This window comes from Acetobacter malorum (assembly GCF_002153605.1).
GTDB classification, from domain to species: domain Bacteria; phylum Pseudomonadota; class Alphaproteobacteria; order Acetobacterales; family Acetobacteraceae; genus Acetobacter; species Acetobacter malorum_A.
In genome coordinates this window covers 1-57671 of record NZ_JOPG01000012.1, presented here as the reverse complement: position 1 = coordinate 57671, position 57671 = coordinate 1, and the positions used below count along the sequence as shown (strand labels likewise).

At 55.5% G+C, this 57671-nt stretch carries 50 protein-coding genes (1 of these 50 running past the window's edge); 24 read left to right on the top strand and 26 right to left on the bottom strand.

The window, feature by feature from the left end:
* Together accB and HK23_RS06410 are read right to left on the bottom strand one after the other, a co-directional pair.
* A protein-coding gene (gene accB, locus HK23_RS06415; RefSeq protein ID WP_086653326.1) for an acetyl-CoA carboxylase biotin carboxyl carrier protein crosses the window boundary here: on the bottom strand, positions 1-222 show its beginning. Its footprint begins 237 nt before the window's first position; 222 of the gene's 459 nt are visible here — the first part of the coding sequence; its start codon is at positions 220-222; its stop codon lies off the left edge, out of view.
* A 5-nt stretch (positions 223-227) separates the two neighbouring features.
* Positions 228-980, bottom strand: coding sequence for an SDR family oxidoreductase (locus HK23_RS06410; protein ID WP_063907626.1), 753 nt, complete (start codon positions 978-980; stop codon positions 228-230).
* Between the two features lie 298 nt (positions 981-1278).
* On the opposite strand from HK23_RS06410, the gene pxpB reads away from it, so the two are divergent.
* The 11 genes from pxpB to HK23_RS06355 all read left to right on the top strand — a co-directional run bounded on the left by pxpB (position 1279) and on the right by HK23_RS06355 (position 13963).
* Positions 1279-1980: a 5-oxoprolinase subunit PxpB gene (gene pxpB / locus HK23_RS06405; RefSeq protein ID WP_086653325.1), complete on the top strand. Its 702-nt coding sequence runs from the start codon at positions 1279-1281 to the stop codon at positions 1978-1980.
* Complete coding sequence (locus tag HK23_RS06400) at positions 1977-2984, top strand: 5-oxoprolinase subunit C family protein (RefSeq protein ID WP_086653324.1); 1008 nt, start codon at positions 1977-1979, stop codon at positions 2982-2984. Before pxpB ends, HK23_RS06400 begins: the two co-directional genes overlap by 4 nt.
* Entirely contained in the window at positions 2981-3739 is a 759-nt protein-coding gene (locus tag HK23_RS06395) for a LamB/YcsF family protein (RefSeq protein ID WP_086653323.1), read from the top strand. Before HK23_RS06400 ends, HK23_RS06395 begins: the two co-directional genes overlap by 4 nt.
* Positions 3740-3782: 43 nt before the next feature.
* Positions 3783-4697, top strand: coding sequence for a DMT family transporter (locus tag HK23_RS06390; RefSeq protein WP_086653322.1), 915 nt, complete (start codon positions 3783-3785; stop codon positions 4695-4697).
* A 126-nt stretch (positions 4698-4823) separates the two neighbouring features.
* Positions 4824-6044, top strand: a complete 1221-nt coding sequence (locus HK23_RS06385) for an MFS transporter (protein WP_086653321.1) — start codon at positions 4824-4826, stop codon at positions 6042-6044.
* A 236-nt stretch (positions 6045-6280) separates the two neighbouring features.
* Positions 6281-8764 (top strand): TonB-dependent receptor plug domain-containing protein, encoded by a 2484-nt coding sequence (locus HK23_RS06380; RefSeq protein ID WP_086653320.1) that lies wholly within the window; start codon positions 6281-6283, stop codon positions 8762-8764.
* 138 nt (positions 8765-8902) lie between these two features.
* Positions 8903-10363 carry an aspartate ammonia-lyase gene (locus tag HK23_RS06375; RefSeq protein WP_086653319.1) on the top strand — a complete coding sequence of 487 codons (1461 nt, stop codon included), beginning with the start codon at positions 8903-8905 and terminating at the stop codon, positions 10361-10363.
* Positions 10364-10538: 175 nt separating this feature from the next.
* A complete protein-coding gene (locus tag HK23_RS06370) occupies positions 10539-10934 on the top strand; it encodes a DUF2946 family protein (protein ID WP_086653318.1) in 396 nt (131 codons plus the stop codon).
* 75 nt (positions 10935-11009) lie between these two features.
* On the top strand, positions 11010-12803 hold the full coding sequence (locus HK23_RS06365; protein ID WP_086653317.1) for a copper resistance system multicopper oxidase: 1794 nt from the start codon (positions 11010-11012) through the stop codon (positions 12801-12803).
* Positions 12800-13615: a copper resistance protein B gene (locus HK23_RS06360; protein ID WP_179193822.1), complete on the top strand. Its 816-nt coding sequence runs from the start codon at positions 12800-12802 to the stop codon at positions 13613-13615. Before HK23_RS06365 ends, HK23_RS06360 begins: the two co-directional genes overlap by 4 nt.
* A gap of 30 nt (positions 13616-13645) precedes the next feature.
* Positions 13646-13963 carry a hypothetical protein gene (locus HK23_RS06355; RefSeq protein WP_086653315.1) on the top strand — a complete coding sequence of 106 codons (318 nt, stop codon included), beginning with the start codon at positions 13646-13648 and terminating at the stop codon, positions 13961-13963.
* A gap of 20 nt (positions 13964-13983) precedes the next feature.
* On the opposite strand, the gene HK23_RS06350 is transcribed toward HK23_RS06355, so the two are convergent.
* A complete protein-coding gene (locus tag HK23_RS06350; RefSeq protein ID WP_086653314.1) occupies positions 13984-14328 on the bottom strand; it encodes a metal-sensitive transcriptional regulator in 345 nt (114 codons plus the stop codon).
* 96 nt (positions 14329-14424) lie between these two features.
* Complete coding sequence (locus HK23_RS06345) at positions 14425-17223, bottom strand: porin family protein (RefSeq protein WP_179193821.1); 2799 nt, start codon at positions 17221-17223, stop codon at positions 14425-14427.
* A 160-nt stretch (positions 17224-17383) separates the two neighbouring features.
* On the opposite strand from HK23_RS06345, the gene HK23_RS06335 reads away from it, so the two are divergent.
* Positions 17384-19756, top strand: a complete 2373-nt coding sequence (locus HK23_RS06335; RefSeq protein ID WP_086653312.1) for a heavy metal translocating P-type ATPase — start codon at positions 17384-17386, stop codon at positions 19754-19756.
* Between the two features lie 7 nt (positions 19757-19763).
* On the opposite strand, the gene HK23_RS06330 is transcribed toward HK23_RS06335, so the two are convergent.
* The 9 genes from HK23_RS06330 to HK23_RS06290 all read right to left on the bottom strand — a co-directional run bounded on the left by HK23_RS06330 (position 19764) and on the right by HK23_RS06290 (position 30560).
* The gene (locus HK23_RS06330; protein ID WP_086653311.1) at positions 19764-21566 is read right to left on the bottom strand and encodes an ABC transporter ATP-binding protein/permease; all 1803 of its coding nucleotides are present in this window, start codon (positions 21564-21566) and stop codon (positions 19764-19766) included.
* Complete coding sequence (locus HK23_RS06325; protein ID WP_143217501.1) at positions 21484-23532, bottom strand: TonB-dependent siderophore receptor; 2049 nt, start codon at positions 23530-23532, stop codon at positions 21484-21486. The genes HK23_RS06330 and HK23_RS06325 overlap by 83 nt, the downstream gene beginning before the upstream one ends.
* Positions 23533-23861: 329 nt before the next feature.
* Positions 23862-24074: a heavy-metal-associated domain-containing protein gene (locus HK23_RS06320; protein WP_063907611.1), complete on the bottom strand. Its 213-nt coding sequence runs from the start codon at positions 24072-24074 to the stop codon at positions 23862-23864.
* Between the two features lie 81 nt (positions 24075-24155).
* A complete protein-coding gene (gene petA, locus HK23_RS06315; protein WP_086653310.1) occupies positions 24156-24803 on the bottom strand; it encodes a ubiquinol-cytochrome c reductase iron-sulfur subunit in 648 nt (215 codons plus the stop codon).
* Positions 24803-25615: a cytochrome c1 gene (locus HK23_RS06310; RefSeq protein ID WP_086653309.1), complete on the bottom strand. Its 813-nt coding sequence runs from the start codon at positions 25613-25615 to the stop codon at positions 24803-24805. The genes petA and HK23_RS06310 overlap by 1 nt, the downstream gene beginning before the upstream one ends.
* Positions 25615-26856, bottom strand: coding sequence for a cytochrome b (locus HK23_RS06305; protein ID WP_086653334.1), 1242 nt, complete (start codon positions 26854-26856; stop codon positions 25615-25617). Before HK23_RS06305 ends, HK23_RS06310 begins: the two co-directional genes overlap by 1 nt.
* A gap of 160 nt (positions 26857-27016) precedes the next feature.
* A complete protein-coding gene (locus tag HK23_RS06300; RefSeq protein ID WP_086653308.1) occupies positions 27017-28039 on the bottom strand; it encodes an Lnb N-terminal periplasmic domain-containing protein in 1023 nt (340 codons plus the stop codon).
* On the bottom strand, positions 28039-30090 hold the full coding sequence (locus HK23_RS06295) for a lipase family alpha/beta hydrolase (RefSeq protein ID WP_143217500.1): 2052 nt from the start codon (positions 30088-30090) through the stop codon (positions 28039-28041). The genes HK23_RS06300 and HK23_RS06295 overlap by 1 nt, the downstream gene beginning before the upstream one ends.
* Positions 30091-30206: 116 nt before the next feature.
* Positions 30207-30560, bottom strand: a complete 354-nt coding sequence (locus HK23_RS06290; protein WP_179193825.1) for a winged helix-turn-helix transcriptional regulator — start codon at positions 30558-30560, stop codon at positions 30207-30209.
* A 100-nt stretch (positions 30561-30660) separates the two neighbouring features.
* On the opposite strand from HK23_RS06290, the gene HK23_RS06285 reads away from it, so the two are divergent.
* The 4 genes from HK23_RS06285 (at position 30661) to HK23_RS06270 (ending at position 33459) form a co-directional block, all read left to right on the top strand.
* On the top strand, positions 30661-31680 hold the full coding sequence (locus HK23_RS06285) for a zinc-binding alcohol dehydrogenase family protein (RefSeq protein ID WP_086653306.1): 1020 nt from the start codon (positions 30661-30663) through the stop codon (positions 31678-31680).
* Between the two features lie 53 nt (positions 31681-31733).
* On the top strand, positions 31734-32168 hold the full coding sequence (locus HK23_RS06280) for a cupin domain-containing protein (protein ID WP_086653305.1): 435 nt from the start codon (positions 31734-31736) through the stop codon (positions 32166-32168).
* A gap of 39 nt (positions 32169-32207) precedes the next feature.
* Positions 32208-32795 carry a DNA-3-methyladenine glycosylase I gene (locus tag HK23_RS06275; protein WP_086653304.1) on the top strand — a complete coding sequence of 196 codons (588 nt, stop codon included), beginning with the start codon at positions 32208-32210 and terminating at the stop codon, positions 32793-32795.
* A gap of 457 nt (positions 32796-33252) precedes the next feature.
* Entirely contained in the window at positions 33253-33459 is a 207-nt protein-coding gene (locus HK23_RS06270) for a hypothetical protein (RefSeq protein WP_063907605.1), read from the top strand.
* Positions 33460-33472: 13 nt separating this feature from the next.
* On the opposite strand, the gene HK23_RS06265 is transcribed toward HK23_RS06270, so the two are convergent.
* From HK23_RS06265 to HK23_RS06240, 6 genes are all read right to left on the bottom strand, one after another.
* Complete coding sequence (locus HK23_RS06265) at positions 33473-35557, bottom strand: FUSC family protein (protein WP_086653303.1); 2085 nt, start codon at positions 35555-35557, stop codon at positions 33473-33475.
* A gap of 331 nt (positions 35558-35888) precedes the next feature.
* Positions 35889-37490 (bottom strand): carbohydrate porin, encoded by a 1602-nt coding sequence (locus HK23_RS06260; protein WP_086653302.1) that lies wholly within the window; start codon positions 37488-37490, stop codon positions 35889-35891.
* A 147-nt stretch (positions 37491-37637) separates the two neighbouring features.
* The gene (locus HK23_RS06255) at positions 37638-39248 is read right to left on the bottom strand and encodes a TolC family protein (protein WP_086653301.1); all 1611 of its coding nucleotides are present in this window, start codon (positions 39246-39248) and stop codon (positions 37638-37640) included.
* Positions 39245-41062: an FUSC family protein gene (locus tag HK23_RS06250; protein ID WP_086653300.1), complete on the bottom strand. Its 1818-nt coding sequence runs from the start codon at positions 41060-41062 to the stop codon at positions 39245-39247. Before HK23_RS06250 ends, HK23_RS06255 begins: the two co-directional genes overlap by 4 nt.
* On the bottom strand, positions 41043-42092 hold the full coding sequence (mdtN, locus tag HK23_RS06245) for a multidrug transporter subunit MdtN (RefSeq protein ID WP_086653299.1): 1050 nt from the start codon (positions 42090-42092) through the stop codon (positions 41043-41045). Before mdtN ends, HK23_RS06250 begins: the two co-directional genes overlap by 20 nt.
* Positions 42093-42095: 3 nt before the next feature.
* Complete coding sequence (locus HK23_RS06240; protein WP_086653298.1) at positions 42096-42368, bottom strand: YtcA family lipoprotein; 273 nt, start codon at positions 42366-42368, stop codon at positions 42096-42098.
* A 137-nt stretch (positions 42369-42505) separates the two neighbouring features.
* Between HK23_RS06240 and HK23_RS06235 the strand changes: the two genes are divergently transcribed.
* The gene (locus tag HK23_RS06235; protein WP_086653297.1) at positions 42506-42862 is read left to right on the top strand and encodes an ArsC family reductase; all 357 of its coding nucleotides are present in this window, start codon (positions 42506-42508) and stop codon (positions 42860-42862) included.
* 51 nt (positions 42863-42913) lie between these two features.
* Here HK23_RS06235 and bfr read toward each other — a convergent pair whose 3' ends face one another.
* Entirely contained in the window at positions 42914-43399 is a 486-nt protein-coding gene (gene bfr / locus HK23_RS06230; RefSeq protein ID WP_179193820.1) for a bacterioferritin, read from the bottom strand.
* A gap of 228 nt (positions 43400-43627) precedes the next feature.
* Positions 43628-44410, bottom strand: coding sequence for a tetratricopeptide repeat protein (locus tag HK23_RS06225; RefSeq protein WP_086653296.1), 783 nt, complete (start codon positions 44408-44410; stop codon positions 43628-43630).
* Between the two features lie 282 nt (positions 44411-44692).
* Here HK23_RS06225 and HK23_RS06220 point away from each other — a divergent pair, with 282 nt between their 5' ends.
* Positions 44693-45640 carry a hypothetical protein gene (locus HK23_RS06220; RefSeq protein ID WP_143217499.1) on the top strand — a complete coding sequence of 316 codons (948 nt, stop codon included), beginning with the start codon at positions 44693-44695 and terminating at the stop codon, positions 45638-45640.
* On the opposite strand, the gene HK23_RS14260 is transcribed toward HK23_RS06220, so the two are convergent.
* The 4 genes from HK23_RS14260 to HK23_RS06205 are packed head-to-tail and all read right to left on the bottom strand — an operon-like array spanning position 45637 to position 51491.
* A complete protein-coding gene (locus tag HK23_RS14260; protein WP_143217498.1) occupies positions 45637-45864 on the bottom strand; it encodes a hypothetical protein in 228 nt (75 codons plus the stop codon). The genes HK23_RS06220 and HK23_RS14260 overlap by 4 nt on opposite strands.
* Positions 45861-49268 (bottom strand): ATP-binding protein, encoded by a 3408-nt coding sequence (locus HK23_RS06215; protein WP_086653294.1) that lies wholly within the window; start codon positions 49266-49268, stop codon positions 45861-45863. Before HK23_RS06215 ends, HK23_RS14260 begins: the two co-directional genes overlap by 4 nt.
* The gene (locus tag HK23_RS06210) at positions 49261-50019 is read right to left on the bottom strand and encodes a DUF4194 domain-containing protein (protein WP_086653293.1); all 759 of its coding nucleotides are present in this window, start codon (positions 50017-50019) and stop codon (positions 49261-49263) included. Before HK23_RS06210 ends, HK23_RS06215 begins: the two co-directional genes overlap by 8 nt.
* A complete protein-coding gene (locus HK23_RS06205; RefSeq protein ID WP_086653292.1) occupies positions 50016-51491 on the bottom strand; it encodes a DUF3375 domain-containing protein in 1476 nt (491 codons plus the stop codon). The genes HK23_RS06210 and HK23_RS06205 overlap by 4 nt, the downstream gene beginning before the upstream one ends.
* 472 nt (positions 51492-51963) lie before the next feature.
* On the opposite strand from HK23_RS06205, the gene HK23_RS14255 reads away from it, so the two are divergent.
* Positions 51964-52725 carry a hypothetical protein gene (locus tag HK23_RS14255; protein WP_143217497.1) on the top strand — a complete coding sequence of 254 codons (762 nt, stop codon included), beginning with the start codon at positions 51964-51966 and terminating at the stop codon, positions 52723-52725.
* Between the two features lie 169 nt (positions 52726-52894).
* Here the strand turns inward: HK23_RS14255 and HK23_RS06195 are convergent, their stop codons facing one another.
* Positions 52895-54268, bottom strand: coding sequence for a DUF6538 domain-containing protein (locus HK23_RS06195; RefSeq protein ID WP_086653290.1), 1374 nt, complete (start codon positions 54266-54268; stop codon positions 52895-52897).
* 327 nt (positions 54269-54595) lie between these two features.
* On the opposite strand from HK23_RS06195, the gene HK23_RS06190 reads away from it, so the two are divergent.
* The 5 genes from HK23_RS06190 to HK23_RS06170 form a co-directional block, all read left to right on the top strand.
* On the top strand, positions 54596-54997 hold the full coding sequence (locus tag HK23_RS06190; protein WP_086653289.1) for a nucleotidyltransferase substrate binding protein: 402 nt from the start codon (positions 54596-54598) through the stop codon (positions 54995-54997).
* On the top strand, positions 54994-55317 hold the full coding sequence (locus HK23_RS06185; RefSeq protein ID WP_086653288.1) for a nucleotidyltransferase family protein: 324 nt from the start codon (positions 54994-54996) through the stop codon (positions 55315-55317). Before HK23_RS06190 ends, HK23_RS06185 begins: the two co-directional genes overlap by 4 nt.
* Before the next feature lie 305 nt (positions 55318-55622).
* Complete coding sequence (locus tag HK23_RS14250) at positions 55623-55973, top strand: plasmid mobilization protein (RefSeq protein WP_143217496.1); 351 nt, start codon at positions 55623-55625, stop codon at positions 55971-55973.
* Positions 55970-57391, top strand: a complete 1422-nt coding sequence (locus HK23_RS06175) for a hypothetical protein (protein ID WP_143217495.1) — start codon at positions 55970-55972, stop codon at positions 57389-57391. The genes HK23_RS14250 and HK23_RS06175 overlap by 4 nt, the downstream gene beginning before the upstream one ends.
* 149 nt (positions 57392-57540) lie before the next feature.
* The coding region (locus tag HK23_RS06170) for a type II toxin-antitoxin system CcdA family antitoxin (RefSeq protein WP_256940093.1) at positions 57541-57671 on the top strand (131 nt) is incomplete at its 3' end.

Here is a 57671-nt window from a genome sequence, read left to right as displayed (position 1 = left end):
CTGAGACGGGGCCGCAGAGGCCGGAGCGGATGTAGCCGGGCCGGCAGAGGGTTCTGCTGGCGCAGCGGGTGCCAAAGGACGGGCGGGAGCAGGGGCTGCGTGTGCGGCGCCCTGCTCAGAGCGCGTGATTTTAAGAGTCTGGCCGCCTTCCGAAATCTCAAGCTCACGGAGCGGAGCACGGCCAAACAGGTCTATCAGCGCTTTGAGAGCTTGAGTGTCCATGGCTGTCAGGATTTAGCCGTTTTCTTTGCAAAGTTCAGGCCACCGACAACCTGCATGGTGGGCAGCACTTCCATGAAGCTGACATTCATGCGCTGCGGCGCAGAAATGGCAAAAGCAATGGAATTGGCAAGGTCTTCCGGAAGAAGAGAGTCGTATTCATCAAAGAAGCGGCGCTGAGCTTCTTCCATATTGCCAATCAGACGGCCAAAGACTTCCGTCTGCACGCGGGCCGGAGAGACTTCCGTCACGCGGATGTTTTTGCCGAACAGGTCACACCGCAGCTGCTGAGAGAGAGAATGTACGCCCGCCTTGGTTGCGTGATACACCGTGTTGCCGCCCGCAAACGCATAATGGCCAGCAATGGAGGTGATGTTAACGATATGGCCGCGGTCACGCGCAATCATACCCGGCAGAGCCAGACGGGTCAGTTGCAGGACGGCACGCAGGTTGATGTCCACCAGCCCGTCAATATCTTCTTCCGTCGTGTTGGTGATGTTGCCCGTGCGGGACTGGCCGGCATTGTTGATGAGAATATCAATCTCATGTTCTTTGAAGATTGCGCCCATGGCGTCCAGATCGGCCACGCTGGCAGCGTGCACAATGCAGCCGGTTTCTGCGGCCAGCTTGTCCAGGCGTTCCTTGTCACGGGCAACGGCATGCACTTCCAGCCCCAGTTCCCGCAGGCGGCGGACGGTCGCGGCACCAATGCCAGAGGAGGCGCCGGTAACAAGTGCTGTGCTGTAAGGCTGTGTCGTCATGATATGAAATATCCTGATATCTATGAACCGGAACTGCCCTGCGGCGCAGGCCAGACTTCAATAAGTCATTTCACTTTAGAGACGGAATATTCCATTGACCAAGATCAGTTCAGTCTTGCGTCATAAGATTATCCAATGTCTCCGCGTGGTATCGTGGTCATAAGATTATTGTATATCATCACAGGCAGATAATGTTGGCGGGGTTTCGCTGTCTGACCGTATCGTTACGGACGCAATATAGAACACCGCACAGGATGTTATTTGGTGGCTGCCATCTTACAGTATTGTTCCTCCGCGCATGACTGAAACCATGAGCGCGCTGAAGACAGATCAGTCTGGTGGTTCAGCGAATGAACCTGCCATCAGCATGATTGGCACGCGGGCCATGCTGTTTGAAGCGCCCGGTGCGTTTACGCTGGCCTGCCAGCGGCGGATCTGGGCATTGATGGATGCCTGTTCCGAACGCCCGGATATTGCGGAAGTCATGCCGGGTGTGACCAACCTGATGCTGATTTTCTCCATCTCGCCCGAAAATCCGGAGACAGTAGCGCACTGGTTGCGTAAGGCATGGGAGACGCTGCCGGAGAAGCACATCAAAGGCCGACTGTTTGAAGTAGCTGTGCGCTATGGCGGTGAGCTTGGATCTGACCTGCCGCGCGTTGCTGAACATTGCGGCCTGTCGCCTCAAGAGGTTATCACGCTGCATCAGGCCCCTCTTTATACAGTGTGTGCGCTTGGGAGCGTGCCGGGGTTTGGCTATCTGCATGGGCTGGACCCGCGGCTGGAAACTCCGCGAAAATCTGTTCCCTCCTTAAAAATGCTGGCTGGTACAGTCACAATTGGTGGGCCGCAAGCCGGGATTTCTGCGCTGACAGGCCCGAATGGCTGGAATTCCATCGGTTTTAGCGACCTTGTGATGTTCGACCCGGACCGCGAGCCGCCTGCGTTGTTTGAGGTGGGTGACCAGATTCGCTTTTATGCCGAAAGTATCGAAGTGTGATTACAGTTCTTGAAACTGGCGTGCTGAACAGCGTGCAGGATGCGGGCCGCTTTGGGTATCGGCATCTGGGTGTGAGCACGTCTGGCGTGATGGACCCTCTGGCGCTGCGTTGCGCGAATAGTTTGCTGGGCAATGCGCCGGAGGCTGCCTGTATTGAAGTGCAGACCTTTCCTTTTAAGGTTCGGTTCGACAAGGCTGTCAGCTTTGTCGTGACGGGCGGGGAAGGCACGATCACTCTTGGGGAACGGGTGATCCAGCCATGGTCTGTTGCCACGGCGCAGGCTGGTGATGCTTTGACGCTCGACCGTCCTTCTGTCGGGGCGCGGATGTATGTATGTGTGTGTGGCGGGATTGACGTGCCGGTTGTGCTCGGCTCCCGCAGCACGCAGTTACGTGGGGGCTTTGGTGGATATCTCGGGCGACCGTTGCAGGTAGACGATCAGCTTGCAGGCCTTGGCGGTTGTGTGCCGGATGGCTTCGGGGCTGTCCCTCCCTTGCGCGCATTGCCCGCAGCTGAGGCAGAAGAAAAAGAAAAGACCTTGACCCTGCGGGCAATTCCCGCAACGGACTATTGTCTGTTCACGGAAGAAGCGCGCACTCATTTCTGGTCTGCCTCCTGGCAGATTACAGCGCAAAGCAACCGCCTGGGCTACCGTCTGAAAGGGGGGGCTTTGAAGCTGACGCACCCTGTTGAGTTGCGTTCATACGGTGTTATTCCCGGTATTATTCAGGTTCCCCCCGCTGGTGAGCCGATTGTACAGATGGCAGATGCCAACACGGCGGGCGGTTATCCGCGCATTGCTACGGTGATCGAAGCGGATTTATGGCGTCTGGCACAGGCGCGTATTGGCAGCTTTGTGCAACTACAGTGCTGTGACCACGCAGAGGGTTTGCAAGCTATGCGGAATGAAGACGCCTATTTGCAGGCCCTTCAGGATAATGCGGCACTTTACAGAAAATCTTTTATGCGTAGGGAGGCCGGTCAGGCCGGTAAAAAATCATGAAGATTGATTTGAATGCCGATATTGGCGAGGGCTTTGGCCGCTGGACGATTGCGGATGATGCCGCGCTGATGCGTGTAATTTCATCAGCCAATATTGCCTGTGGCTTTCATGCAGGTGACCATCTGATTATGGACCGCGTTGTGCGGGCGGCCAAAGAGCATGGTGTGAGCATTGGCGCGCATCCCGGTCTGCCTGACCGGATGGGTTTTGGCCGCCGGACCATGGTTGTCAGCGCCGAAGAAATGGAAGCGATGCTGGCCTACCAGATTGGCGCGCTAAAAGGGATTGCCGCGTGTCATGGTGTACGGGTGGGCCACGTCAGCTATCATGCGGCGTTTGGTACAATGGCCAATGCGGATCAGGATCTGGCTGACCGTCTTGCCCGCGTGATTGCGCAGATTGATCCTGATCTGGTGATGCTGGCCATGGAAGGGCAGCCGATTGATCTGGCGGCCAGAAAAGCCGGTTTGCGGGTCCGTTCTCTTTTCCTGGCGGATCGCGCCTATCAGGCGAATGGAGCGCTGGTGCCGCGTGGGCTGGATGGAGCGGTCATTCACGATCTGGATAAAGTCAGGGAGCGCGTAAAGCAGTTTCTTGAAACTGGAAGCGTGACCACTATTGATGGAAAGTCTCTGCCCATTCACTCCCGCTCTATCCTTGTGCATAGCGACACGCCGGGTTCCGACAAGCTCGCACAGGCTATCGCTTCGCAGATTAAAGCGATGGGTGGCGAAATTGCGGCGGCTGAAGGATAAAAGGTTTTGAGAAGAACGCGGCAGAAACAGACCGAGAGTGACCATGCAACATAATCTTGCGCGTGGTGCGTATCTGCTGGCTCTGGCGACACTTTTTACGGCTCTTCTCAACGCCTTGCAGAAAATTACCGGTTCAACACTCTCCGTTGTTGAAATTGTTTTTTTCAGAAATCTGTTTTCTCTGCCATTTGTCGTGGTGATAGCGCTGCGCGGTGGCCTTGTTCTGAAGACTAACCATTTTGGCGGTCATGTCATCCGTTCCGTTGTCGGGTTGATCAGCATGATCATGACGGTTGTTGCTGTGACACATCTTCCGTTGGCAGAGCAGCAGGTTTTATCTTACACGCAGCCTCTTTTCCTTATTCTTCTGTCGATTCCACTCATGCATGAGCGCCCGTCTGTGCAGCGTTGGGTTGCGGTGGCTGTGGGGTTTGTGGGGGTTGTTATTGTGGCAACCGGTAAGGGGCTTCTGGGCGGCAGTCATGGCGCAGTGCCGACATGGGCGTATGCGGTTGCTCTGGCGCAAGGCGCTGTGGGAGCACTGACAACCATGCAGATCCGCCAGCTTTCCGCGACGGAAAAAAGCACAACTATCGCTATGTGGCAGGCTATTTTAATGACGGTGGCGACAGCAGCGGCCTTGCCTTTTGTCTGGCATATGCCAACGCGGGCGGACCTGCTCTGCCTTGTTGCCGTTGGCGCATTTGCCGGTATCGCACAGGTTTTGCAGACGGAAGCATTTGCCTCCGCGCAGGTTTCCGCCATTGGACCGTTTGCCTATTGCGGTCTGATATGGGCAGCGCTGATCGGCTGGATGGGTTTTGGAGAAGTTCCCGGTGTAGCCATGTTTGTCGGTGGGTTATTGATTATCGGCTCTGGTCTGTGGATGTTGCGGCATGAAAGACCAGCAAAGCAAAAAGCTATTTTAGAATCAGAATCTTCCTCCGGAGCATCTTAAAAAATCCGTAAAAAAGCACCGAAGGTATGGTGTAATCGTAATGTTCCGTTATCGTAAAAAAAGACGGGTGGGCTGTGTAAGGCCAGGGTGCCTTTCAAGGCAGAAGGTTTGAAGGGTGATCAAGCGATGAACAAGAACGCAGACTCATCACGATACGTGTTTTTTGGCATGATTTTTCTGATGTATGTCATCAGTTATGGGGATCGTGCGGCACTTTCCATTTCTTTGCCTGATCTTGGCCAGGAATTTTCGCTTTCATCTGTTCAGATGGGATGGGTCTCCTCCAGTTTTCTCTGGTCTTATTTTGTGCTGAATCTGCCCTCGACCATTCTGCTGGATAGTGTTGGTGCGCGCCTTGTGGGGAGTCTGGCGGTTTCCGTCTGGTCTTGCGCAATGATTCTGGGCGGCATGACCCGGAATGTGACGCAGTTTATTTTGACGCGTATGCTGCTTGGCGTGGGAGAAGCGCCAACATTTGGTGTGGGCGCAACCATTGTTCGCAACTGGGCCAAACCGCAGGAGCGTGGCACCGTCATGACGGTCCTGCTGACGGGCATGCAGATTGGGCTTGCTGGCGGCACAATTGCCGGAGCTTACCTGATTGCAAAAGTGGGCTGGCGTTTTGAATTTATGGCGCTCGGTATTGTTGGGCTGCTCTGGGCGCTTGCATGGTGGCTGCTTTACAGAAACCCGGAAAAATCAGACACGCAGGCGCGTGTTCGCCCTATTCGCGTTTCAGAAGTGCTGTCTCTGTTCCGCTCTTCCACATTTTGCGGCATTCTTGTTGTGCAGTGCACACAGAATTTTCTGAACTTTCTGCTAATGTCCTGGGTACCCTTTTATCTGATTCATGAACTACATCTGAATGTTCTGGGCTCCGGAAGTGGCACAGCAGGATGCTATGTGTTGGGGGCTGTCGGCGCGGTGTTTCTGGGGCGCGTGGCAGAGCATTTTGTTTTCCGCAGGAATACCGACCCCAGCCATCGGCGGTTTATTGTCGCGTTTTGTATTATCGGGAGCGCGATGATTGGCTTTCTTCCGTTCTTTCATGAAGAAATGCCGATTCTGGCAGTGTTGTCTCTTTCTCTTTGTTGCCTGATTGCGGCGAACGGGGCAAACACCGCCATGCTGGCCGATATGTTGCAGGACGGCCAGAAAATCGGATCAGTAACCGGTGTCACACTAACATTCAGTAACGCTTTTGGTCTGACGGCTCCGATTCTAACGGGTTACATCGTTGCCTGGACCGGGAACTTTAACATGGCCTGGTATCTGTGCGCGGTTGCTCTGATTGTTGCTGGCCTGATTTCCTTGATGACCGTGCGTAAGCCGATTGTTATGGAATAATTTTTCAAGATAATTTTCATTGAGTTTTTCTGGATATGAATCCCCCCGGAGGACCATGTGTGGTTGTGCGGGGGATTTTTTTATATCGAGAAGAGGGGTTTATGTTGTTAAACCCACCAGAAAATTACTTCTGAAAGCAACATATCAATATTCAATATGACGCCAAAACATAACGGAAACGTATCATAAGAAAACCAGATAAGTTTCTTAATCCGACCGGATGTCAGGGTGATGCGATGGCCAGAATATCGAAATTTGAATTGTCACTCGTCGCGAGTGTGGCGTTCGGTGCTCTTGTTCCGGCAGGAAGTAGTTTTGCAGCAAGTGCCGCATCTCCAACAGAAAAGCCTCAGAAAGTTTTTGTAAAAAAGGCAAAAGCGACCAAAACGGCCTCTGTAAAAGCTGCTCCTGCACGTAAGCGTTCAAAACCGACCCCATTGCAGGGTGGTGAAGAATCCATCGAAGTGGGCGGTCATTCTGGCAGTTCCGTCTTTTCTCCCACAACACCTAAGCACAGCACCACGCAGGTAACTGTCGTGACTGGTGCAGAACTTTTGAAAACTGGCCAGACAAACGTCTTGTCTGCTCTGGCACAGGCAAATCCGGCTATTACAACGGCAGCTCTTCCCGGTGGTGGTGCAAGCTCCTTTGTGCAGACCATGCAGTTGCGTGGTCAGTCCCCGGATGACACGCTCATTCTGGTTAACGGTCATCGCCGTCATATTGGTGCGAATTTTAACTCAAACTCTGGCACCAACTGGGGGAGTGAACCGGCTGACATCTCTCTGATACCGGTTTCCGCCATTGATCATATTGAAGTTGTGACAGAAGGTGCGTCTGCTCTGTATGGGCAGGATGCCATTGCGGGTGCCGTGAATATTGTGCTCAAGCACGATACGCATGGTGGAAGCATCAATTTTAAAAATAGCGGCTATTATGCTGGTGATGGTCAGGCTCTGGATGGCTCTGCCAATTACGGCATGGCTCTGGGTCGTAATGGCGGCTATCTTGACCTTGCTGCACAGGTTTCCCATCAGCTCCCCACTACGCGCGGTGGCGATTTTTATGGGAAACTGTTTGATGATTCCAGAAATGAAACAGCCAATCGTAATGTTCAGCGTGGCTTAGGTATTCCCAAATCTACGCTGGAAACCATTAGCGAAAATATGTCTGTGCCGATGGCGCGTGGCTTTAATTTCTATAGCACGTCCACCTTCTCTCATCGTCGTGCAAACGTGCCGGAAACCTACCGGGCTAACACCAGCTCGGATGAGTGGATCAATCCCGATCTGTATCCTGATGGCAACCAGCCTTATATTGCTATGGATCAGCTTGATTTTGAGACGGATAACGGCATCAAGGCGCGCAAGTTCGGTTTTGCGTGGGATGCTTATGTGACCTACGCGCGGGATAAGCAGAATTACAGCACCACGAATTCCGAAAACGTTTCTATTCCCGGTAGTACGCAAACATCCTTCTATGATGGCGCCTCTATTGCCACACAGCTGACGGCGGGTCTGCGTGGATCCCGTTCATTCCGTCCGGACTGGGCGCCGCGGCCGATCAATCTGCGGTTTGGTGGTGAATATCGTCACGATACCTTCCAGATGGTTGAAGGTGAGGCGTCTTCCTGGAGCGGTATGGGGGCGACTGACCATCCGGGTAACGTTCCGATGGCAGCGACGTACCAGAACCGTGATGTTTATGAAGGTAACGTCAATCTTGATTTCTACGTCACCAAGAAATGGGAATGGACGCTGGGTGGCCGTGTAGGCAGCTATAATAATATTGCTACAGTTGAAACCGGCTCTGTTGGAACCCGCTACAACTTCAACAAACGCTGGGCTATTCGTGCCAATATCAATACCGGCTATCGTCCCCCAACACTGGGTGCGCTGTCTTATTTCTATTCAGCACCATATCCCGGTTATACGGTTGACCAGATTCCGGCCAGCAGCGCCATTGCCAAATATCTTGGCGCAGGGAATATGAAGGGTGAATATTCCCGCAGCTATTCTATTGGTTTTGATGCGACCCCGGTTGATGATTTTCACGTAACGGGGAACCTGTATTATATTGCCATTAACGGCAGAATGGGCAGCACCAAGACCTATTCGGTCAACCAGAATGATTCTGAGCTTCTGGCTCTTCTGAAAAGCGCAAATCTGGAAAGTGCAACATCACTTTCCTATTATGCCAACCTGTATAACACGCAGACATTTGGCGGTGACTTTAGCGCTGATTACACCCTGCATCCGGCAAAGCTTGGTCAGTTCCGGTTTGCGATGGGGATTAACTTCTCGGATAACGAAATCCGGTCTGCAAAATCTGATCTGGTGAATGAATACACCAAGATGATGGTTCTGCATTCCGCTCCGAAAAACCGTGAACAGATCAGCATGAACTGGACCCGTGGGAAGTGGTCTGCTTCCGTGCAGGAACTGCGTTATGGGTCCATTGTCTATATGGCTGCTCCCACCGGGGCAGGGGCTGTGCCGTTCCAGCAGAATCCGGGGTTCATCACCAATCTGGAAGTTGATTATAAAATTCTTCCGCGCTGGACTGTGGGGGTGGGCGCCAACAACGTTGGTAACAAGCACCCGACACGTGTGCCGCACTCCATTGCCAACACGCAGCAGGGTTTGGCTAAATATGCGTCCTACTCTCCTTATGGGTTTAGCGGTGGCATGTATTACGTCAAAACCTCTCTGGATTTTTAACGCTGGATAAGTGTGCGCCATGGCACACGCTGTAAATTTAAGGGTATGAGCGCGCTGCCGCAGATCGGTTAACCAGAATATGGTGACAGGTCTGCGGCAGTTTTTTTTGGAAAAAACGGAGACGGGAAGGCTGTCCTGATGTCTTATAAAAACAGTGTCGATCCGAAGAGTGACAAGATGCAGCGGACTGAACGGGATAGTCTGGGTGCCTATGTTCTGCCCCGTCATGCAAGGTGGGGTGTGCATACTGCGCGTGCGGTCGACAATTTTCCGGTAACAGGAACGCCGATAGGAAAATTTCCCGATCTCATCAAAGCCCTAGTTCTGGTCAAACAGGCAGCGGCTTTGGCCAATCACCAGCTGGGTTATCTATCGCCGGAAAAGGCTGTGATGATTGAAAAGGCCTGTCAGGAAATTAGTCAGAACCTTCCGTTATATTTAACAGATTTTAAGGTCGATGTTCTGCAAGGCGGGGCTGGAACCTCAACCAATATGAACGCCAATGAAGTGGTGGCGAATGTTGGGCTTCTGGCATCAGGCCTTCAGGCCGGGCAATATGACAGTCTGCATCCGAATGATGATGTGAACATGTCTCAGTCCACCAATGACGTGTATCCGACAGCTGTTAAAATTTCCGTCTGTTTTGCTTTGCGCTCTTTCCTGCCGTCTCTGAAAAATCTGGTGAATGCGTTTGAGGAAAAAGCTGAAGAATTTAAGGCTGTCCTGAAAATAGGCCGCACACAGTTGCAGGATGCTGTTCCGATGACTTTGGGGCAGGAGTTTAAAGCTTATGCCGGAACTCTGCGGAAGGAAATTGCCGCTGTTGAAGGACTGGTGCCGCAGCTTTCTGAAATCAATCTGGGTGGGACTGCGATCGGCACCGGGATTAACTGTGACCCACGTTATGGCGCACTGGTAACGGCCCATTTGTCTGATCTGTGTGGTTTTCCACTAAAGCAGGCTGACAACCTGATTGAAGCGACATCTGATGTCGGGGCGTTTGTGACCTGCTCAAGTGTCTTGAAGCGACTGGCTATCAAGATCTCCAAAATTGCGAATGACCTGCGCCTGCTGTCCAGCGGGCCGCGTGCCGGGCTGGGGGAAATTGTTCTGCCTGCTGCACAGGCTGGCTCGTCCATCATGCCGGGTAAGATCAATCCGGTTATTCCGGAAATGGTCAATCAGGTGGCCTTTATGGTGATCGGGCATGATGCAACCGTCTCATTCTGTGCGGAAGGCGGTCAGCTCCAGCTGAATGCGTTTGAACCCGCCATGGGCTACTGCATTCTGGATTCCATTCAGATGATGAACAACGCCTTCGAGGTTCTGGCCGAAAAGTGCGTGCGCGGGATTCGTGCGAACAAAGAGCGGTGTCTGGAGCAGGTTCAGAACAGTATCGGCATTATTACTGCCTTTGTACCAGTGCTCGGGTATGAGCTGTGCGCATCCATAGCCAAACAGGCTTTGGCTGAGAACCGGCTGGTGGCCGATGTGCTGAAGGAGCGTGTGCCGATGTCCCCCGATCTGCTGACGGATCTGCTGAAGCCGGAAGCCATGACGGCCCCGTTGCGCAAACAGAGAAGCACACAGGCCAGTTGATTTAAAATCAAGGCAGGGATGAGGTGTGCTGAGCGTGCGTCTGCGGACGAGAGAAGAGGCTGTCACGCGGATAACCTGTCGCTGATCATCTGGAGAAAAGGCTTTTCGTTTATTCCCCCCATGGGTATGAAGGGCGATACGTTTGCATTCTCGCGTCTGAGCACAGGAGCCCTGAATGGTCAGGACACAGGCCCGGATATGGATTGGTCTGCTGGCCTGCCTGCTGATGCAGGTGGGGCTGCTGGCGGGTATTTCCCCTGCACAGGCCCAGAGAGAAGCGCAGGCGCATCATGCCATGATGCATCACATGGCCACCATCTGCTCCGATGCGGACGCGATGGATGATGGGCAGTGCATGATGACGCATCCTGATGCTCACCCTATGCCGCATGGTGACAAATGCTGCCATGTCCATGTTGCCGCGACAGATATTCCCGCTCCTGCGGAAGCGTTGTATCCGGGTTTACGCTCTTTTGGGAAAGCGCAGCCTTTCAGCATGTCGGCACAAACAGGGTTTGCCGGAGCTGACTGGCTTCCTCCACTGAGACCCCCCAGAATTCTGAACAGCTAGGCGCTGACAGGCGTCCTCTGTCCCGTTTCCTACTGGGGAACGGGGTGTTGCGTGTGACTGTTTGGATTTTTCAGCATGTTTTCTTCGTCCCGTTTACGGGGCGGCCTGACACGTCGTCGGTTTGTGACGGGGGTGGGGGCTGGCGGCCTGATGGCAGCGCTTCCACATCCGGCACGTTCTGCGAGTGCCGCATTGCCTGCCGGTCTTATCCCGGCAGAGCCTTCGGCAACGTGGGATCTGCGAGTTGGCCGCACCCATATTGAAATTGACCATAAGGCTCTGAACGCTCCCTGCATTGGCGGCACGGTGCCCGGCCCTGTGTTGCGCTGGCGGCAGGGGGATACTGTGGCGGTGAATGTCACCAACACGCTCAGGCATGAGGATACGTCTATCCACTGGCACGGTATTCGTCTGCCATCGGAAATGGATGGGGTCCCGGGCCTGAGCTTTACCGGTATTAAACCCGGTGAGACATTTACCTATCGCTTCAGGCTGCATCAAAGCGGCACATACTGGTACCATAGTCATTCCGGCATGCAGGAAGCGCAGGGGCTTTACGGGGCGGTGGTGATTGACCCCATCCATCCGGACCCCAATGCGTGTGACCGGGACTATGTCATCCTGCTGTCCGAATGGACGGATGTGTCCCCCATGGACATGATTAACAACCTCAAGATGCAGGATGACTACTACGTCTTCCGTCAGCGCACGGCGGCTTCTTTCCCGAAGGAAGCGCGCGAGGCGGGCAGTGCTCTGGCTGCCCTGAAGGATCGGCTGGCCTGGTCCCGCATGCGGATGGCGGCCACGGATATCTCGGATGTGACCGGCATTATCTACACCTACCTGCTGAACGGTCACGCCCCGGATGCGAACTGGAACGGCCTGTTCCGTCCCGGTGAGCGGGTGCGTCTGCGGTTTATCAACGGGTCTTCCATGACCTTTTTTGATATTCGTATTCCCGGTCTGGAAATGCTGGTGGTGCAGGCGGACGGGAACGATGTGGAGCCTGTGCCCGTCGATGAATTTCGCATTGGTGTGGCGGAAACCTACGATGTGATCGTGCAGCCGAAGGAGGATCGCGCTTACACCATTTTTGCGCAAAGTGAGGACAGAACCGGCTTTGCCCGCGGCACACTGGCTCCGCGTGCGGGCATGGCTGGTCCGGTGCCACCGATGGACCCGCGCCCTGTGCGCACCATGATCGACATGGGGATGGGGAACATGAAGCCCGGTGAGAGCATGTCCGGCATGGAGATGGGCAGTAAGGACATGTCCGCAGGCAGTATGGCGGGTATGGACATGCACGGTATGGATATGAGCCATATGAACCACACCATGCCGCCTATTGAGGTCGATGACCCCGGCCCTCCGCCCATCAATGTGGAAAACCAGAACGTGGCGGTCATGCCGGTTGACCGGCTGGGCAGCCCCGGTGACGGGCTGGAACAGAATGGCCGTCGGGTGCTGAACTACAAGCAGTTGCGGGCTACCCGACCGGGAGCAGATCCGCGCCCTCCGTCCCGCGAAATCATCTTGCATCTGACAGGCAATATGGAGCGGTATATCTGGGGTTTTAACGGTCGGAAATTTTCAGAATCCGGCCCGATCCGCCTGAAAAAAGGGGAGCGGGTTCGCTTTACGCTGATTAATGACACCATGATGGAGCACCCTATCCATCTGCACGGTTTGTGGAGTGAACTGGAAAATGGGCAGGGCGATTTTCGGCCCTACAAACACACGCTTATTTCGCAGCCAGGGTCTCAGATGAGTTATCTGGTCACGGCGGATGTGCCGGGCATGTGGGCGTATCATTGCCACCTGATGCTCCATATGGATCTGGGCATGTTCCGCACGGTAATTGTGGAATGAGGCGCCTTGTTTTGATGGGGGCGTGTCTGGTCGCACCGGCGCTGGCCGTGCCTCCAGGACATGCGGCGGACAATACCCCGGCTGCACCTGCGTCCAATGTTGCCGGCGCGCGCTACCATGCGGCGGATGCCCCCTCTGCCACGCCTGTCGTGTATCTGGGCAATATCAATCCGGTCATGGATCAGGAGAGCTACTTCCACGGCATCATGAATGAGCTTGAAGGACGTTACGCACCCGGCGGGACGGATTTCCGCTGGGATGGTGAGGCCTGGTATGGGTCTGACTACAACAAGGTCTGGCTGAAAACCGAAGGCACGCTGGAACGGGGTCGCCTGCATGATGGGGATCACGAACTGCTCTATAGCCGCGCTATTTCCCCCTACTTCAACCTTCAGGGAGGCGTGCGTGCGGATATTGATGATGGCCCGACGCGCACATGGGGCGCGTTCGGTGTGCAGGGGCTGGCGCTGTATCAGTTTGAAGTGCAGGCCACGGCGTATGTTAGTGACCGCGGGCGTTTTGCCGCCCGGCTGGAAGGTTCTTACGATTTTCTGCTGACCAATCGCCTTATTCTTCAGCCTCAGGCCGAGTTCAATCTTTACACAAAGTCGGATGCCGGGCGGCAGGTGGGAGCGGGTCTATCAGATGTCGATGCCGGTTTGCGCCTGCGCTACGAGTTGTGGCGGAAGTTCGCGCCCTACGTTGCCGTCACTTATTCCGGATATCTCACGCAGGCCCGCCGGATTGTGCATGACCAGGGCGGCGAGACGGGCACAGTGCGTTTTACTGTGGGGATTCGGAGCTGGTTCTGAAGTTTTCTTGTTATAAAAAGGATATACTCAATGCGGTCTTCTTTTTTTGCTGTTGCAGCGTTTCTATTTACCGGTGTCGCACAGGCTGAGCCGATGCAGATGGGGCCGGGACAGACTATGGGGGATATGAAAAAGGAAGCGCCCAAACAGACGGCTCCGCAGGGCATGGAAAGCCTGAGTATGGAGCAGCAAATGGCAGTTTGCAGCAGGATTCAAACCCTGCAAAAACAGGGAAAAACGCTGACTGCGACCATGACGGAGCAGAAAGCCACCTGCGACAAAATGAATGGTAGCATGAGCGCGCCTGCATCTACTCAGCCAGCACCGGATGCCACGTTGGAACGCTAAACCGGAAGAGGGGAAGGAGCTTACCGGATCATTCTGCGCACAACGCGCAGCAGTTCCTCAATAGCTTCTTCTCCACCATCTTCCTGCACAGCCTTGCGCACGCAGCCATTGGCATGGGTTGAGAGAATTTCGGTTGCAACACCATCCAGCGCGGACTTCACGGCAGAAATCTGCATGAGGATGTCTACACAATAGCGATCCTGTTCCACCATGTTCAGCACACCGCCAACCTGTCCTTCAATACGGCGCAGCCGGTTGGTCAGAGCTTTTTTGTGGGGTTGCTGCACGCGCTTGTCGGCCGTTCCCTCGCTCTCACAGGTGTCACATTTTGCCGGGGCGAGTGTGGCCCGGGATTGCGTTGCCATGGTGTCCCCTTTCTCTCTGTGGCGCCTTTCCTAGCAGGTCATCTCTTATCCCGCTATCCGTAGGCAAATATGAGATGCCAGTCCTAAGAGCGGCGGTTACACTGTTTTACGGATGGAAAATGTAATAGTGCGGCCAAGCGGGTCCATAAAGGCAGGCTGATAGCCCGCAGGTGTTGAGCCCTTTCCATTATGGACATGGATGCGCTCATTAAAAACATTGTCCACGGATAAAAACAGACGGAAGTTTTTTGCCCATTTCCGGTCTTCCCAATGGGGCAACTCACCCAGATCAGCAAACACGGTGGCGTCGAGTGTGCCCAGCGCGCTGAAATACAGGCTGTCAGACGGGGAGGATGCCAGAGTGGACGTGCCAGCCTGCCATTTTCCGACCAGCCGGACACCAATGCCTTTATCATAGATACCGCCCTGAAGTTCCATTTCATGCCGGGGCTGACCGCCCAGACCACTGATGGTGCCGCCCCGGAGCAGATTGATGGCGGGCAGGCCGGACCGCAGCGTGACAGTATCCTGCAAGCGCCAGACCTGTGTGGCGACCAGATAAATCCGGCCATGCGCTTTTTTCGATTTACCGTGCCTGTCTGTCCCGCTGCCTTGTAACGGCTGGGAGAAGGACAGAGTGGCGTTCCACTCGCTCCGGCTTTCGCTGTCCGCATTGACCGGCCGGATATCAACACTTTCCAGAATGCCATCCGTATTGCGCTGGAAGCGGTCCGGAAAGGCGCTCTCGATCGCAGCGGTTGCCGTTGGCAGGGAGAGGATGGTGTTGTGGGTTGTATCATGCACGTAGTTTACATGCAGGCGTGCCCCGGTGATGTAGGGCAGGGTGATTAACGTCCCCAGACTGATTTCATGCCGGCTGGTGGCTTTCAGGTTCGGGTTACCGCCAGACAGGCTGGTGACCTGCACGGATTGCCCGGTGACATAGTCATAGGTTGTTACATTCGGAGTCTGGATGGTGGGGGCGACAAGCTGAGACGCTGTTGGCGCTTCCTGACTATTGGTAATGGAAAATGGAAACTGCACCCATGAGAGAGGTGCCCATGTCACACCTCCGCCAATGGTGCCCAGTGTGCCAAATTGTGACACCTGATTGACGGCTGCGTTCACATTCCCATCCAGTTTCCCCAAAAAGGACAGCACATGCTTGTTTCTGTTGGCTATGGGGATATCGGCATTGAACTGGAACGTGCCAACGTCCCGCCGGATGTGGCTGTAAGAGCGCACTGCCTTGACTGAGGAAACAGCGTTCTGGTCCGTCAGGGCACCAGTGAGGGAAAGGCTGGTTGCAACATCGCCTGCTGGCAGGGCAAAGACATTTCCAGACATCAGGCCGCTGATCTGCCCGTTATTGCTGGTGGTGTGGCCGGTGTTCAGGGTGCGTTGAGACAGCATACTGGCCGGAAAGGCAGAAAACGGATTGAGAGCGGCGCTGCCGTCCGTCAGATCCGTCTGGATAGTTTGCAGATTGAGGCCGGTCTGGCTGCTGGTTGTTATTTCCGACCGATCATAGCTGCCCGTGCTGTTCCACTTCCAGTTCCCCACATCGCCATCAAACTTCAGGCCGGCATGGGCTGTTTCTGTGTGCACTTTCTGGCGGAGGGGAGAAGTTTCTGTAAAATTCCTGTACAGCAGACTGTCTTCTGAAAAAGGAGAAAACGGATTACTGGCCGGAAGGGTCAGAATGCCGCGTGCCGGGCCTTGCAGGCTGTGCTGGTCCTGGCGGGTGTAGGTCAGGTTCAGGGAAGACGTGACTGTTTTGAAAATCTGCCCGGCAATAACACCATTAAGTGTCAGCTTTTGTACACTCGGCTGAAGGGTGTAGGCCGAGGCATCCCCGTTGCTGTGCGGCAGGTTAGCGTAAGGCAGAAAATCCTGAAGTGTCGGTATCTGCGAACTGGCCAGTAAAGGCGCACCCGCGACGGTGACAGGCGTGCCTGCCAGCATATCCAGCGTTGGGTCCAGACTGCCGCCATTTGCTGCGATGACATTGCCGGCATTGGCATACAGTCCGCTGGCTCGCGCAGGCACCACGCCACGCTGGCTGTCTTTCAGCTCGGCCTGATCAGAATAGCGGGCACTCAGATTGATCCGCCGTTCTCCATCCAGTTTTGTATAACTGATGGAGGGCGCGCCTGTTTCTCCGCCGCCATCTGTGGATGTGGTGCCACTCAAACGTGTGCGGAAGGCACGGAAATGCTCGACCGTGATAATATTCACTACGCGCTGTGTGGCGGAATAGCCGTATTTCAGGGCTTCCTCTTCGGTAAAGATCTCCACATGGTCGATGGATTCAAAGGGCAGATCCTGAAGTTCCTGCATGCCCGAAACACGTTTGCCATTCAGCAGGATGACAGGTCCACTTCCTCCGGCTCCGCGCCCGGAGCGTGTTTCCGGGGAAATCGCTGTCAGCAGGTCAGACGCGGAATCTACGCCATAGGCCCGGATTTCATCAGCCTTGATCTGCATGATCGGTTTGAGATGCCCCAGCGCCTCGCCACGGGCTTTGTGCCCAACCACATCAATATTTTCAGTTTTTGGGCTGGACGGTGTCTGGGGATTTTCAGAGGCGGTGCTGGTGCTGGTGCTGGTGCTGGTGCTGGTGCTGGTGCTGGTGCTGGTGCTGGTGCTGGTGCTGGTGCTGGCGGCTGATTGCGCCAGTGCGGGCTGTATCGCACTTACCAGACCAAAGGCGCTCGCCAGAACTGTCGGCGCAATGAGCCGCACGGACCGTGATGGTGTAAAAGGTCTGCAGGGCAGGGCACGAAGCAGAAGAACTGGCATGAACTCAGACAAAGGATAGGGCGCAGAAGCGGAGTGTAGACAGGCATTTCCGGGAACCATGCCGGGGTTGTGGCAGGAGACCGGGGTCGTCATATAAGGCCCTCTCCTGACCGGGAGCATCTTGCATTATTGGCAGGCTGGCTCTTACAGCAGAGAGAGGCGTTGGTCTTGTTATAGAAAAAATACAGGCTTTCTTTCTTTTTTATACCGGGATGGGGTATAAATTTCAATGAAATTCCCGAAGGAGCCCTCTGTGTCACAGACCGTCAGTTTCCCCGTTGGTGGCATGACCTGCGCAGCCTGTGCCGCGCGGATTGAAAAAGTTCTGAACCGTCAGGATGGTGTGCAGGCTACGGTCAATTTTGCATCGGAACGCGCGCAGGTGCAGATGGACGGCCCAGCGGCCTCTATCGAGGCCGTGGTAGGTGCAGTCCGTAAAGCCGGGTTTACGGTGGATGAAAGAAGCATCGACCTGTCCCTCACCGGTATGACCTGTGCTGCCTGCGCCGCCCGGATTGAAAAAATCCTCAACAAACTACCCATGACACAGGCCAGCGTGAATTTTGCAGCAGAACGGGCGCATATTGTCTATGTGCCCGGTGTTGTGGAACCGGAAACTTTTATTGCCCGTATTGAAAAAGCCGGTTTTGGTGCGAAGCGGCTGGATGATGGCGTTCGGGAAGATCCCAATGCCCGGCGTCTCGCCATATGGGAGGCGGAACGCAATCGCTTCATTCTGACAGCAGTGTTGTCTCTGCCGTTTTTTGTGCAGATGGTCGGCATGGTCTTCGGCTCAATGCACATGATGCCCGGCTGGATGCAATTCCTGCTGGCCACACCCGTTCAGTTTTTCTGCGCGCGCCATTTGTATCAGCGCGCATGGAATGCGGTGCGGGGTGGTTCGGCCAATATGGATGTGCTCGTGGTAATGGGCACAAGTATTGCGTATTTTTTCAGTGCTGCCGTGGTGCTGTTCCATTTGCATCAGCCGGTTTATTTTGAAGCCAGCGTATCCATCATCACGCTGATCTCTCTTGGCAAGCTGATGGAAACTCGTGCGAAGAACAAGACCAGCGCCGGGATTGAAGGCCTGCTCCAGCTTCAGCCGCAAATTGCCCATGTGGAAAGCGGTGCAGACGTGCTGGATCGCCCTGTGGCGGAGGTGCACGTTGGGGATATGCTGGTGGTGCGTCCGGGTGAGAGCGTGCCTGTGGATGGCGTAGTGGTGGATGGCTCCTCCGAGGTGAATGAAGCCATGCTGACGGGTGAGAGTGTGCCCGTGCTTAAGCAGGTGCAGGCTCAGGTGTTTGGGGGCACCATGAATGCCAATGGCGTGCTGCGCGTAAAAGCCACAGGTGTGGGGGCCGATACTGCGCTCTCTCGCATTGTGAAAATGGTTGAGCAGGCACAGGGCTCCAAAGCCAACGTACAGCGGCTGGCGGACAAGGTTTCCAGCATTTTTGTGCCTGCTGTGGTTAGCATCGCGCTGGTGACGTTTCTGGTCAGCTGGCTGATAACGGGCAATGCCTCATGGAGCCTTGTTTCGGCGGTTTCCGTTCTGGTTATTGCGTGCCCCTGTTCGCTGGGGCTTGCAACGCCCACAGCCATTATGGTGGGCACCGGGCTGGGGGCGCGTTGCGGTATTTTATTCCGGAATGCCGATGCACTGGAACAGGCAGAAAAACTGACCACCATGATTGTCGATAAGACCGGCACCCTGACGGAAGGCAGGCCGACTGTCAGTGATGTGCAGCCTGCGCCGCAGACGGATGCCGCGCAGTTGCTGGCGGTGGCATATGCGCTGGAAAAGGATTCCGAACATCCACTGGCCCGTGCGGTTGTGGACTATGCCTCGACACACGGCGTGCAGGCTCTTCCAGCCAGTGCGTTTCAGGCTGTTCCGGGCATGGGCGTTACGGCGCAGATTGGTGAGGCGCTGGCCCGTCTTGGTTCACCGCGTTTTCTGGCAGACGCAGGAGTGGTACTGGATCATGCCGTCATTGAAGCGCTTGAGAGCCAAGGCAAAACAGTCGTTGGCGTGACACTCGGCGCGCAGCTTCTGGGTTATATCGCCTTGTCTGATCGCCTGCGGCCCGATGCGATTGCGACGGTCCGGGCTTTAAAAAAATCTGGCATTAAAGTCGTGATGCTGACGGGGGATAACCAGCGCACGGCCTCTGTCGTGGCAGCGCAGGTTGGGGTGGATGATTATATGTCCGGTGTTCTGCCCGGCCATAAAGCGGAGGCTGTTGAAAAATATCGTGCTGCTGGCAGCCTGGTTGGCATGGTGGGGGATGGCATTAACGATGCCCCGGCACTGGCTGCTGCGGATGTCGGCTTTGCGATTGGGGCCGGGTCTGCCATTGCGCTGGACACGGCGGATGTTGTGTTGATGAAGAGCGATCTGACCAGTGTGCTGGATGCGATTTCACTCTCCCACGCAACACTGGCCAAGATCCGGCAAAACCTGTTCTTCGCTTTTATCTACAACATTCTTGGTCTGCCGCTGGCCGCCTGCGGCTTGCTGAACCCGATTGTGGCGGGGGCGGCCATGGCGATGAGTTCTGTTTCTGTTGTCAGCAACTCGCTGTTGCTGAATCGCTGGCGGCCTCAGTCGCGCGGATAAGGCTTTTTTAGAGTGTTGCGGAGGGTGCGCTGAGAGGCCGGATCAGTGCGCCCTCGGGGGACAGCAGAATTTCATGCTGGTGGAAGCGGCGCAGGGCGGCATGGTGCGCCACACTGATAAGCGTTGTCTGCGGAAGTTCCGTTGTTAGCACAGTATAAAGCAGGGTTTCGTTTTCTTCATCAAGCGCGGAGGTTGCTTCATCCAGAAACACCACACGCGGGCGGAACAACAGCACGCGGGCTATCGCAAGGCGCTGCTCCTCACCGGGCGAGAAAATCTGGCTCCAGTCTTCAGTCTCTTCAAGGCGCGGACTATAGCGCGCCAGATTAACACTTTTCAAAACGCCTTCATAAGCCTGTGTATCATAATGGTCCGGTGTGGCTGGATAGCTGAGAACTTGCCGGAGTGATGTGCCATCAGGCACATAAGGCCGCTGTGGAACAAACATGCTGTGCTGTATGTCAAAAGAAAGCGTGCCACTGCCGTAGCCCCACAAACCCGCCAGAGCACGCAGCAACGTGCTTTTGCCTACACCGGAAGGTCCGCTGATCATCCAGCGTTCGCCAGCGTGCAAAGTCAGATTGGGCAGGGTGGTCAGAACAGAGCCATCCGGGCGTTTGAGAACAAGGTTTTCAATCTGCACATCTGCTGAGGAAAGAGTGTGTCGAGTAATCCCTTTTTCAAAAGGATGCCCCACAATGCGTTCAAACTCGCTGAGACGTTGCAGAATGGAGCGCAGGGAGGCGAGGTCCGTGTAGTTATCAATAAACCATTGCAGGCTATTGCGGGCCTGCATGAAGGCGGCATTTGTGCGGGAATACAGGCCCACTGTCAGCGTATGGGCCAGCACTTTGGGGATCAGCATAACCCACAGCAGGCAGGACGCTGTTTCATGAAAAAAATTAGTGATGAAATTGGCGCGCCAGGTGTAGGTCACCACACTCCGCCAGTTGGCGGCAATATGCGCGAGATAGCGTGAAAAGCGTAGGTTTTCGGCGTCCTCTCCCCCGTAAAAGGCAATCTGTTCAGAGTTCCGGCGCACATCCATCAGGCCTGCGCGCAGGTCCGCATCATAATGCTGCTGTCGGTAATTGGCACCAATCAGCGGGCCGCCAAACCGTTCCAGCACTAACGATGTGAACAGAGTTGCCAGAACCGTTCCCAGAAACAGATAGCCGGGAATATGGATAGCGTGGCCATGCCAGGTGAAGGACAGTGTGCCGCCAATATCCCACAAAACAATGGAAAAGGAGATAAGGGTTGTGACGGCCTGAATGGCATCCAGCCCTAGTTTGAGCGTCCAGATTGTCATTTGAGACAGATCGTCTGCAATACGCTGGTCGGGGTTGTCGGCCTGCTCCAGTCCATGTTCCAGCCGATAATAGGTCTCGTTAGACAGATACTGGCGCAGATAGACACGGGTGTTCCACAGCCGCCAGCGCATGGAGAGAACCTGTGTCAGGTAAACCTGAAAAACATAGATGGCAGCAGAAAGAGCGCCCATGAGAAGATAAGATGGCAACAGGGAAAGACAGTCCTGCGCCCGAAACGCAAACATGGCATCAAAAAAAGACTGGTTCCATTTCCCAAACCAGACTGCCGTGCGGACATAGAGAAATGACAGACCAATAATGCCACTCAGCATGGCAAAGGCGCGCCATTTTTCTTCCGAAAGCCAGTAGGGGAGAATGACTTTCCAGTCTGAAAGGGAATGAGGGCGTGTTTTCTCAGTAGTTTGCACGAAGCGTTGCCATAAAGCTGCGGGGGGCTGCGGGGAAGTTGAACTGCCAGACACCGCTTGCCCGTTCATAATAATAGCGGTTTGTCAGGTTGGTGGCGTTCAGCTGAATTTTCAGATGCGGTGTCACATGATAACCGACCATGCAGTCCAGAGTCATGTATCCGCCCTGCACCGTTGTGGGATAGCTGCCACGCAGAGTGCTGTTGGCGTCCAGCCCGACCCCAAAACTCAGAGTGCGCAGCCGCCCGCGTGGCACGGTATAATGCACCCAGGATTTGAACATGTGACGCGGAGAAAACACGCCACCAAAATCCGGTGTGTTCGGATTGGAAACTTTTGTATCCAGATAGGTATACCCAAGAGAAACATTGAGGTCTGGCAGAATATTACCGTCAATCTGCGCTTCCCACCCCTGCCGGCGGATGGGCCCGGTTGTAATGTAAAACTGGGAATGTTCCGGGTCCTGCACAGGCTGGTTCACATTTTCCATTCTGAACAGGGCGGTTGAAAGATTAAGGCGGCCATTGAAATATTCAGCTTTAAACCCTGTTTCCACCTGATTGCCGTGCTGAGGTTTCAGCCCTCCGCCATGGTAGGACATATCACCTACAGAGGGGGTGAAAATGCTGGAATAGCTGGCGTACCAGGAGATGTTGGGCGTGATCTGATACACTGTGCCCAGATACGGCGTCAGCTCGCCATGAATATTGGCTTCTGGCTGCCAGCTACTGGTCGGGCCGGGGGAGATATACCGCATTCTCTCGGAAAACCGTGAGACACGACCACCAAGAATCAGGGACAGATTCTTTATGATTTGAAACCGAAGCTGCCCATAAAAGCCCCACTGGGTCGCATTGTCCCGCGTGCCATAGCCGTCCGGGTCTTCCTGATAGCTGATACTGCCTGCGGGCGGCCGAGGCACGCTGTTGGTGTTGTTGATGTTCACACCATCATAAATAGCATCGCTCAGAATATTGCCGTAGCGTGTCACCTGATTGTAGGAATTGTAATTGAAGCCGAACAGGGCGTAGTGGGTACGGTTCAGAAAGCGGAAGCTGCCGTTGGCGTAAATATCGGCTGAGCGTGCACTATTGGTGCCGCGCATGGCGACAATGCCTGCATCCTGATACTGTAATGTGCCTGTCTGCGCATCAATCTGCGTCCAGGGCTCATTATAAAGCGTGTTGTAGCTTTGGTCATAAAATGTGCCCCGCGCAGTTAGTTTCCAGTCTCCCCAGAGCTTTTGGGACAGAGAAGCAATGGTCTGCTGCGTCATGTAATTGCTGTAGCCCCATTTCTGGGAAGGGTTGGCGCTGCGTCCCCCATACCAGAGGGTTTTATCTGTCGTAACAGGCAGCCCGTAATAAGGCGCCGTAATATCCTGCTGCTGCGCGGCATGGGAGACAATAAAGGTGGTGGAGGGCGTGATATCCCATTCCAGCGCGCCGTAAGCCTGCCATTTGCGCGAGTGAGCGTATTTATAAAAATAATCATTATCCTGAAACAGATCCGCCGTGCGGAAGCGCAGGGTTTTGGAGGCGTTCAGGGGGGTGGAAAGGTCAATATCCGCCCGATAATTGTTGAAACTGCCAACCGTTGCAGCACCATTAACGGCAAAATCCATGCCGGGTTTTTTGGTTACCTGATTGACCACGCCCCCGGCAGAGCCGCCGCCCTGTAGCAGCCCGGAGGCACCGCGCAGGACTTCAATCCGATCATACATCGACAGATCAAAGCTGGCATTGTTCAAAGTGCCGGCAGCACCCGGTGTGTTGTCCACCGAGGTCGTCATCTGATAGCCGCGAGAATAGAAATTGGAATTGGCAGTAGAGCCCGGCAGAACGCGGATACCGTTAATCTGGCGCATGGCGTCCGTCATGGTCAGCATGTTGGAATCCTGCATGCGCTGCTGTGTCAGAACAGAAACGGATTGCGGAATATCCTTCAGTGAGACAGGAGTTTTTCCCCAGGCCTCTGCGGCGGGGGCGGTATAGGAATGGCCACTCCCCACAACTTCAATCTTTTCTTCCGTCATGCATTCTACCTGACCCGGCGTGGCGGCCGGTGGGGCGCAGAAGGGCGGTGCAGCAGAATGGGGTGGCGCTGGCGTCTGTGTCTTTTTGCGTGCAGTCGGGTGGCACAAGGGCCGGATGCACATCATGTGTTTGGTTTTATGGGATGAGGGGAGAGGACTGAAACGCCTCTGGGCTTCTGCAGAAACAGGAGTCCAGAGGCCAGTCAGAATCCCGCTTAAAATCAGGGCGCATTGTGAAACACTGGCAAAATGACGTGCGCGAAGGCCAGACTGTTTCATGATAGGCACCCCGGCAGGAGGGCAAAAGGCACAGTTTTGTCAGCAGGCACTCAGGAGGCCAGATCAAACCCCAGATCGTCCACCACTTCAGAAAACTGAGCAGGCGTTACCAGGGCAGGGTCATACTGCACTGTTACCGTGCCACCTTCCAGAACCACGTCTGCTTCGGAGACGCCATTCAGAGCTTCCAGAGCGTTCTTCAGCTTGCTGGAACAGCCGTTGCAGGACATGCCTTCAACAATGAATGTTTCTGTTTTTGTCATAGCTTTCGCTCCTTGTATGGCCAGCCGCGTGAGGGAGACGTTATCCGCCAAACGCCGGCATCAGGCAACACGCAGCGTTTTTCAGATCTGCTCAATGGTGGAAAAGTCGAAGCTTTCCCCTTTCGGGTTTTCCCCCAGCCGCAGTGTTGTCGGTGTGGGCATGACATGGGGAGGAACGGGCAGGTTATAAGGGGCAGGCGCGCCTTTAAACACCCGCCCAGCCAGATCAAACTGCGAGCCATGGCAGGGGCAGGCGTAACGGCCTGTCTGGTCGGGTGCAGCAGCGGGAGCCGTGTAGGCCGGCACACAGCCCAGATGCGTGCAGATGCCAACATAGACGCCATATTCCGGCACAAGGGAGCGGTGCCAGTTGCGAGCGTATGTGGGCTGTTGCAGAGCGTCGGATTGCGCATCCCGCAGTTCATTCACCAGCGCCGGGCTTTGCAGTTTGGCGAGGTCTTCCGGCGTGCGGCGCAGAATAAAAATGGGTTTCCCCTGCCAGACGGCGGTCATCTGCTGGCCCGGTGCCAGTTTGGACAGGTCAATTTCCACTGGCTGGTGGGCTGCGGCGCTGTCCTGCGGTTTGAGGCTGGCGACAAACGGAATGGCGCAGGCCGCCAGCCCGGTTACTGTTCCGGCTGTGGTGACCATGCCAAGAAAATCACGACGGCCAGCGGGGGCGTCCTGATCCGGCCCGGTGGTGGGTGTGTCATCTGCGGGGTGTGTCATCAGTCGTCTGCGTCCTGTGCGTTCCGGGTGGTGCCGCGTTTCCAGATTTTTCTCTTCCAGGCAATGGCCAGTATCAGCAGGCCACTCAGATAGGCAAAAACATACAGGCCTGTGCGGTGCCTGTCATTCCGATGCGGGTCAGAGGCCCAGACCAGAAAGGTCGTTACATCCCGCGCCTGCTGTGTGGCCGTGGCCGGGGTGCCGTCCGGGAACTCTACTGCGTCGTCCATCAGCGGGGGCGGCATTCCCACCAGATGTCCGTCTGCCCAGTCATTATAGAACTTGCCCGGCACCACCGGCGCACCGGGCGGTGGGGGCATATGGTAGCCTGTTAGAAACGCATACAGCCAGTCTGCGCCATGCGGCTGGATAGCAGCCAGGCGGGACTGGTCTGGCGGGGCAACGCCGCCCATCATGGCAGCGGCAGCCGCCTCACTGGGGAAGGGCGAGCGCAGATGGTCATCCGGCAGGCCGGGACGCATGGTGGGGTGGCCTGCCGCGTCCAGCGGCCCCGGAACCTGCTTGGCGTGTGCCAGATCTCTGATGGCCTGCTGGGAAAGGCCGATCCCGGTGAGGTCATTATACGTCAGGCTGCGCATGCCATGGCAGGATGAACAGATCTCATTGAACACCACAAAGCCGCGTTGCAGGCTTTTCTGATCAAACTGCCCCAGTGGGCCGTCAAAGCTCCATTTCTGGTGCGGCGGCACGGGCGGTGTGGGCGTGGCAGGGGCCGCGTGTATGATGAGCGGCAGGCTGGCGAGAAGTGCTGCGCCAAATGCAGCGGTGCGGGCATGGGGAAGCCGGACCATCAGGCATCTCCTTTGGCAGAAGCAAGGGAGGCCGGGAGCGGTCTCGGTTTTTCAAACCGTGAAGCTAGCGGCAGGATCACCAGAAAATAGCTGAAATAGTAGAGGGCCGACAGACGGCCGATCAGCATCCATGCCCCGGTGGCGTGATGCTTGCCGACCAGTGCGAGCAGCACAAAAGAGATGACCAGCCCAAACAGCGCGGGGCGGCAGATCGGGCGGAAGCGGGCGGAGCGCACAGGGGAACGGTCCAGCCAGGGCAGGGCAAACAGCACAAGCAGTGAGCCTGCCGCGGCCAGAAGTCCGCCAAACTTGGAAGGCACGGACTGAAGCAGTCCATAGAACGGCAGAAAATACCATTCAGGCTCAATATTGGCTGGCGTATGCAGCGGGTCCGCTGGGGCGTAATTGTCCGGCTCTGTCAGCAGGCCGGGCCAGAAGAACAGCAACGCACAAAAGACCATGGCGAAGACGACAAGCCCGATCAGATCCTTGCTGGTGTAGTAAGGGTGGAAGGGCAGTGTGTCTTTTGGTGTTTTTGGTTCAACGCCCAGCGGGTTGTTGGATTTGGTGACATGCACGCAAGCCACATGTAGCCCCACAACAGCCACAACAAGAAATGCCAGCAGGAAATGCAGCACAAAAAAGCGATGCAGGAAGATATCGCCCAGATGGTCACTGCCGGTCAGCACATGCTCCAGCGTCCCGCCAATAACCGGCACGGCCCCGACGGCTTTGGTGATAACGTCAGCCCCCCAGTAGGACATCTGGCCCCACGGCAGAATGTAGCCTGCAAATGCCGTCGCCATCACCATAACCAGCAGCACAAGGCCGCTGAGCCAGAGTATTTCACGCGGCGCTTTGTAGGAGCCATAATAAAGCCCCCGGAACAGATGGATATAAAGGGCGGCCAGAAACAGGTTGGCCCCGGTCATATGCATGCCGCGTAGCAGCCAGCCGCCGGACAACTGGCGGTCTATGGCCTCCACGGAAAAGAACGCCTCGGCACTGGTTGGGGTGTAGTTCATGGCCAGAAAGGTGCCGGTTGCCAGCATCAGCAGCAGCACAACCACCAGAATGGCGCCAAAATTCCACAGCCAGTTCAGGTTCCGGGGCATAGGGAAAACCACATATTCCTTACGGAATGCGGAAAAAACCGGCAGCCGATGCTCTATCCAGCCAGCAGGGCCAGCCGGTGAGGCGGTTCCTGCGGAGGCTTCGTCCCGTGACTCAGGCTGATTCATGCACACCATCCAACATTCAGTCTTTCACCGTCTGGCCCCGTCAGCAGAAATGAAGCCAGTCCTCTTAGTAGGAGGGGTCTATTGTGGCACGAATGATGCAGCCCTCAAAGGCATCCCGTTTCGGGAGGGTATCGTTTTTCTGAAAATGGCGGTGCAGGCTTTATTTGCTGGCGGAGGGGGCTGTTTCCATAGGGAGGGTTTGTCGGATTTCCTCTGAATAATCAGGGCCGGGGGTGGCACCCTCTGGCCGGTGGATCCGGCTGCGATCATGCAGCGTGCGGAAGTCCAGATGGGTGTCCAGCAGGCCCAGCTTGTAGGCGAGGGACGCGGTATAGCCGCTGAGCAGAATCCGCCAGTCCAGCCGGTAACGGAAGCTGGCCTGTGCGCGGGTCAGGATGCCCGTGGTGCAGTTTGATGTGAGTGTATTATACCACTCCGGCGTGTGGGAGAGGTGATCGACTTCCTGCAGATAGCTTTTGAACAGGCGTTCTCTGGCTTCTGGTGAGAGAAGAAGCCGATAGAGATAAACGCGCTCCTTGCGCACGTCTGTCCGCACACCAATCAGGTCCCGTTCATCAGCCACCACGTAAAACAGTTCATAATGGTGAAAGAACCCGGCAATGGCGGAATAAGGGAATTTCTTCTGGCGGCGGGTTTCAATGGACATCGCGACATGCCGCCCATCTTTGAAGCCGAAGCTGAGGAAGACATGTGCAATGCTTTCCCCCGCCCAGTAGGACGTGACCAGATCGACGGAAGAGAGGTCATCCAGCGCATAATCCGCATCATAATAGCGGGGCGTATAGTCGCTGGGGGTTTTGTAGATAAAGTTGCGGACGTGGTGCAGATGCACCGTCCGTCCTTCCAGTGAGACACTGGCGGGCAACGCATATTCTCCTGCCCAGTCGCGATTGTTTTTCGGTGGGTCCGTCACATACCAGACGGCAAACGCCGCACTCATGGCCGCCAGCGCCAGTCGGGCCGTCTGGTGGGTGCGCAGGAAAAATGCCGTGCCCAGAACAAGTGGAAACAGGCCGGTCAGCCCCAGTCGCAGCGCATCCGGCTCCAGCGTGGAATAATAGAGGGCGGGTGTCCCAAACGCTCCCAGCAGGAAGGTGGCGCAGCCCGCAAACCAGTGGGCCCAGCGCCTGCTGTGTGTGGGGGTGTTGGATGTTTGCGGCATTAATGGCGTACCTGTGCAGGAACCGATGGATCAGCGGGGGCTGTCTGAGGAGAGGGCGGGAGACCGCCGGGCGTTTCGGCTGTGCCGGGGCCGTTGCCGCGTGTGGGCACAAACTGGCCGCCAATGGCTGTAATATCACTCTGGCTTATCAACCCGCCTTCCAGAGTGCCGCCTTGTGTGCGGGCCAGATGGTTGCGAAGGATGCGGCGGATTTCTGCAATGGTAATCGGGTTGGACTGGGTGGAGTGGCCGGAATGGCGGACGACCAGTTCAGAGTCCACATCCGGCACATGCGCGCTTTCATACTTCACAACGCCATCATCAGAGTTTTGCAGACTTTTATTGCCCAGAACGGGGATGATGGAGTGGGTGCGAACATCCGGCACCACCGGAATGGCGGCCAGAGACTGGATGAAGGTGCTGTGCGGAGACATGCCGTACACACTTCCTACCCGCCAGGGGTTCATGTTCAGGCGGGCGACATTCGGGTCACTGACCAGAACCTGTTTGGTCACTTCCCGGACTGTCAGCGGAAAGGTCACCATCCGGCCGACAAGGCGTGCCAGAGAGAAATTGGCCATGTAGCTGCCGTGCTGCGGGGTGGAGATAAACACAACCTCCCGTGCTTCCGGCAGAGGCGTGGGGAACAGTGCGTTCTGGAGCAGGGTCCGGGCATCTGGCGTCAGCTTCAGGTCTGCCAGCGGGCGCGGGATCAACCTGTTCCACAATGTATCACCGGTGTTAATGACCAGCATCTTGGCCAGTAATCCGCCCTGACTGTGCCCAATGAGCGTGATGTTTCCCAGTGCCGGGTCTGCCTTAACACCGCCAAGGTCCGCCACGGCCTGCGTAATGGCGTTACGGAGTTGGAGGGCGGAATATGGAATAGGGTTTCCGGTCGCATAGGAAAAAAACCAGAATTCGTAATGTTTGCGAATTTCCCGGTCTTCCAGTAGGTCATTCACCATATTGGCCCAGCGCGCCGGGCTGGAGGCTGTACCGTGGATGAGCACCACAGGCATCCGCCCGACCTGATGCGGTTCTATGGTTGCCAGTTGCGGTGTGCGGCCATTGTCAAAAAAACGACCGTCCAGAAAGCCTTTATATTCCGAGGACCAGTCCATAGCATCACTCAGACTAAGCGCGCGGGCGGCTGTCTGGTCATATTGCAAAGGGACGGGGTGTGGTGCTGCGGGCGTCGTGGGCGTTGTGTGTTCGCTCAGATCTTCATCAATGGCGGTCAGGTCCAGCCGGCCGCGCAGTGTACTGGTTAAAACCTGCTGGCGTGGAGTATCCAAGGAGAGGAGAAGATTGAGTGGTACTCTCAGCTTTTCTGTAATCTGGAAGGAACGGCTTTCCGGGTGGTCCATGTGGGGCAGAGCGCCGACAGGTTCGCCAAGCCCGGTATGACTGTAAACATTTTCCAGCCCCCGGACGGAAAGCCGGGCCATGGGGCGAATATCCTGCAAGACATGGTCATGCCACACCAGCTGGCTGGGGGTTGTGCTCAGGTCCAGTGTGCCGAACGGTAACGTCCAGCGTTGGGGGATGAGGCTGACCGGGCTGCCAAAGGCTTCGGTAAGCGCCAGCATATAGAGGTCACAGGCCTGCCGGACATGCAGGTCATACGCTTCCGGGCGGTCTGTCTCCGGGCCATTAGGGTTGAGATAGGCATAGGCATATAGGGCGGCGGCCATGAATTCGGCCCGGTCCGCATGCCGATGGGCGTGCATGTAGCTGAGTTCTGCGAGGGCAAAAAGCTGGTCAGCCAGTCCCTGTGCATAAAAATGCGCCTGCGTCAGACTACGCAACGTGGAGATGGTTTCTTTAGGATGGTTTTTCCACGCATTCAGCAGGTTTTGCCGTTGTAAAACCGTGTGGGTGGTATTGCTGAGCGTTCTGCCACTGAGCGCACTCTGGCTATGTTCCTGATAGGCCTGCCGGAGGGAGAGCGGGGCGACGGAAACAGGGGAAGCGCATCCCGACACAAGCAGAAAGGCCGTGCTGAAAACCAGAGATCTGGTCGTTTTTCTGGAAAAAACCCTGTTCATAACCTATCGCAAATTGTTTTTCGTCGCTCTCTGCGCGGACCCTACAGGGTTTTTTACCATGCTGGAATGAGTGTCTGTCCCTTTCTCCCCTGCAAGGTGCCAGATACCCGCAGTGGTCATGGCGGTGTGTCCTGCCCGAACGCGGTATTTTCATCTCCCCATTTTTTAAGTGCCATAATAACCGGCTCCAGCGTGCGCCCGCGTGTGGTCAGGCTGTATTCCACCTTGGGGGGCACTTCAGGATAAACCGTCCGCAGAACAAATCCGTCATGCTCCAGTTCGCGCAATTGCGTCGTCAGCATGCGCTGGGTGATATTGGGCAGGCGCTTGCGGATTTCATTGAAGCGCAGGGTCCCGTGAAGCAGGTGATACAGGATCACCCCTTTCCATTTTCCGTCGATATATTGAAGTGTTGCCTCAACTGCACAGCCGGGACTGCACGCAAGTGACTTATGACGAATACGGGTCATGACGGTATCATTTCCGATACTATGGGCGTTAAAAGTGCGTTCTTGTGTGGCAAGATCATAGCGCTCACGGTGTTCCTTACTCAACAGAGGAGCAGAACTCATGCGCGCCATCGGCTATCAGATACCTCTTCCCATCGAAAATCCGGCCTCTCTTCAGGACATTGAGCTGCCGAAGCCTGTCGCCACCGGGCGTGACCTTCTGGTGGAAATCAAGGCTGTATCGGTTAATCCAGTCGATACAAAAGTCCGCCGAAACGCAATGCCAGAGGATGGTCAATGGCGCGTGCTGGGCTGGGATGCTGCTGGAATTGCTGTTGATATCGGGCCTGATGTTACCGATTTCTCTGTTGGGGATGAGGTCTTTTACGCAGGCGCTCTTGATCGACCGGGGACCAATGCGGAATTCCATCTGGTCGATGAGCGCATTGTCGGTCGTAAACCCCGTTCTTTGAACTGGGCTGAGGCAGCGGCTCTCCCACTGACAGCCATTACAGCGTGGGAAATGCTTTTTGATCGTCTTGATATCCGTCGGTCTGTACCGGGTGCGCCGCCCTCTTTGCTGATTATCGGGGGTGGGGGTGGCGTGAGTTCCATGGCCATACAACTGGCCAGAGTTCTGACGGATATTACGGTTATTGCCACAGCCTCTCGTCCTGAAACGCGGGAATGGGTGCAATCGCTTGGGGCACATTTTGTAATTGACCATAGCAAACCTCTGGCTGCGCAGGTTGCGGCGCTTCCAACTGGTAGACCCGGTTTTGTATTTTCCACCACACAAACGGATCAGCACGTTGCTGAGAGTGTGGAGCTCATTGCGCCTCAGGGCCATTTCGGCCTGATTGATGACCCGGCCACTCTGGATGCCGTACCCTTCAAGAAGAAAAGCCTCTCCCTGCACTGGGAACTGATGTTCACCCGGTCCCTATTTAAAACGGCGGATATCGGCAAACAGGGAAAACTGCTGAACGAGGTTGCATGTCTTGTGGATGAAGGGCGCCTTTGCACTACGCTCGGTAAAAACCTCGGCAAGATTACAGCGGCCAATTTGCGGCAGGCGCACGCAGTGATTGAGAGCGGTCAGGCAAAAGGTAAAATTGTGCTCGAAGGATTTCCGGACTGAGGTCCGGGCAGAACCGTTTTAGAGAAATCGATCCGAACTGGAGACATAAGATCGTGATTACAGAAGAGCATGTGATGACCTTAAACCGCAGTGGTGGACGGTTTGATCTCAATAAAATTGCTGAGGCTTTCCCGGAAACAGCCCAGACTATGCTTCTGGATACCTATCTGACGGACAAACCGGACGCCAGTATCAGAGTGTTTCGGATTTATCGGGATGTCCCGTCTCATTACCATACCCAGTGTGATGAGGTGCTCCATGTTCTTTCCGGGGAGGGGACGTTCTGGATTGATGATCCGGCGGATGAGGCTCCGTTTGCACCGGGACATTTGCTTGTGTTCCCACGGCGTGCCGTGCATGCGCTACCGCGTATTGTGCGTGATCCTGTTATTTTCCTTGCTATCGACACACCACGCCGGGCGCCGGATGATGTGGTTTTTGTAAATCCTGCGGATGGCACGCCGTCCGGCTTTATTAAGAGCCTCTGAAGGCATGACGCTGGCGGCAGGACTGTATAGACTGGTGGGATGAAGAGTCCGATTTCATCCTCATCTGCTGTTTCTCTCTCACGTTGCCGCTGGGCAGAGACAAATCCGCTCCTGCGCACCTATCATGACGAAGAGTGGGGCGTGCCAGTGCATGATAGCCGCATGTTGTGGGAAATGCTGATGCTGGAAGGGTTTCAGGCAGGCTTATCCTGGCTGACCGTTCTGCGGCGGCGCGAGGGGTTTCGGAAGGCCTTTGCGGCGTTTGATCCTGAGCAGGTGGCGCGTTTTGATGACGCCGACGTAGAGCGCCTGATGCTGGACCCCGGCATTATTCGGGCGCGGGCCAAAATTCAGGCGACAATCGGTAATGCGCGGGCCTATCTGGCCATGCAGGAGCAGGGCGAGGATTTCTCGGCGTTTTGCTGGGGGATGGTGCCCGGTGCGCCGGTGGTGAATACAACAGGGCAGGTGCTTGCACAGTCGCCAGCGTCTCAGGCTCTCTCTAAGGCTCTGAAGCAGCGGGGCTTCAAATTTGTTGGTCCCGTGATTGTTTACGCATGGATGCAGGCGGTGGGCATGGTGGTGGATCATGATCCGACCTGTTTCCGCTACCACGCCAAAAGTTAAAGCTATGTGGCCTTAAGAACGATAAAAAATCGTTTAATTCCGAGTCTCGCAAAAATGTGAAGCCCGCAGGCTGGTGGGGTGTAATCTTTTTTCAAAAGAAATTTTGACATGCAGTGAGGATATTTTGTCATAGTCATTTGAAAAATAACATATAATTATCCACAAATCGAAATCGTCCAAATTTTATGAGTGGCGAGGATAACAACTATTGTTATCGTGTTTTTATTGACGGTGAGCATTTTTGCTCATAGGGTCAGGCTCACCTCACCATCGTGAGGCCGTAATGAAATAAGGGAGCGGTTAGATGACGCTGCGAATGTGCAGGGACCCGCGATGTTGCATGCGTATGCAGCAGATCAAAGGTCGCGGTGTGCAAAACAGGCACACACTATAACCCGCCGGGAGTGAAACTGCCGGCGGAAACACCCCTCAGGGGTTTGGGTTTTCGGGGTCAGTCATGATACGTACTTCAAAAATTATCGAAATAGACGGTATTTTTCTGGGAACAGCTATTCAGCTCAGTGGTGAGCAGGGACAGCGTTTCTATGCAGCGCATGAGAGTGTTCGTGCACTGCACAATGCCATTAAGCCGGATGTGGCGATGTTGGCCCGTCAGGTTGCGCAGACGTTCCGCCAGAATCAGGCTGTTTCTTACGCCGCGTAAACGGCGCTGTCAGTCAGAGGGGATGCCCCTGACTGACAGCCTTGATATGTTCGTCGTCCAGATCGGCCAGATCCAGTTTCCGTAACAATGTGAGCAGATCATCCAGCTTTGCGTCCGTCAGGGGCACGGTGTTGGAAGAGAGCTGCTCTGTCGGGTCAAAGCGTTCTGCCAGACGGTTATATAAGTCTGCCCGCTGCCGGATGGCGGGTGTTGGTTCCGGTGTTTTTTCCATCCACCAGACACTGGCGGCTCCGGCCAGCTTCCGTAACAGGAAGAGAATTTCCCGGGCTTTTCCGATCTGGTCTGAGCGGCGGAACCCTTCCAGCCGAGCGGTCTGGCACTGAATTTCTGCAACGGTGCTGGTAGTGCCAGCCTTGCGGCGTGCGCTTTCAATCTGGTGCCAGCTCAGGATTTCTGGCCCCGTGGCAAGGGCGGCGTAGCGGATATTGGCCCGAAACGCATCGGCCACCTGTGCGGCCAGAGGGGCACCGCGTCGTTCTGGCCAGAGCAGGAAGCACCCCGCGAGCCCAACCAGACTGCCGATAATGTTGTTGATAGCGCGGGCCAGCGCCACATCCCACCCCAGACCGGGGCTGACCAGATCCGTCACCAGCACAAAAAGCTGGGTCATGAACATCACGCACAATGTGTAATTAACGCTCCGCAGCGCGATGGTCGCCGCAGCCAGCGGGAAGATGAGCAGCAGAATGCTCCACACCGGCAGCAGCACGCCCATCACCGCGGCCAGCAGGCCACCCGCAATGCTGCCAATCACCCGTTCAATGGTGCGGGGGAGGGTTATCGTCACGCTGGGCTGCGTGACAACCACCACGGCCATCATCGCCCAGTAGGCGTAAGGCAGGTCCAGTTTGAGAGAAATAGCATAGGCCACCAGCACGGAAACGCATAGTCGGGCGGCGTGTCGTAATCCCAGCGCGCGGGGGGCGGCAGCAGGGCGGGGTGTGCCGGATTTTGTCTGCCCGGCAGGCTGAGTGGACGGGGTGGAAAGGGTCTGCCAGGCGGTAATCAGTTCCTGCACAGCCTGCGCGCAGACATGCGCCCCTTTGCCGAACAGATCCGAATCCTGCTCGGCAATACGGGCAAGAACACGCTGCTGGCGATGCAGGCGCTCAGGCCGCGGTTCCGGGCGCTGGGCCTCACGCGCCATGCGGTGCAATGTGGTGGTGACAACGCGCACCGTGCGGCGGGCTGAATGAGAGGTCTCGCCAGACAAGACGGCATGTTCAAAGGCGATCAGAGCGATAAAAATGCGGTCACAGGCTTCAATAGCAGGGAGAAGCGTGGCGCGGGTGCGGCTGCTGATGGCATCTGCGGACAGGATATCAATGCGGGCGCGCGTGCGTTCAATCCGGCTGCGGATTTCCCGCCGGAATGCCCCGATGGATGCGCTTTCCTGCTCCATATCCGGGCCGCCGGGATTCATGAAGTCCAGCAGCCGGCGGGTCATGCGTTCTTCTTCCCGCAGCACGGCGGAACAGGCCAGCCGCAGGGGCATATACGGGTCTACAGGCCAGGCCAGAACGCAGATGAGAGTGGCCCAGATCGCCCCCAGTGCAAACAGGCCGGACAAGCGTAAGGCGATGTCTGGTGGGAAGGGGTAGCAGACTGCCACCACAGCCACGATGGCCGCGAGAACGCCAATCTGTGTAGCCGTTGCCCCGCGCAGGCGGCACAGAGCACATCCCAGCACGCTGATGCCGAGCGCGACAAAAGCGGGGAGCATTCCAAACCCGGCCGCAGCGGAGACCGAGCCGCTGATGACTGTGCCAAGCGCTGCAAATTTGAGCATGGTTTCCAGTCGGGAGCGCAGCAGGCCGCCGGGGTCCACAAGGCAGGTCCAGAACGCAGCAAAGGCGGACCATGCCATAAGCGGCATGTGCAGGTACAGCGCCAGCAGCATAACGGTGCCAACAGCCACCCCGGCACGGAGCCCTTCCCGTACGGCCACCTGTTCCGGTGCGATGGCGATGGCCCGCACGCCCAGCCAGTGCGCAATGGCGGTGGGCATAAGGCTGCGGGAGGCCGCGCGGAGAACTGTCTGTTTGCGAGGAAGCGAGAGGGGAAGGTGTGTTTTCATGGACAGTTAAGGTTGAAGGGTGGAAGGACGGAGAGACGGCAGAGGCATTGAGCCGTCCGCCATCATGCCGGAGAGAGGGGCGTTTTCTGCAAGCAAAAAAGCAGACCACACCGGGATGTGGTCATTTTGCAGGACAGGTGGTGCTGGAAGAGCAAAGCCTCTGGTGCAGCAGGGTGCTGCAGAGAGGGCTGGCGGGGTTTGTCAGGGGGTGTCGCCACGAAACGGCGTATCAGGCCAGGAGATGGTCGGGCACACTGATCCTCTGAAATTATACGTTATAACATTCTCATGTCATATTCTGGCCTGCACTTCAACAGGGACAACGAGAGGTTCAGAACGTCACGCTTGTATGCAGGCCGAAAACTGTCTCATTCCCAATGCGACGTGACGGAGAAGGATAACGGGGATCCGCTTTACCACCCATCGGGTTCCAGATTTCCTGGAAATCAGGCTGGATGACCAGCCATGGGCGCACTTCAGCCTGATAAGTTACTTCCAGATGGTTTTCATTGCCGGGGATAAGGCTACCCGCATTCCGGTTATACTGACGCCACCCGGAACTGGAGCGGCCAATGCCCCAGCCGATGCCAAATGTATCATTCGGGCGGCTTAAAAAGGGGGCTTTCAGGTTCAGCCCGGCATCTGCTGCAAAACTGACCATGTTGCGGTCTCCGCTGTTGCCTGTGGCGCGGGCAAACAGACCAAGAGACCGGTCGGATTTATAGGACGGTCGCCAGACCATCTGGTCAATAACGCCATAAACCATCCAGTTTCCCCGGTCCCAGCGTGGAAAGCCGCCGTTTTTGCCCATTAGCTGGTCGTGCGTATTGTAACGATAATCCGGGAAATTCGCAGTGTCGTAAAACCCGCCCAGTTTATAGATGCCGGGAAGGCCCGGGTCTTTTGTGGCGTCAGAGAGGTCTTCCGGCTGGCGGTTGAGCGTGTAATGCAACTCCCCGATCAATAATGCGCCTGTGCCGGTATTAAAGCGCGTGCCACTGCCATCATGCGTGTCCTGATTGGTGGGGTCTGCTGTATTGCCGCCATTCTGGATGTTGAATGCATTATAGCGGCTGCCCGGAGGGTTATCATCCGCGACCGCAGCCAGAAGGGTCCAGGCATGGGTGAGGTGATACCGAACACGCAGAGCCGGGGACGCCAATGGCCATGAAGGGCCGCCACTATACAAATTGACAGACGGCGCCATGGGCCAGCCAAAATTGGAATTCAGAAACAGACCGCCATATTCAGTCAGCATGAATTCAGATTCCAGATTCTGCTGCCCGATCTTGACGCCGAGTTTCCCGTTAAAAAACAGCTGCCGGTACCAGAGTTCAAACAAGCGCGTGGAGCGGTCGGCTTCATAACTGCTGACAGGGTTATAGTTGGCCAGATGGTCCTGCGTAATGGAGCGTCCGCGCGTTTGCAGGGCGCTGATAGTAAAAATACCGCCTTTAAGACCCACCAGTTTTTCCAGATCAACGGTCAGGGTTGGGGCTGTGATGGCGTCATAGGCCGGGCCGGAGCCTTTTCCGCTTCGGGCATCCATGGTGCTGGGAGCCCCGCCGGAGGTATTGCCCCACAGTTCTTCCACGTCTTCCATGTCAAACGTGATGCCATATTTATAGAGCCAGGTCCGCAGGCCGCCCATGGTGCCCAGCAGGTTGTCACTGGTGTCCAGATCATCATTGCCGGTTTTGCTGGCGCGCGGCAGATGCAGGGCGTTGATGCCGATGCCCATGGCAGACTGGTTCATGAACGGTGCGGAGTTTCCCAGACTTTGCTGGTCCCGCTCCGCCTGATCGTCCACCGGGCTCTGTGCCAGCCCTGTTGCCGGGAGCAGGCAGGCCAGAAGCGCTCCGGATGCAAGGAGAGACCGCCTGAAATGATGTTCTGTATGCCTCAGAAGGCTGGTCAGAAAGGCGGCCCGCATAATGCACTGGTTTCCTGTGGGAGGCGTTCTAAACAACACTCCTGTTTGCGATAACAGTTTTCGTCATTCTACTGCCCTCCCTCCTGAGGTCAAAGTCTCTTGCAGTCGTGCGGGACCATGGCCGGGTTGCGGGGCCGGAAGAGAGCCTCAGTTCTGGGGGGCATCGCCCAGCGCGCCGGTGGCAAAGGCCAGACTGGCGGCAGCAATCAGAGCAGCATAGTAGGTATCGGAATGGCCAAGCTGCGCATCCAGCAGGCCGGATTGCGCCAGCGTGGCCTGTGTAATGGAGCCGACCCCGCTCCGATACGCGGCAAAGGCGGCATTAAAACTGGTTTGCGCTGCTGTTTGCAGGCGGCCTGCCGCTGTGTAGGCGCTCAGGCTGCCATGCAGGCTGTTTTCTGCCGTAACAATCTGTTTCACGGACTCATCAACCGTTTTGCGCAGAAGGGTCTGGGCACTATCCGCCTGATTTTTGGCCTGCCGTAGCATGGCGGCCCGCATGCCGCCATCAAACACAGGCACGGTAATGCCGCCCAGAATAAGGCTGCTGAAATTGTTGGTGGACAGGTTCAGCGTGGGGCTGGAATCCGAGCCAACCCCGGGCACGGAAGATAGCGCCAGATGCCCGGTGGTATAGGCAACATTCCCGGACAGGAAAACCTTTGGGAGAAACTCGGCTTTTGCTGCGGCAATATTACTTTGTGAGGCTTTTGCCGCTGCATAGGCTGCCAGAACATCCGGGCGCTGTGCGACGGCTTGCCGGACCATATCATCTGTCAGGCGCATATCCGCCATCGTCAGAGGCCGGTTTGAAATATCCTGTGTTTGCAGGCGCGTATTGGGGGAAATCCCCATAGCGGTCATCAGGTCCAGATAGGTATTTTCTGCCGTATTCCGGGCCTGTACAAGCCGGAGTTCCGCTTGCGCGGTCATCTGCTGGGCTTGTGTCACGTCCACAATGGTGCCTTGCCCTTGTTTAAGGCGCATTTCAGCCGCAGACTGCACCTTTCTGGCATTTTCCAGAGCCTGCTGAACCAGCGTGACACGGGCCTCCGCTGCGGCATGGGTATAAAAAGCCAGTGCCACTGCGTAGATGACTTTCTGATGCGCCGCCGTAAACAGGATATTGGTGGCGAGCTGCGTCTGTTTGGCTGCGTTGACCACGGCTTCCCGCTTGCCAAAGTCAAACAACAGCCATTGCATACTAAGCGTTTGCACTTCCCCATGGCCGGAATTGCGATTGCGGACGCCATCTCCAAGGGATTCCGCCTGATTAATCCCGTCATTGATAACGTTTCCGATATCCCCGGCGTTGCTCAGGCTGGGATTGTTGCCGTTGTTGTGCTGGTGCGTATAGCCGCCCACCACGGTCGCACTTAAATGCGGCAGATAGGCCGTGCGGGTGATGCCAACAGCCAGAGCGGCATCACGCGCGGTGTTCCACGCTTGTCGGGTCGTGGGGTTGGCTGACTGCGCAAGGTCAATCAGTTCCGGCAGGGAATAGGTGTGCGTTGTGCTGACATCCGCATCAGCGGGGCGGGGTACAATGGTCTGGTTGGCAGGCAGGGTGTAGCCAGCAGGGAGAGCAAGCCCATGTTTGTTCTTGCCGGGAAGGAGTTCCCCTTTATCGGAAACATTAGGCTGCCATGGTGCGTCTGGTCGGTCCGGTGCGCTGTTCAGAGCCTCGGTAGCGCAGCCTCCCAGAAGAAGGAGCAGGCTTGTTGTCAGGCTGGCTGAGCGGAGGGAGAAGCGGGTCATGACACCACCTTGTCCAGAGAAGCGAGTTGGGCAGACGCGGCAGGGCGTCGGGCGGGGATCAGACCGTCTTCTGTCAGGCAGGAGATCTGGCTGGTGATGGCCTGATAGGTGGCGAGTTCATCCATGTTGGCGCGCAGGTGAATCGGCTCAACGCTGGCAAATTCAATCATGCGTTCGGCCTGTGCCAGCGCGCCTTGCACGGCAGCAGCCTGTCGTAACTCTGCGTCGACCGAAGCGGCATTGAACTGCGCCTGCAATGCCTTCAGAGCCGCAGAGACTTTATCCCTGATCTTGTCATAAGCACTGGACGGCCAGAAGCTGGTGAAAACAGCATAGGTAATGAAATTTCCAAGGAGAATACCGATAATGCGGTCTCGGGCTGTTGTCATGTCCGAGGTCGGGCCATAGCCTTTCAGATCAGACAGGAAGAAGGCCAGACCAATCTGGAAGCCTGCATAGGCAATCCGCTCATCCCCGGATTTGACCCACGCCGCAAGGAGCGAGCCTGCAAAAATCAGCACCAGAAACGCTGCAATATTGGTCAGATGCGGCATCACGAAAATGATGGAGAGGATCCCCAGCGCGCCCCCAACCAGCGCCCCGCTGATGCGCAGGGTCAGTTTGGAAATCATTTCCCCCATGGTGGGCAGGGCGACAATAAAACAAGTGATGATGCAGGTGTGGATGCCGTCCCAGTTCAAAATTTTGAAGATAAAATAGCTGAGCATCACAGCCGCTGTGCCTTTTACGGCAAAGCGTACATGTTCCGGGTTGGTCCACGCATCAGGTGCAAAAAAACCGGAGGAAGAGGTTTTATTTTTGGGTTTTTCCGAAGCAACCTCTCCCGCTGGTTTTGTAAAGTCCGGAAGCAGAACAGCAATCTGTGCGAGGGCCGGGGAAGAGATTGGTGACGGAGGTTGGGTGATATCAGTTGGATAGCCACCGCTTTGGAAAATGTCTGCCATCTCAAGAAGGGTTTCAATCAGGGCATCAGGCGTGAGAGTTGGCCTGTCGGGCGTCTCTGTGGCCTCACACGCTGCCGCGTGGGCAAGGGCGAGAACACCGACACTGCGTGGAATGGCTTGTTTCAGGCTGGCAAGATCCTGCTTGCGCCACAGTTTTTCCAGCCCTGCCATTTTGAGGGACATCATCATGCCTTTTGTCCCTTCGCGCAGCAGGGCTTCGGCCTGATCCCGCGTTTTCTCATCCTCCGGCGTGCGCAGCAGCGCAGCGCTCAGGCGCAGATGGTGAGCAAGGGTGCGTGTCAGAATAGTTTTGGGAGACGGGCAGATAAGGGGGGCAAGGCACACCATCACAGCGCCGGGCACCAGAATGAACAGGTCGGCATAAAGCAGGGCGCGCGTTGCCAGTTCTCCAAGAGGCACATTTCCGATGGCGATCATGGCGTACACCACAACCAGCCCCAGCATGTAGGCTACGGGCTTCAGCTTGCTGGCCGACCCGAGGAAAAAGAAGCCGAAAGATAAGACAGCGGTGGCGATCGCAAGGCCCATCGGGTGGTCGAGCGTCAGGTGCATCAGCCCGAACATCATGACGATGATGATGCCAAACAGGATGTTAACGGCCAGTCCGGCCAGCACATTGGTCACGCGGTCCTTTTGCCATAGGGCCATGGTGACAAGGGCAGGCACGGCAAGGTCCGGCACCTGCCAGATTTCTCCCACCAGCACGGTGGTGGTGCAGGCTGCGGCAACCCGCAACGCGTTTCCGCCCCGCCCGGGCGCACGGTCCGTAACCAGTTGCCAGAGGCGCGCAACCGTCAGGGGTGGTTTGTTAGTGGCAGGCTTCGCCATGCCGGATCTCGACTGTGGCTGTGGCACCAAGCCGCAGCAGGCGCGGGTCCGCCGGGTCCAGCCGGATGCGTACGGGGAAGCGCTGCGCCACGTGCACCCAGTCCATTTCTCGCGGGACCAGTGGCAGCCCACGGGCCAGACCGGCTGAATCCAGTGAGGCAACACCCCAGCCAATGCTTTCCACGTGGCCGCGCAAGGGGGTGCGGCGGTCAATCATGGAATAGACTGTTGCACAGTCTCCCGGCGTGATGGCGGGTAACGTGATTTCCCGAATATTGGCGCTGGCGTACCAGGCATCATTGGCAATCAGTGTGAAAAGAACCTGAGACGGAGCCAGAATTTCCCCTTCTTTAACACGCAGGCTGGTGACGTAGCCATCAGTCGGGGCGACCACGGTTGTCTGGCGCAGGGCATAACGGGCCTGATCCAGCATGGCCTGCGCAGCCTGCTGGGCGGCAAGAGAACTTTTCAGATCCCCGATGGCAATCTGCGCGGCATCAGCCTGCTGATGGCTTTGGGAGAGAGAAATGGCGGCATCATTCAAGGCCACACGGGCCTGATCATATTGCTGCCAGGGGATATAGGCGTGCCCCGCCAGCGGTTTGAGGCGTTCTACGGTGCGAGCCGCCAGATCATGATTGGTCTGCGCACGGGTTGCCTGATCCTGCGCGACAGCGGCGTTAGCGGTTTTGACAGCCAGCAGGCGTTTCTGGTTTTCCACTTCCGCGCCGGCCAGAGCCAGATTGGCTTCTGCTTGGTGGACGGCCAGCTCATACGGTTCCGGGTCCAGACGGTAGAGGAGGTCTCCCTTCTTAACGGCCTGATTGACGTGGACGGGCAAGGCGATCAGGCGGCCGCCAACTGTGGAGGCCATATGCACCACTTCAGCATCAATGGATCCGCTGTCGGAAGAGGGATAGGCAGCGTCCTCGCGCGAGACATACACACCCAGCCCAATGGCACCCAGAATGCAGACGGCTGCAATGGCAAGCCCGAGGGGGCTGGTTGTGGAAAGAGAGACTTTCTTCATACTCTACGGTCCAAACCATATGAGCCATGTCAGCAAGGCGGTGATAACCCCGAGAGACAGGTAGGTGAACAGGCGCAGGCTCAGCACGGCATCAATGCCTGTCAGAACAAACACCACACGCAATCCGACAGAAACGGCAATGCCGATCATGCCGCATAGCATCCAGTCTGGAAAATATGCGCCGACCAGTGAAAAAGAGGGAGCGCCCTGTACTGTGCATCCGCCAAGTAGAAGAGCAGCACTGATGCCAAATGGGCGGATGGAAAAACGAAGCATGGCTGTAAACTGATCTAATTTTGACAAGTCTGTCAATCTGTTCGGGCAGAGAGGGCAGGCTCATGGCGCGTTACAGTGCTTTATGGCACAGCAGTTTGATAAAACGCCTCTATGAGGCAAAGACGAAAGGACGGGAGATGACAACACCAGTCGTAATTTACGGGATCAAGAGTTGTGACACCATGCGTAAGGCCCGGAAGTGGCTGGACGAGCACGGTGTGGCCTATCAGTTCCATGACTATAAAAGTCAGGGGATTGATGCCGGGCGCTTGAAAAAATGGATGGATATCGTCGGGTGGGAAACGCTGCTCAACCGTGCGGGAACAACCTTCCGCAAGTTGCCGGAAGACCAGAAAACCAATCTGGATGCCACCAAAGCTCTGGCGCTGATGCTGGCTCAGCCTTCGATGATCAAACGGCCCGTTCTAGAGGCTGGCTCTGTTGCGGTGGGGTTTAAGCCCGAGCTGTATGCCCAGACATTTGCGGCACGCTAAGAGGTGCCAATTACCCCCAGCCAGAAAAGCCGGGGGTAATGCAGAACAGGATTAGTCCTGATCAGGTGCAGCAGCAGAGTTCAGGTGGATGTAGCGTTCAATGCCAACCTGCTTGATCAGGTCGAACTGGCGATCGAGGAAGTCTTCGTGTTCTTCTTCGTTCGTCAGGATTTTCAGCAGCAGGTCACGAGAGACGTAGTCCCGCACGCTTTCGCAATAGGCAATGCCTTCACGCAGGTCGCCAATCGCTTTTTCTTCCAGCTTCAGGTCGCATTCCAGAATTTCCTTCACGTCCTGACCAATCAGGATGGTGTTCAGGCGCTGGACGTTCGGCAGGCCACCCAGGAAGAGGATGCGTTCAATCAGCCAGTCGGCGTGGCGCATTTCTTCGATGGATTCTTCGTATTCCTTCTTGCCCAGCAGGGTCACGCCCCAGTGGCGCAGGGTGCGGGCATGCAGGAAATACTGGTTGATAGCCGTCAGCTCGTTGGTGAGCTGGGTGTTCAGATGTTCGATAACTTTTGCGTCTTTAACCATGATGCGGACCTTCTGTTCAGGTTTAGAACTTAGGGCCAGCATGTAACGCAACCTTTTATAGAAGGCAAATAAAAAACGCTTCTATATCAATAGAATATAGGAATTAAGTCTCACTATCAACAAGAGGTATTTCTTATCAGATACTTCTGAAAAAATGATGTTTTTCAAATCACGGAGATGTGAGCGATCTTCCCAGGGCACGCAGAGTCCCTGCGTGGAGCAGATCTGTCAGGCTATTCCAGAGGCAGACTGGGCCTGTGGGGGCAGGGCCTTCAGGCGTTCCTGCAGGGCCGCGTGGAGCGTCGGGTCTGCCGCCTTGCCCAGACTGGTTAAAGCGCGGTCCATGGCCAGAAGAATATCTGACGTGGCATCCGGGAGTGCCTGCCGCCACCAGTGCAGGGCGTCCTCCACCCGACCGGCATCAGCCAGAGCAGTGGCATAGTTATGGCAGCCGCGATAATCGCCGCCTTCAGCAGATTTGCGATACCAGACTAAAGCGGCCTCTTTATCCTGAGGGGTTTCCCAGCCTTCTTCCAAAAAGCGTGCGAGGAGATTCATGGACTTTGCATGCCCGTTGTGGGCTGCCGTTGTGAAAAGCCCGAGCGCTTTCTTCATGTCACGCGGAATGCCAAGACCACGCATGGTCAGAATGCCCAGATTATAACGGCCCCATTCATCGCCAAGGCTGGCGGCAGTCTCATAATGCTGTGCGGCCTGTTGCAGGTCCTTCTTGCATCCCCAGCCAAAATGGTGGCACCGACCCAGCATATTGTGCGCGGGGCCATATCCGGCATTGGCTGCCATGGTGAACCAGACAAGAGCCTGGGCGTGATCAGGCGGGACATAGGCGCTATTCAGCAGCACTTTTCCCCATAAAACCTGATCAAGATGATGGCCCCGTTCTGCGCGTTGACGAATGGCGTCTATCTGCTCCGGCAAAGGGGCCTGCACTGGCTTTTTGTTTTTATGCTGTCTCGAAAACAACTGTTGCCATAGGCCCGACCCTGACATGATTCCCATCCCTTTTTGAGAAGGATTATCATTATCAAAATTGGAGCCATGGAGCAATTGCGGGGAGTGCGGGGTGGCTATGCAGAAGAGGTGCAAACTTACAAAGATGTGGTCAGGAATTCTGATCCCGTAAGGGCGAATTTGCAGCCGAGAAGACATTCCCGGTGCCTATCGAGGCTGCCCCGATCATTGGCGTGATCTTGCTCAGAAATTAGCCGAACCACGACTACACAAATGGTGGTTCTGGTGACTATTCCCGCTACCTGGATTAGAAAGATTACCATGAATTATCTTCTGAAACGTCGCACCATGCTGGCTGGCATCGCGGGCCTGGCCGCGACGCCGGCTTTGGCTGAGAAACTGACCATCATGCCTGCTACGGTCACAGGCGATGGCGTTACGCTATCCATCCGCGACTATAGCCGCCGTTTTCTCGATTTCTACGAAGCAGCGAAAAGCCTGACGCCAGATGCGCGCTATGCTGTATGGCAAGATCGCTACGGTTTTGCCGCAGTGCCGCCCGGCCCGCAAGGCGAGGCAGTCGCCCGAAAGCTGCTGGATGAGGCGTGGCCTCGCTATGCCTCTGCATTGCCTACGATAAGGGCAGGTGCAGCGGGGATGATGCCAGCACCCCTTGATACCGCAATCCGCATCGCCGATGTGCTACGCGCACCTCGACCGTTGAAGTTTGATATCATAGCCTATGTCGGTGGCTTCGAGGAGAATGCCTTCACGGTCGGAACAGCGGATGGGCCGCTTGTCTGCTTACCGATCGAAATGGCGCCGGATCGACGCGCTATGGTGATGCCGCATGAAATGACTCATGCGGTACATATGACGTTGGCAAAGTTGCCATCCAGTTACGAACGACCGCTCGGTCGGGTTGTGTTCGAAGAAGGCTTGGCGATGCGCGCAGTGCAAGCATTAAAGCCGGGGTTGGCTGACTTCGAATATGTCGGACAGCGTCCCTGGTTCGATGCAGCTCTGCCTCTGCGCAAAGAAATTCTTACAGCTATTGCGTCGCAGCTCGACGCAAGTGATGGCCCGACCTTGTTCCGATTTACAATGGGACAGGGCGCGACGGGGCGTGAACGAGAAGCCTATCTGGCAGGATGGTTGATGACGGGGGAGTTGCTCCGTCAAGGCAGAACGCTCCCGGAACTGGCGCGTATCCCGGCGGATCGTATCGTGTCGCTCACCCGGAAGACGATCTTGTCCATGCTCACCTAGCCGAAATAATCCGCGCTTATATTCCCGGCACGCTTCTCCGTTTCTCCAGACATTCCAACCGACAATCCTGCTTGGTTTTCTTGTGTTTCGCCACAGTCTCTGTGCGCAGGGTGAGCGTGAGCGGAAACAAACAGGTTTTGCTGATAAGGGTATTGGGAATGCGTGCCCTTTTTCCATAAACGCTCAAGCTGTTTTTTGAGGTCTGCCGGCGTAGTCCAGTTCACAGAGACTGCTCTTCATGCCTGAGCAGGGCTGGTGCTGCATCATGGAGGGATGCCTTGTTGGCAAAATGCTCTTCGATACTCAGAACGCGCAGGCGTGAGTAATTGCCATCCTTATTGTCCACAAAGCCAACATTTGAAACAAAAGGTTCAATAATATGGATTTTTTGCAAAGGGGTAATAATAAGAAGCTGCATATTGAGTTGCTGGAATAACCGCAGCCCATACTGGGTGGAGTCATCAGAGCCACGGCCAAAGGCTTCATCAATCACCACAAATCGGAAAGAGCGTGAGCGCACTTCACCCCATTCCAGCCCGAACTGATAGGCCAGACTGGCAGCCAGAATCGTATAGGCCAGCTTTTCCTTCTGGCCGCCGGACTTGCCGCCGGAATCTGTGTAATGGTCAAACTCGGTCTCATCCGCACGCCAGCGTTCACTGGCGGCAAAAGAGAACCAGTTGCGCACATCAGTGACTTTTGCCGTCCAGCGACGGTCCTGTTCCGCGAGGCCTCCACGCCCGCGGAAGCGTTCGATCATGGTCTTAACCAGATAAAAGCGCTGCTCGGAATACTGTTCGGTATCATCCCCGGATACAGAATTTTCGGTGCAGGCCCGTAGGGACGCCTGAAAGTCCCGGATTTCCGGGTCCAGCGTCTGGTGGGCTTCCAGCCGGATATAGCGGTCCGGGTTATAGTCAATCTGGGTCAGGGACGTATTGATGACGGCAATCCGTTCCTTGATAATCTCCCTCTCCTGCGCTAGGTGCGCATTGAAATTGGCAATTTCGTTAATCGTATTAACAGTCAGAAGATTTTTAAATCGGCTTATAAAGCGGGGGAGATCATCTTTCTTGAGTTGTGCCAGCAACGCGCAATAGTCGGGACCGGCTTCCAGATGGTCGTCCATATCCTGTGCTTCGATCGGATACGTTGTCCGGAATTCCCGCATGTCTTTCAGAATACTGTCGCGCAGGCAGTCCAGTGTGCGCTGTTGCTGGTCAATCTGTGTGTCCAGCTGGTCTCGCAGTTGCGTTTCAGCAACCTCGCAGGCGTCAAGGCTGGCAAGGTCTGCGCCGTTTAACTGTGTTTGAAGCCGGGTGAGTTCCTGCTCATGCTCTGGGGTGAGCGTATACTCGCTCAGAACCGTTTGACAATGTTGCAGGCGGCCCTGAAGAATTTCTACAGACTGATCCAGAAGAGCCTGCTTTTTAAACAGGATCATATACTCTGCTTCAGCCTGCCGTAGCGTCTGTTCCGCATGCTCTTGCTGTTGCTTGAGTTCACGCAGAACGTCGGATGTCGCGGTCAGTGCTTCCCGCTCGGCTGTCAGTTGCGCGGCTGTTTGCGCGGCACTCTGCCAGTCCAGCTGGGTATAATCCGGGTAGCGTTCCAGCCGGGTCAGCGTTTCAAAGCGTTCCTGCAGCATTTTGCGCGTATTTTCGGCTTGCGCAATTTCCCCCGCATGTTTCTGGATCAGCGCCTCCTGCTCTCGCTGCCTGTCTTCAAGAGCTGCAATCTTGATGGCGTTGTTCCAGCCCAGAACATAGCGGCTCCGGTCGTCAATCCTGTGGCGGTCATCCTTTTCATGCCGGCCGCCGGGTTCCTTGACCTGACCTGACCGGGTGACGCCCTTGCTGGAGCGGCGGAAATCATCCTGTGTTTCGCAACAGGTGAAGCTGAAGCGGTGCGCCAGTTCGTTCTCCACCCAGAGCCGCATGGGAGAGTCCGGGTGGACTTCCAGCTTATGGGCCAGTGTGTTGGGGTGGCGGGTGGCATGAGAACCTGAGCGATGTTGCTGAATATGGTAGTATACCAAACGGCCTTTCAGATGTGTGTGGTCCACCCAGTCCACCACCTGTGCATAGAGATGGTCCGGCACGAGCAGGGATAACGCAAAACCATGTAGCAGGCGCTCTGCGGCACCTTCCCACTCCCGCGCATCATCCCGCACGCGGATGAGTTCCCCGGCAAACGGCAGATCCTCGGCAGACACATCCAGTGCCTCACACAGCATGGCGCGCATGCGGATCTGCCGTTCATCAATATTGCTCTGGCGTTTGCGTAGACTGTCTAGTTCCGTGACAATTTCGGCGTGCTGGTTCTTTTCTTCATGGAACAGAATGCTCTGCTCGGTCAGGTCCTTCGCCAGCCAGGTATCCTGCTTTTTCCACTCGCCTTTCTGCTTTTTGAGGTGTTGCGTAAGTTCCAGAAAGCTTTCGACAGAACTGGAAGGTTTTTCGTTCAGTTTTTCAATAAGCGTTGCATAATGTGCGGCATTTTTACGCCGGTCTTCACACGTCTTTTCGGCTTGCTGGATGGCGACGGCCAGTTGCTCCAGCCTGTCACCTCCGTTGGCATAAATAGCCTGCTTGATTTCGTCCAGTTGCACTTTGCAGGTTGTGCGGACGCCCTCCTGCTCAGTCAGTTGTTGCTGATTGGTGGCGGCAATGTCCTGCTCTTTGGCAATCTGCTGTTCAAGCAGTGTGGCTTTCTGGCTGGCAAAATACCCCGGCAAGGCCTGACGGCAGGCTTTGAGGGTATCATGCCGGGTTTTACTTTCCGCGTGCGCGGTGAGGTCCTCTGTTAAAGGGGTGAGCAGGCTGATCTGTTTTTGGGCTTTCAAAACGGCCTGATGCGAGTCATCCAGATCTTCAAAATGAGAAATCAGGGCATGGATACGCTCCGAAGCATCAAACCGCGCCAGCATATTTTCCCGAACAAAATCTGTGATATTATCAACAGACTTCATGGAAACAGTTTGCAGGAACAGGTCTAAAGCCTGTTCGTTTTCAATCCCGAACCGGCGACGGAACCATGCCGCATAACGGTTAAAGCTGTCTTCTACTTCAGCCCCCTGTGCGCGCAGGTTTTTACGCAGTTGCAGGATATCCGTGCCGAACCCGGTAAAATGCTCCTGAATGGAGAGTTCTTTTTCCGCGCACACAAAGAAACGTGCCGGTTGAACCTGCTGTTTTTTAATCCAGAAAACCTGCGCCAGGGTGACGGTTTGCAGATAGCCTTCGTTTTTAAAAACACCAAGAATAACCGTGTAGCTCTGCGTATCCCGCAGGCTGACGGATTTGGTGGAGCCCGTTGCGTCGTTGCGTTCGGATTTATAATGCCCGGTCACGTAGGAGCGCAGAGAACGCTCACGCGTATCAGCGCCGGCAGCCTTATTATAGACAATACGCTGTGCAGGAACGAGCAACGTAGTGATGGCATCCACCAGTGTGGATTTACCAGAGCCAATATTACCAGTGAGCAGCGCGTTCCGGCCATTAAGGTCAAAACGCCAGATCCGCTTGTCAAACGTGCCCCAGTTCAGCACTTCCAGACGATGCAGACGGAACCCGGCCAGACGATCATCCACGGCAAAATCGAGCGGGGCTTGCTGGGTGTCAGTCACGGTCGGTCAGTCCTGTATCGACGTGGTCGGGAAAAAGCTGGGCCTCAGTTGCGGTATTCTGTTCCGGCGTGGCGGGTGTGCCTGCAAGGGGCAGGTCCGTCTGCTCAAGGCTGCGGGCATGCGCCAGATAGGCTTCCAGCCGCTCGTCCAGCGTGGCCAGCCATTCCGCATCAATATAGGCCTTGAGGATACGCCGCACCTCGTAGCGTGGCGGTGCGTTAGGGGCATCCGCACTGGTGGGAGGGAGGGGGCGCAGAAATCCGAGTTCCGTCACGCGGCGGATATAGGTTTCAATTTGTGCAAGTTGCCTGACCTCATTGCTGCTTTCCGGCAGGAAGGTCTGGAGCATGGAGGCAATGTCATCGCGGCTGAGAATAAGGCGGGTCTCGCCGCCCATGGCATCAAATCGAACCAGTTGCTGGCGGAGCAGGGCCAGAAGCAGGCTGACATGGAAGGAGAGCGGACGCCGCGCAATCAGGCGCAGCATGCGTGATGCGCCTTCATCCTCTTCCGGCTCCGGGGTGCTGCGCAGATAGGCATAGCCCTCGGCTGGGTCAATAATCAGGACCAACCCCAGCACAGCGACATAATCCCGGACCTGATTTTGCAGGTGGAGCAGGTGCCCCCACAGGCCTTCATCTTCTTCCCGGTAGATCACCCCTTTTAAAAGGGTGATGGCAAGCGTGGAGAGAGACGCCGGGGCGTGGGCCAAAGCCTGTGTATCCTCAGGGGTATTGACCGTCTGGCTCATGCCGACCTCACAAAAATTACGCGTTGCAGGGTGGCGTGGCGCGTTATGATGGACCCATCCTCTGTCATGATGTCCCAGCTTACATGATCGTTCGTCTTTTCATCAATGAGGCTCTCAAAGCGCTCACTGCTGAGCTGAAGGTAGGCTACGAGTTCAGATAGCCCCTGTTCCAGCGGGTGGCGACGTAGCAGCGCGGCAAGGCTGATTTGAGGAGCTTCCGCCAGAGCCTGCTGAATGTTTTCGGTCAGCCGTATCCGGTCCACCACAACCTGTTCATAGAGGGCGATGGGGTCCACATCGTCCGCAGTGTCTTCCGGCAGAGGATCAATCGTCAGGACCGTGGGGAGCGGGGGCGAATAAAGAGGCCGTTCCATAATAAGGTCTGGTGAGGCCGCCATGGCGTCCAGTTCCGTTAGCGCCTCATCAGGCGGACATTCGGACAGATAGGGGCGTGCGGCGATAGCATGAGCCTCGATATTATGCAGGATTTCCATAATACGCCGGGTTTCCTGGCGGCTCTGGTCATCCAGAAACTGACGCAGGCGGTGGGAGAGCTGTGCGACGGTGCGCTGAGTGTGGTCGCCTGCTTCTAGCCAGTCATAATGAATGCGGCGCAGGCGTGGGTCCGGGTTCTGCGCCGCAATGACGGGCAGGGAGAGAATATGTTCCAGTTGTTGCGAAAGTTCTTCTTGCCTGCGGCTGGACATGAGGAAGTTCCAGAAGGCCTGAAAACTGCGGCCCTGATCGGATTCATTGATCAGATCATGCTGGGCTAGAATTTCATCCAGCAAAGCGCCCTTTGTACCATCCCATAGCGCAACGCGTTCCCGCACGGCGCGGTCCAGACGGCGAAAATTGTGTTCTACTTCACGGAAGTCGGCCAGAAGATCGCGCGCCATGCGCGTGAACTGGGAGAAGCGTTCCTTAATGCCGGTATCATCCATCAGGCTGAGATCCCCGCTCTGGATGCGGGCAATTTCGGCATCAATCTCATCCCGGCGCTGATGCAGGTCTGCAAGGCGCTGGTCCGGGTCGCTCTGGGTGCCTTCATTCATCTGGCGCAGCAGATCAAACAGGGTTCGCAGGCGAGATTCTGTGCCCACAAAGCTGCGTTCTGCCAGTTGTTCCAGCCATGAAAGTGCTTTTTCGGTAGCCGGGGTCATGTCGAAGACGGCGTTGTCTGTGCCGAGTTGATAGAATTTTCTCAGCCAGCCTTTGTCCGGAGAGGCCCAGTCTTCCAGATACTCGCGTGCGGTTCTGGGGAAGGCGTTTTCATCCAGTTGCTGGCGCAACGCATAGAGCGTGTCTTCCAGCGCTTCCGCCATGCTCTCGGCTTCCAGACTGCGGACGTTGGGGCGGACGAAGGCCTGATGCAGAAAGCTGAGAATAAGGGGAGCATGGTCCGAGCATAACAGACGCCAGGCTGGGTTATGCTGGCGCATGCTGTTGAGAGTTGTGAAATCAAGCTTCATATGCGCCTGCCCCTATTGCTCCACCCCGGATGCGAAAGAGCCTTGTTACAGGATGAGAGCAGGGGAGGCGAGGGAGGCATAGAAGGCAGGGTGGTGGAAGTAGGAGCGTGACCTGTGAGGCGAAGTATGACGAGTGGTCGTTCTGGGAAGACAAACGGCAAAACCCCACAGACCCGTCACATTCTCATTGCACTGCTATATTTCCAGTGGTTAGTGGTGCGAACTGCGGGACTCGAACCCGCTCTTCTTGGTCACAACCAATCAGATAAGCTATTGAAACAGAACGATAATTTCAGACGAAATCATCCTTCACATGGTGACTGCGGGTTCACTCTGCGGGCAAACCCGTGGGGCAGTCAAGAATGGAAATAATTTTTCTGGTTTGTAGTGGTGTGATATTGAAATTCCAGTTTAAATGAAATCAAAAAGCAATCTTGCTGAATCAGAAAAAGAAAGATAGGCAGTTTACGGAATGAACAATATTGTAAAAAGAGTTTTTTTAGCATTTACCTTTTTTTATCCTACGACTTCTTTAGCTAACACACCCCAGCAGGTTGCAGCGATTGCACATGCCGCCGCAACGGCTGCGAATGCAAGCGGCCAGCTCCCGCTACATGTTCAGCCTGGTTTAATGATTACTGAGTATGAAAGCTCCGGGGAGTATCTGATCATAAACGCCGAAATGACAAAAAACGGTTTATCCGGGTTAGGAGGAGGAGCGCAAATGAGTAGCGCGCTGAGGCAAATCGCAGTGCAAAGATTCTGTTCAAATCCTGACACGTTATCGCTTTTGAAAACTGGCCTTATTGTAAGGTCTAACTATCGGATGGAAGGATCAAGAGATGTCATAATGACTTATGATGTTTCTCAAAAATCCTGTGAAACAGGAAAAAATCTTACAAATACCGAGAAAAATATACACGACTATCTTGTGGCTAATCTAAATTTGGAAAAACAGCACATGCCCGAACTTGGCTTCATGGGGAAGATCGTCGGAGCAGACGTTGTTGGTAATACTATCGTTTATAAAATTATTTTAAAAGAAAAAACAACTATTGAGAAATTCAAAGATCAGTCTCAAGCTGATCGTTTTAGAGATATTTTCTGTAAAATCATGCATGGCACAACTATTTTTCAGCTAGGCGCAGGTGTTTCATTGGATTTATATAGCGACCCCAATACCAAGTTGCGCGAGATCAAAATTAACAGTTCTACATGCGGAACAACACCGTAAAGATATCGGAGGTCTCTATCCTTTTCTGGGTTGGCAAAAGATACTCCGCTTATTCCTTAATTTAGTAGGAAATTAGAAAAATAATAAGGGGGTCAACGGGGGAGATTTCTCCCCCTTGCCAGCTGTCGAATGCTACTTTGGGTAGCCATTTGACACTGCTGGCTCCCTTTTAAATCGTTCCCTTTTTGAAGGCTGTTTCCGGGTAACTTATTGCCTCTATGGTTTGCAGCAAATTGGCTGTTGAGATGCTGGTCAGATAGGTCGTGGTGCCCTGACTTTTGTGGGTCGCTTCATGACCGAGTAGGCGGTCAATCCATACCTCCCGGATAGTAGCATTCGCGTTTCTGAGTTGTGTGGAAACGGTATGCCGGAACGAGTGAAATGTGATTTCAGCAGGCAGACCGATGCGGTTTTTAAGCAATGAGAAAGCCCGTCCCAATGCTGCGCCTCTGACACCCTGTTTCGAGGTTTCCAGACCGGGAACGAGGTTAGCCCCGTCAGTGGTATCTTTAAGAGCCAGAACTCCCGCTTCAATGAGTTTTGAATGGACAGGCACCACACGATTGCCTGCGTCAGTCTTGGGTGCCCAGCCGGTTTCGGGGTGTGGGCGAATGAGGAAGCAAGAGATACCGTCAACGGTCTGGAGGTCTTCTTTTCGCAGGGTACAGATTTCCCCCAGCCTCATGCCTGAGTAAGCTGCAATAAGGGTGACCAGCCTGAAGGTCTGTTCTGGCACGGACGTGCTATGCCATGACGCAGAGGCCAGCAAAACAAGTTCCTTTGTCGTCCAGCTTCTGCGTATGGTCTTTTGCCCGTTTTCAAAATTCCAGCCTGTCCAGGGATTGCGTGTGACAAGCTCCCGTTGGTGTAGCTGATTCCACAGGGCAGAGAGGCGCATCATATGGTTTTTGACGCTTTTCCCGCTCAGGGTTGGCAGACCTTCCTCTCTGGCCTTCTGCGCCTCTTCTGCAAGGGTAAGGCTGCTCTTACGTTTGCCCAGCGATGCGGGAAGGGAAAATAGCAGGTCACGGAAGGCTCCGGCCTTCTCGCCCCCTATGATGGACACAGGGGCATCGCCAAACGCTTGCAGAAAAAGGTCTATGGCCCGCTGGGTGGCTTTCTTGGTGTCGGCACTGGCATGAGGATTATCCAGCACGAAGCGTTTTAAGGCACCCGAAAGCATAAGGGGAGTAGCCTTGGCGGGTTTGGGTGCTTTCTTCACTGTCCGGGGTTTTGGTATCGGTGCTGACACCGGCACGGCCTCCGTTTCATGAGCAGATGAAGGCAGGTTCACGCTCTGCAAATCCCGTAGTGCAACCCGCAGACCCTCAAGCCTGCTTAAAGCGTCCGGTTCAGCCAGCACAGAATGGGCTTGCATGAACAGTTCAGTGGTTCTGGCATGAAGCAAAGAAGCGCGCTTGCGGGCCTCATTCTGGTAGCCGGTTTTCAGGGAAACCCAGATTTCCCGCCGGTTTAAGACTGCTCGCAGGGCAGGAGGAACGATACGGCGGAAGTGGTAAGTGGTGCCTCGGACGCGGAGCATAGAATCTTCCCTCGATGGGGAAGGACGATGGAGCAAAGACAGCCTTTGCCCCTCATTCAGTCGAAAAATCGTGCTATTTCAGGTGTCTGTGGTGCGAACTGCGGGACTCGAACCTTCATAGTCCTGCACTGTCCCGCAGTTAACCTCTTGAAAAGACGAACAAAGTGCTCTGCCGTCACCTTCGGGGTTGAATTTCTGGTAGGCATTTTGGTTGAACATTATGGGAAGGTCAAGCCGGGCAAAGGGGCGCATTCGCGGTGTTGCGGAGTGCGGGAATACGGTATGACTGCGTGACTGTATGAAGTGTAGCAGGGGGTAAAGAGCAGCATGTTGTATCTCGCGCCATTGGAACGGGCTCTTGACCGCTTGAAAGAAGGCTGGGTTCGGCATGAGAGCGCACCAACGGATGAACAGCTACGCGATGGCCTGATACAGCGCTTTGAATTTACCTATGAACTTAGCCATAAAACCCTGAAGCGGTTTTTGGAACAGAACTCCGCCTCACCAGAAGAATATGACCGGATGGGATTTCCCGACCTTATTCGTTCTGCCAATGAAGCCGGTCTTCTAAAAGGCTCGTGGGCTGAATGGAGTGTGTATCGGAAGATGCGCAATTTAACGAGCCATACCTATAACGAGATAACGGCACGGCAGGTTGTGGCAGGTATTCCTGACTTCATAGAAGAGGCTGCATTCTTGTTGCAGGTCTTAAAAGAACGCACCGCATGACATCTGCTTTGGCTCTTTCCCCGAAAGAGAAACTCACAGTCGCAACTCTTCTCAAAGAGTTTGTGCCAGACAAAGAGGTTTGGGTGTTTGGCTCCAGGGCAAAAGGAACTGCCAAGCCGTATTCAGATTTGGACCTTGCGATTATTGGCGAAGAGCCGCTTCCTTTACTGGTGCGTGTCGGTTTGGAAGAGGCTTTTTCTTCGTCTCTGCTGCCTTGGAAAGTCGATGTGCTGGACTGGGCAACAACCGATGCAGTCTTTCGTGACCTGATTCAGAAGGACCATATTGTTATTCAAACACCCTTAGAAAATATCCGCTAAAGAAGCGTTCACTGAGGGTTCCCTTTCCCTGTCGTTCCTCGTTTAACAGCCTTCTGAAAATACCTTTTAAAGGTGAGCTGTTGAGAACTCATCAAGAGCTAAAAGGCCTTTTCCGGCGCTAGAGCCTGCCTCGGATTGAGGGGCATCACATTCCCGGCCCGGTCACTTGCAGAAAAGTTGGTTACCTTAAAGCCAGCCGTGCAAACCAGCGGACACGTTGTGTCGCGGTGGTTTGCAATCTGGTCAGGGGGAAGCGTTGCTTTCCCCCGTGAACCCCCTTTTCTGTGGTGAAGGAGTGCCTTGCCATGTCTGTCAGACAATCCCCAAAAACCCATGGCCGGTGCCATGATATCCGTCTCCGCCTGTCCGATGCGGAACATGCTGTTTTAAAGCGTGCGGCATGTGCCGCTGGTGTTACCTGTTCGTCATGGCTGCGGTCTGTGATGCTGGCTGTTGTCGCCACAAAAGGCCGACATGATGCTCTCGTTGTTGCCTTGCAGGACGTGGCGCATCAGCTCTCGGCCATTGGCAATAATCTTAACCAGATAGCCCATGTTTTAAACGGGGGTCGAAGCGCTGATGTTGGGAACACCCTCATGGCCGTCGATGACGCCACGGCCCATGCCCGTTCTTTGCTACGGGAGATACGGGCATGATTATCAAGGCCTCTCGTATCACAGCAGAAAGTACGCACCGCCATTTATACCGCCACTTGATGCGGACTGACGAGAATGAAGAAGTAAGGATTGTGCAGGGCAGGGAGTTTGCTCTGGCTGAGGCGGTCAAAGATGCTCGTCATTCTAAACGGCGCTATGGCCTGCGTCACGTGATCCTCAGCCCGGAACAGGTCACTTCACCTGAGACGTTCCAGAAGATGGTGACACTCTACCAAAGTGAATTTGGGGCTGACCCACCCTTGATGATTGTGGAGCATCAGAAAAAGCGGGCCGATGGTCACAGTTATGACCGGCATTGGCATGTTGTGTTTGCTGAAACCCTTGCCAACGGGCGCAGTCTGGACTCCCGCTTTATCCGTATCAGAAACGAGAAAGTAGCCCGATTTACGGAACTGGCCTTTGGTCACTCCCTCACATCAGGGAAGCATAATGATGCGGTGATCAGGGCGCTGGAAGTGTCTTCCAATCAGCAAATGCAAAGGGCGGCTACAGCCCTTAAACAGGCTTTCTGGGGAGAAGGCGATAATCCACAGTCAACCTTTACGGATAAGGCTCATCAGGTCACCAAGCGCAAGGCAGGCAAGTCAGTGTTGCCCACGATACGGGCGCATTTGCGTAGATGCTGGCAAGAGGAGGGACGGGTCTTATTGTCCTTTATCGAGCGGGTGGCTGAGGAGGGCTATCTCATTCGAGAGGGAGATAAGCCTGACGTCTGGTTGATTGGCAAAAGCGGGGAAGCCCATCTGGCTTTGCATCGTGTTCTGGGGCTGAAGAAGAAAGAACTGGTTGCCTTATTATCGGATGCCAACAGACCTGTTCCCTTGTCTCCGCCCCGTTTGACGGTCAGGGCCGTGATGGCAAGTAAGCCTCTGCCCGTGGCCGTGCCTCCTGAATACGCGCAAAGGCTTGAGGTTTTAAGAAGCCGTATTCGGCCTCGTTGGAAACGGTCTGAATGCCGTGCGGAACTGATTGCCTTGCCCTACCAAAACATAGTGCGACGGCTGGAAAACAGCACGTTAGGGGACATGTTGGAACGTCTGTTGGCAGCCCTTATCGCCCGAATGCTGAATGCCTTGTTTGGTGTGTGCATAGACGTGCCTCCAATTACCGCAGACGAGGCTAGAGAGCGGATTGCGAAGGCCTGTGCAGAGGCGGCCCTTGCACGCCAGCAGGACGTGCAGGAGCATTTTACGTCACCAGAAGTGCAGGCTGCTTTGCAAGAGCGCAGGCTTTTGAAGTCGTGCCTTGTGTCGTCCAACCCGGTAACGCGGCAGGCGATGCAGGAGGGTGCGTGGACGGAAGCCCTACAAAGTTTGAGAGGGAAGCCTCATATGCCAGTTCATGCTGTGCCGAGAATGCCGATGTCGAAGACGGCCTCGCATTCCGGTGGTTTGTAGGGTTTGGTCGGTTTCCGTCCTCATGTCAGACGTAAGAGGAATTGCTTGAGTTTTCGGAAAACAGCCATATATCGGGAGGATAATATACGCATGGAAATGCGCATGCGTATGTGCTAAGTTCCAGTCTCCAGGATATGGAGTAAAAAGCTATGGTTCGCCTGCATTCCACCAACTCACCACGTCGTCCGACTAATGTGACGTTACCATCTCAGTTACTCGAAGAAGCCAAATCGCTTGATCTCAACATATCGCAGGCCTGCGAACAGGGGTTGAAGTCAGC

Coding starts and splice junctions, on each gene's coding strand:
- HK23_RS06250 (WP_086653300.1), bottom strand. CDS start 41,062: ATGGCGAAGCCTGCCACTAACAAACCACCCCTGACGGTTGCGCGCCTC.
- HK23_RS06375 (WP_086653319.1), top strand. CDS start 8,903: ATGTCTTATAAAAACAGTGTCGATCCGAAGAGTGACAAGATGCAGCGG.
- HK23_RS06205 (WP_086653292.1), bottom strand. CDS start 51,491: ATGAAGCTTGATTTCACAACTCTCAACAGCATGCGCCAGCATAACCCA.
- HK23_RS06355 (WP_086653315.1), top strand. CDS start 13,646: ATGCGGTCTTCTTTTTTTGCTGTTGCAGCGTTTCTATTTACCGGTGTC.
- HK23_RS14250 (WP_143217496.1), top strand. CDS start 55,623: ATGTCTGTCAGACAATCCCCAAAAACCCATGGCCGGTGCCATGATATC.
- bfr (WP_179193820.1), bottom strand. CDS start 43,399: ATGGTTAAAGACGCAAAAGTTATCGAACATCTGAACACCCAGCTCACC.
- mdtN (WP_086653299.1), bottom strand. CDS start 42,092: ATGAAGAAAGTCTCTCTTTCCACAACCAGCCCCCTCGGGCTTGCCATT.
- HK23_RS06330 (WP_086653311.1), bottom strand. CDS start 21,566: ATGAACGGGCAAGCGGTGTCTGGCAGTTCAACTTCCCCGCAGCCCCCC.
- HK23_RS06370 (WP_086653318.1), top strand. CDS start 10,539: ATGGTCAGGACACAGGCCCGGATATGGATTGGTCTGCTGGCCTGCCTG.
- HK23_RS06220 (WP_143217499.1), top strand. CDS start 44,693: ATGAATTATCTTCTGAAACGTCGCACCATGCTGGCTGGCATCGCGGGC.
- HK23_RS06305 (WP_086653334.1), bottom strand. CDS start 26,856: ATGAATCAGCCTGAGTCACGGGACGAAGCCTCCGCAGGAACCGCCTCA.
- HK23_RS06360 (WP_179193822.1), top strand. CDS start 12,800: ATGAGGCGCCTTGTTTTGATGGGGGCGTGTCTGGTCGCACCGGCGCTG.
- HK23_RS06185 (WP_086653288.1), top strand. CDS start 54,994: ATGACATCTGCTTTGGCTCTTTCCCCGAAAGAGAAACTCACAGTCGCA.
- HK23_RS06380 (WP_086653320.1), top strand. CDS start 6,281: ATGGCCAGAATATCGAAATTTGAATTGTCACTCGTCGCGAGTGTGGCG.
- HK23_RS06275 (WP_086653304.1), top strand. CDS start 32,208: ATGAAGAGTCCGATTTCATCCTCATCTGCTGTTTCTCTCTCACGTTGC.
- HK23_RS06225 (WP_086653296.1), bottom strand. CDS start 44,410: ATGTCAGGGTCGGGCCTATGGCAACAGTTGTTTTCGAGACAGCATAAA.
- HK23_RS14255 (WP_143217497.1), top strand. CDS start 51,964: ATGAACAATATTGTAAAAAGAGTTTTTTTAGCATTTACCTTTTTTTAT.
- HK23_RS06345 (WP_179193821.1), bottom strand. CDS start 17,223: ATGACGACCCCGGTCTCCTGCCACAACCCCGGCATGGTTCCCGGAAAT.
- HK23_RS06300 (WP_086653308.1), bottom strand. CDS start 28,039: ATGCCGCAAACATCCAACACCCCCACACACAGCAGGCGCTGGGCCCAC.
- petA (WP_086653310.1), bottom strand. CDS start 24,803: ATGACACACCCCGCAGATGACACACCCACCACCGGGCCGGATCAGGAC.
- HK23_RS06190 (WP_086653289.1), top strand. CDS start 54,596: ATGTTGTATCTCGCGCCATTGGAACGGGCTCTTGACCGCTTGAAAGAA.
- HK23_RS06310 (WP_086653309.1), bottom strand. CDS start 25,615: ATGGTCCGGCTTCCCCATGCCCGCACCGCTGCATTTGGCGCAGCACTT.
- HK23_RS06210 (WP_086653293.1), bottom strand. CDS start 50,019: ATGAGCCAGACGGTCAATACCCCTGAGGATACACAGGCTTTGGCCCAC.
- HK23_RS06390 (WP_086653322.1), top strand. CDS start 3,783: ATGCAACATAATCTTGCGCGTGGTGCGTATCTGCTGGCTCTGGCGACA.
- HK23_RS06260 (WP_086653302.1), bottom strand. CDS start 37,490: ATGCGGGCCGCCTTTCTGACCAGCCTTCTGAGGCATACAGAACATCAT.
- HK23_RS06350 (WP_086653314.1), bottom strand. CDS start 14,328: ATGGCAACGCAATCCCGGGCCACACTCGCCCCGGCAAAATGTGACACC.
- HK23_RS06240 (WP_086653298.1), bottom strand. CDS start 42,368: ATGCTTCGTTTTTCCATCCGCCCATTTGGCATCAGTGCTGCTCTTCTA.
- HK23_RS06270 (WP_063907605.1), top strand. CDS start 33,253: ATGATACGTACTTCAAAAATTATCGAAATAGACGGTATTTTTCTGGGA.
- HK23_RS06365 (WP_086653317.1), top strand. CDS start 11,010: ATGTTTTCTTCGTCCCGTTTACGGGGCGGCCTGACACGTCGTCGGTTT.
- HK23_RS06235 (WP_086653297.1), top strand. CDS start 42,506: ATGACAACACCAGTCGTAATTTACGGGATCAAGAGTTGTGACACCATG.
- HK23_RS06320 (WP_063907611.1), bottom strand. CDS start 24,074: ATGACAAAAACAGAAACATTCATTGTTGAAGGCATGTCCTGCAACGGC.
- HK23_RS06290 (WP_179193825.1), bottom strand. CDS start 30,560: ATGACCCGTATTCGTCATAAGTCACTTGCGTGCAGTCCCGGCTGTGCA.
- pxpB (WP_086653325.1), top strand. CDS start 1,279: ATGACTGAAACCATGAGCGCGCTGAAGACAGATCAGTCTGGTGGTTCA.
- HK23_RS06255 (WP_086653301.1), bottom strand. CDS start 39,248: ATGACCCGCTTCTCCCTCCGCTCAGCCAGCCTGACAACAAGCCTGCTC.
- HK23_RS06175 (WP_143217495.1), top strand. CDS start 55,970: ATGATTATCAAGGCCTCTCGTATCACAGCAGAAAGTACGCACCGCCAT.
- HK23_RS06395 (WP_086653323.1), top strand. CDS start 2,981: ATGAAGATTGATTTGAATGCCGATATTGGCGAGGGCTTTGGCCGCTGG.
- HK23_RS06410 (WP_063907626.1), bottom strand. CDS start 980: ATGACGACACAGCCTTACAGCACAGCACTTGTTACCGGCGCCTCCTCT.
- HK23_RS06285 (WP_086653306.1), top strand. CDS start 30,661: ATGCGCGCCATCGGCTATCAGATACCTCTTCCCATCGAAAATCCGGCC.
- HK23_RS06195 (WP_086653290.1), bottom strand. CDS start 54,268: ATGCTCCGCGTCCGAGGCACCACTTACCACTTCCGCCGTATCGTTCCT.
- HK23_RS06325 (WP_143217501.1), bottom strand. CDS start 23,532: ATGACGGAAGAAAAGATTGAAGTTGTGGGGAGTGGCCATTCCTATACC.
- HK23_RS06385 (WP_086653321.1), top strand. CDS start 4,824: ATGAACAAGAACGCAGACTCATCACGATACGTGTTTTTTGGCATGATT.
- HK23_RS06295 (WP_143217500.1), bottom strand. CDS start 30,090: ATGAACAGGGTTTTTTCCAGAAAAACGACCAGATCTCTGGTTTTCAGC.
- HK23_RS06265 (WP_086653303.1), bottom strand. CDS start 35,557: ATGAAAACACACCTTCCCCTCTCGCTTCCTCGCAAACAGACAGTTCTC.